Below are 56,594 nucleotides of genomic sequence, written 5' to 3' on the forward strand. Positions count from 1 at the left end.
AAAAGAGGTCGTTAGTGGGAATTTCGTTAAATATGATGCGGTAGTTCTCGGTTCTGGACCTGCGGGCGAAGGCGCGGCAATGAAGCTGGCGAAAGCAGGTAAGCGTGTAGCTATTGTTGATATGCGTGAGCAGCTCGGTGGTAACTGTACGCATGTCGGTACTATTCCAAGCAAAGCTTTACGTCAAACTGTATCGAGTATTATCCGTTATCAGCGTGATCCGATGTTTAAAAAAGTGGGAGACTGGAAACAGTTCACCATGAAACAAGTGCTACGCAATGCACATAAAGTGATTCAGCAACAGGTCGATACCCATTCACGCTTTTATGACCGTAATAAAATTGATATTTATCATGGACGTGCCTATATACAGGACAAAAATACAGTTTTAATCTTCAGCGATGACGGTATTAAGGAAACGCTGGTATTCAAACAACTGGTGATCGCAACAGGTAGCCGCCCGTATCATCCGGCTGGACTCGATTTTAATCATCCACGCGTATTCGATTCAGATAAAATTCTGGATCTTGATTTTGCTATTCAAAAAATCATTATTTATGGTGCTGGTGTAATTGGTTGTGAATATGCCTCTATTTTTATTGGTCTGGATCATAAAGTTGACCTGATCAATACACAGCATAAACTGCTCAGTTATCTGGATGATGAAATTGCCGATGCATTATCTTACCATTTGCGTGAACAAGGCGTACTGATCCGTCATAATGAACAGATTGATTATCTGGAAACTTATGATGATCACGTGGTATTGCACCTGCAGAGTGGCAAGAAAATCAAGGCAGATGCTATTTTATGGTGTAATGGCCGTTCCGGTAATACGGATGGACTCGGCCTGGAAAATGTTGCCCTTACACCAAATAGCCGCGGACAGCTTGCGGTCAATGATCAGTACCAGACTGAAGTTGAAAATATTTATGCTGCGGGCGATGTGGTAGGCTGGCCATCACTGGCTTCAGCAGCATACGACCAAGGGCGTTGTGCTGGTGCCAATATGAGTGGTGAGCTCAATGTAAAACCGGTAAAAGATATTCCAACCGGTATTTATACCATTCCAGAAATTTCTTTCTTCGGCAAAACTGAGCAAGAACTCACCGAAGAGAAAATTCCTTATGAAGTAGGGCAGGCTTCTTTTCGTCATCTGGCACGTGCACAGATTACTGGTGACACTGTCGGTGAACTAAAACTTCTATTTCATCGTGATACTCTGGAACTTTTGGGAGTCCACTGTTTCGGTAATAATGCTTCTGAAATTATTCACATTGGTCAGGCAGTCATGCAAAGTCCAAACAACACTTTAAAGTATTTTATAGAAACAACGTTTAACTACCCGACTATGGCGGAAGCTTATCGTGTAGCTGCATTAAATGGTCTTAACCGTTTATTCTAAAATGTTGTATATAAAAACGCCCATCAACTGATGGGCGTTTTTATAGATTTTTTTACAGATTAAGCCATCTTTAAATGACAGTTCTATGAAAGGTTTATGACGATTTAATAATATTCAATCTTGAAAACTTTTAAGTAAATGCTTGCTGTGAGTCAATGTGCACAGAAAGCCTGATTAAAATATTCAAAAAGCTGTGGTGTATTGCTCCACAAATAAAAAGCCAGAACAAAAAGAAGTACAATACTAATAGCAATCATAATATTCAGGCTGTCAAACGATTTAGTCATAAATTACGGCCTCTTCATTAACAAAGAAATGTACAAATACTCCGAGCACACTTAAGACAATTGCGGTTAGCCATACTGCATTGTAATTACCTGCAATATCATGATTGACGCCACCCAGCCAGCCACCAAAAAAAGAACCAATCTGATGGGTGAAAAACACGATACCACTTAGCATGCTCAAGTATTTTACTCCGAACATGTTTGCAACAATACCATTAGTCAGTGGAACTGTAGATAACCACAAGATTCCCATGACCATACCAAAAATATAGACACTAATTGTTGTTAAGGGAAGAGCCAGAAATGCAATAATGGCAATACCGCGAATACCGTATAGCAGCATTAAAAGCTTAGGTTTAGAATAACGATCACCTAACCAGCCGGCACCGTAGGTTCCAATAATATTAAATAATCCAACTAAGGCTAAAAAGATAGTGCCGGTCGTGGCGTCAAAGCCGTGATCGATCAAATAACCTGGCAGATGTACACCCAGAAAGACTACCTGAAAACCACAGACCAGAAAACCAAGAGCCAGCCACCAGAAGGGTCGATGTTTTCTAACTATGTGTAAGACTTGCTTAAAAGTAAGAGCGGGCTTTAAAGCCTCACTGATTACTTTGGGCGGCTGGTAATGGGGAGCCTTAAGCATCCATGCCAGCGGAATAATGAAAGCCACTAGAACAGCACAGACCATAAGTGCAGCAGACCAGCCTATACTTTTAAGCAGCAGCAAAGTAGCAGGCAACATAATGAATTGGCCAAATGAACCCGCCGCACTGGCAATTCCCATGGCCATACTGCGTTTTTCTGGAGGAGCGGCCCGACCAACGGCTGAAAGGAGTACAGAAAACGAAGTAGCTGACAAGGCAAAACCTAAAATCAAGCCTACACTTAAATTAAGAAGTAAGCCTGTTGAGCTGAAAGCCATAAGAACTAGGCCAGCGGTGTATAATGCACCTCCAATGGCCACAACAATTTTACTTCCATATTTATCTGCAAGGGCACCTGTAAAAGGTTGAACTGCTCCCCAGATCAAGTTTTGCATGGCAATCGCCAGACTAAAAACATGATGTCCCCATCCAAACTCATGGCTCATTGGTACAAGATATAAACCAAATGAATGCCGCACCCCTAGTGATAAAGCCAGAATGAAAGCACTGGCAATGAGCATATATATAAGCGGTTTGGAGAATTGTGTGGTTGACATATAACGTCCATGGAATGATCGCACGAGACTATAATATTCGATTCGGACAAGAGAAAGAGTGAAATAAAAAATTGGTATGAATAAATTAAAGTTATAAATATTTTAAAAATAAAATTCTTACAGAAAATAGTAAGGCGCTCAAAATAAAAAGCAGGAAAAATTCCTGCTTTTATCGATATAAATTAATTTAGAAACGGTAGCCTACACCTGCATATGCCAAGATCGGATTTACCTCAATATCAGCTTTAGATTTAATCAGCTCACCCAGTTGAGCATCTCTCACCGTGATGGTTGTATCGTTTTTTAAGTGAGCATATGAAACTGAACCTACTGCAAACCACTTATCATTAAAGTCATAAGTAAAGCCTAATGTTGCGACAGGGGCAAAAGCATCACTGGCTTCTACCTCTACTTCTGGGTTGGCTGTACTTGGTGTCCCTTCAAGGGCAGCGCCTGCCTTTCCTTGCTTAATATTTGCAATCATATGTCCGGCAGCAATTAAGTCCTGTTCAGTACGTGGATTAATTTCCAGTTCATTAAAGTAAGCATACATAAGACCTACACCTACATAAGGACGGAACTTATTTACACCTGTTTTGCCAAAATGATACTGAAGTTCAAAAGCTGGAGTCCAAGCACGTGCCGAAGCAGCTGGGCCATAAGCTTCTAAATCTGTAATAAAGATATCATTTTGTAGTGCAATATCTAAAAATTCTAATGGTAAACCCCCTAACTGAGGAGTGGCGATGGCTGAAAACGGCGCATAAATTTTACCTTTACCTTGTAAGTCAACTTTAGGAGGAATACCTGCTTTAATTTCTAGAGAAACATTATCTGTGAAAAAGTAATTAGATATGATTCCTAAGGTAGTTACATCATCAGCTTCAAGTCCAGTTCCAGGATTACTCCACTCTTCCAGACCATTAATAACGGAGCTACCACTTATCGCGGAGTCTAATTCACCACCAGAAAAGAAACCTAAAAAATTTAAAGTATCAGCTAAAGCTTGTTGCCTAACATTAGGATCTAGATTATTTAAAACCGTATCAACTTGAATAGTACCATTTCTTGCTTTCGTATTATTTGCAATAGCTGTATTAACTTTAAAGGGTTGTGCTTTACCTTGAGGCATAACATGTAAAGCACCGACGGAAACAGAGAAGCGTTTAAAGCCATCTGCTTTCATACCAAACCAGTTATTTTCAGCAAAAGACAATTGTGGTAAACCAAACAGAACACTCGTTGTGAGTGCTAGGGCAGTATATTTCATATCTAGACAAGCTCCATGTCTTTAAGACATTAATTTTTTTTGTTGGTAGGTGCAGTATCGGGAAATTAGAGTAATTACTCTGTATTTTAAATGCTTGGTTAATGCATGCTTTTGTAGGGAATTGTGGTTTTTAAGTTAAAATTTAATAGAAAAATGAAATAATTAAAAATTATGTAATGTTTATTAACACTAAATTCAATTTTTATTCATATTTAAAAAATATGGAATATTAAGTTAAAATAAAAGGCTACCTAAGAAGTAGCCTTTTTAATAAATTTTAATTAACGTTGAAAGCGAGAAAGATCTTCTTCCGAGCGTGCTGTTAAAACTTCAATGCCTGTTTCAGTTACTAAAATTGTATGTTCATATTGAGCAGAAAGTTTATGATCCTTAGTAACCACTGTCCATTTATCTCCTAATAGTTTAGTCTGCCATACTCCGGCATTTACCATGGGTTCAATGGTAAAAGTCATACCGGCTTCCAAACGCATGCCAGTACTCTTCTGGCCATAATGCAAGATTTGTGGCTCATCATGAAATACTGTGCCGATACCATGACCGCAATATTCCCGTACTACACTAAAGCGCTCGGACTCTACATATTTTTGAATTGCATAGCCAATATCACCCACATATGACCCTGCCTTAACTGTTTCCATCCCACGATACATTGCTTCCTGAGCAACTTTACACAGGCGATTTGCAAGAATAGAGGTTTCGCCACCTACGATATACATCATGTTAGTATCGCCATGATAACCATCTTTAATAACAGTTACATCGATATTGAGGATATCACCCTTCTTGAGAATTTTAGCTTCTGAGGGAATACCATGACATACCACGTGGTTTACTGAAGTACAGATTGTATGTTGAAACGCTGCGCGCCCTGGCGCAGCCCCATAACCTAAACAGGCAGGGATGGCCTGTTGCACATTCACTATATAATCATGACAAATCGTGTCTAGTTCTAATGTGCTGACTCCAGGTTTAATATAGGGCTTAATCATATCGAGTACTTCTGCCGCCAAACGCCCCGCAATACGCATTTTTTCAATCTCTTCAGGGGTTTTTATTAAACGGGCAGGAGCTGAATAAGTACTGTTCATGATCACTAAAAACTTTTGGTAATTTGTAAGTGTCTATGGTATAAATAGCCGCCCGTTTTATCAAATGGTTTTTTGTGATCTCTAGATACATGAAAACCGTTTAAAAACGGAAAAATCCGCACATATGTCGTCACATTGCTCTGGGTGCCCTGCGGGGTGGAGAATGCGGACATATGGAGGCCTAACCCAAACTTTAAGGTAAAGAAAATGGCAGATTACAACGTAAGCATGCGCGACCTTCTTACAGCTGGCGCACACTTTGGTCACCAAACTCGTTTCTGGAACCCAAAAATGCGTCAATATATCTTTGGCGCGCGTAACAAAATTCACATCATCAACCTTGAGCATACTGTTCCTGCGCTAAATGATGCTTTGAACTTTGCTAACCAGTTAGCAAGTAAAAAGAATAAAGTTTTGTTCGTTGGTACTAAACGTGCTGCTTCTAACATCATCCGTGAACAAGCTCAACGCGCTGGTCAACCATATGTAGATCATCGCTGGTTAGGTGGTATGTTGACGAATTGGAAAACTCTTCGTCAATCAATCAACCGTTTGAAAGATCTTCAAACTCAGTCTCAGGACGGTACTTTTGCTAAGCTGACTAAACGTGAAGCTCTTGAGCGTGCACGTGAGATGGAAAAACTTGAGCGTTCTTTGGGCGGCGTGAAAAACATGGGTGGCTTACCTGACGCATTATTCGTAATCGATGTTGATCACGAAGCAATTGCTATTAAAGAAGCTAAGAACCTGGGTATTCCTGTAATCGGTATCGTAGATACAAACTCTAATCCAGACAACGTAGACTACGTTATTCCGGGTAATGATGACGCGATCCGCGCAGTAACTCTTTATGCTTCTGCTATGGCTGACGCGATTATTGCTGGTAAAGAATACGCTCAATCACAAGCAAATGCACAAGCTAAAGCAGAAGAAGCTCCAGCTTCTGAGGCTTAATGCGTTTGACGCTAGCTTGTCATTTTTGCGACATGTGATGGTGGCAAAGTAAGCGTTAAGTATGCAGGCGGCCCATGAGAATCCTCTGGGCCGTTTCTGTTCTAAAAGAATTTGTTTTCTACCACCGAATTTAGGAGATTAACATGACTGCTGTTACTGCAAGCATGGTTAAAGAATTGCGCGACCGTACTGGCCTTGCAATGATGGAATGTAAAAAAGCTTTAACAGAAGCTGATGGTGATATCGAACTTGCGATTGATAACCTTCGTAAATCTGGTCAAGCAAAAGCAGCTAAAAAAGCGGGTAATATTGCAGCTGATGGCGCGATTACGATTGTTCAGGAAGGCAATAAGGCAATTCTTGTAGAAGTAAACTGTCAGACTGACTTTGTTGCTAAAGACGAAAACTTTGCTGGCTTCTCTGCAAAAGTTGCTGCTGCTGCGCTAGCTGCAAATGAAACTGATGTTGCTAAAATTGCTGAACTCAAGCTTGAAGATGGTGCTACTGTTGAAGAAGCACGTATTGCACTTGTTCAGAAAATTGGTGAAAACATTCAGGTTCGTCGTGCTGCGATTGTTGAAGGTGAAAACCTTGCAGTTTATAAACACGGTCTGAAAATTGGTGTTGTTGTAGCTTACACTGGTGATGCTGATACAGGTAAAGGTATTGCAATGCACGTTGCTGCATTCAATCCAGTTGCTGTAACTGCTGAACAGGTTCCTGCTGAGCTTGTAGCGAAAGAAAAAGAAATCGCTGAAGCAAAAGCAATCGAATCTGGTAAACCAGCCAATATCGTTGAAAAAATGGTATCTGGTTCAGTAGATAAATATCTGAATGAAGTTGTACTTGAGCGTCAAATGTACGTAATTGACAACGACAAGAAAGTTGCTGAAGTACTTAAGGTGACTGGTACAACTGTAGCTCAATTCGTACGTTTCGAAGTGGGTGAAGGTATCGAGAAAAAAGCAGAAATGAGCTTCGCTGAAGAAGTTGCTGCTGCTCAGGCTGCTGCTCAATAATATTGAATCAGCAGGTCGTAAAAAAGCCCTCAGTTTGAGGGCTTTTTTGTATTTATAAAACTCAATATTCTTGAGTGGTTTTATGTTTAGCTTGCTAAAGTAAAGGAATAACCAATTGGAATGCAGTTTTCGAATAATTTAAACGATGATATGGCTTATTAAGCGCTAGTAAGCGCTCTATGCCGTGTTTTCCACTTAGGTAGGAATTTACCTAAATAAGCATCCATGCACCATACGGGGCCAATCAGGAGAAACTGGAGGTCTTTTAAAAAAGAAGGCTTTTTACCCTCAACTTTATGTCCATAAAACTGGCCAATCCATGCCAGAACAAAAACTCCAATATAAAAGCCTATTCCTAATGGCAAGGTATAAATAAGCCAACCCATAACCAGAATTAACGCTGCCATTGCTACAGCTAGTACCAAGTCAAGACGGGCATAGAAAATTATAGTTAAAACTACGAGCAGAGTCGCAAGCAGGGTGCTGAAGTGTGCGATGATCCCGATAATTGAAAATAGGATAGTTGGAACACAAATCCAGTGAATCGCTTTATTGGTTTTATTCTGGTGGCTTTCAGAATATTCTTCAAACCATTCTTCCACTGTCTTCATTATCCACTCCTTGTGTGATTTTTATTAGTCTTAAAATATAAACAGAATATAAATCAAAAAGACAGAATGCGTCAAAGTTTTCTGACAGGGGAGTATTTAAAGATAAATAAGGCTATTTTTGATACAGACCCATAAAAATTGCTAACCAGGTATTTTAAAAATTGGAAGGAGTTTTAAGCAGAGAAATGGAAGTTAGTAAAGTTTAGAAGAAACTATAAAAACAAAAGCCACTAATTGTGGCTTTTAATCTTCTTATGCAGTAAGACAGATTTAAGAGTTAGGACCATCTACACGTTCAATACTTACTTTCGCCGTACCGGCATTAGTTACACCAATACTTTTGGCAGCGCCATACGACAAGTCAAGTACACGGTTACCATGGAAAGGTCCACGATCATTAACTTTAACAATTACACTTTTACCATTAGAGCGGTTGGTTACGCGAATATAACAGTTTAGTGGCAGGCTGCGATGAGCTGCTGTCATGGCATTCATATCAAATGTTTCACCGCTTGCAGTCTTGCGGCCATGGAATTGACGTCCATACCAAGATGCTACGCCGGTCTGGCTGAACTTACGAACAGTATTAGACGCTACGGTATTCAATTTTTCAATCACTGAAGGTTCTTCTTCAGGGATTTCAATTTTCGCTGCAATAGTCTGGCGGCGAATTTTATCACCGGTACGCTCAGTGATTGAAAGACTGTTAAGGTTTGAAAAGTGAGAGTTAAAGCCTTGTGCATCACGGTTTAAAACACGGGCTGCAAGATTTAAATTGTCATTATCATTGCTCAATGACGAAGCCTGTACCATTTCTGCTTGAGACTGCGTTACGGTCAGACCGATAGTTAACGCAAGTATATATTTTAGCGAAGTGGGCATTCATAAACTCCTAAAGATCAGTGCTGCTTTGCTGATAAAACTCCAGTAAACCAGCACATGTATCCAAATGTTCGTTTGTGTTACTGCATTTGACGATGGGGGATAATATTCATGTGTCACCAAAAGTGTCTAGTCTTTAACGAGAAATATTTACAAAAAGGACAAAATCTCACAAATATAGATTAAAAAATAATCAATATTGTAACATTTGATTTAAAAAGTAGAATTAATAGCCTTTTATCTATAAATAATTGTTGACTTTTAAAATAATGGGTAAATATTTGGTTTAATGATCGGCTACTTCTGTCCCTAATTGCCATACAGCAGTGGCATACATCCGGCTCTTATTATAGGTAGTAATAACCTGAAAATTCGGGTAGGTAATATAGTAAACCGGACCATATGAATCTTGAAGTTGAATGATATTAACCATATCCAGATCATCAATTTTTACTAAAGGATTAAGTGGGCTAATTCCTTTATTTTTCAAAACTCCATAAGGTACAGGCTGGGTAAGATCAGTCGCAATAATACTGTCTGGATTTGAACCGGTGTATCGTGCAGCAAAACCGATAGGCTGGTCGCGTTGCCAACCATGATGAGCTAAGTAGTTAGCAATAGAACCGATAGCGTCTACTGCTGAGTTTCTGAGATCAATATGACCGTTGCCATCGTAATCTATACCCAGTTTAGTAATATTACTCGGCATGAATTGCGGATAGCCAATTGCGCCTGCATATGAGCCAATAATGCTGCTGGTTGGATAGTCTTCTTTATAGGTCCAGGCAATTAAAGCGCCTAATTCATCGCTAAAATATTCAGCGCGGCGTGGATAACCGAAGGCCAATGTAGCTAGTGCATCACGCGTGACGAAGGAACCTTTATTGGCACCATAACCAGTCTCTACTCCTAAAATACCTAAAATCACTGCCTTAGAGACTCCAAACTGCTGTTCAGCCCGGTTTAAAGCATCTGCATACTGGTTTTTAAAAGTAACTCCGCGGTTAATTGTACCTGCTGACATGAAATTAGTTTTATATTCATACCAAGGTTTACTTTCCCCAGGACGATTCATGATGTTAACAATGTTTGGTAAATTTTTACTGCCCTGCATGGCCCAGTCTACCTGCTGTGCAGTCAGACCATAATTTTGCATAGTTTTAGTTTTAAATGCTTCATAATTAGGGTGAGTAATAAAATCATTTGCCTGAGAGAAAGCGACAATACCGGCAGCACTCAAACCTATACTAAATTGCTTGAATTTTTTATAAATATTTAAACTAATCATTGGCTCTTAAATCTCAACTATCGATGCGTATGAATAGACATGACCAAACCAAAAGTGGCCATTAAAGTAATGATGGCGGTACCACCATAACTCATAAAAGGTAGAGGTACGCCAACTACAGGTAAAATACCACTGACCATGCCGGCATTAACAAACACATAAACAAAAAATGACAAACCCAGTGTTCCGGCTACAAGACGTCCATAATTATGAAAACAGTTGAGGCCGATCTGTAATACCCTGAAAATAATCGCAAAATAAAGAGTAATAAGGATGAGAACTCCAATTAAACCAAACTCTTCAGAATAAGCTGCAATAATAAAATCAGTATGGCCTTCAGGTAAAAAATGTAAATGGGACTGGGTACCTTGTAAAAAGCCCTTACCAAAAAATCCACCTGAACCAATTGCTGTTTTAGATTGGATAATATTCCAGCCTGTTCCTAAAGCGTCTGCTTCCGGATTCAGCAAGGTGAGTACACGTTGCCGCTGATAGTCATGCAGAAGAAACTGCCATGCTAGGGGAATAATCATGCACATGAGGCCTATAGCAGCTCCAATGAGCTTCCAGGAGAGGCCACTTAAAAACAGGACAAAGAGACCGCTGGCAAGAATCAGTAATGATGTCCCTAAATCTGGCTGCTCTGCAATGAGTAAAAATGGAACAATAATAAGAACCAGAGAAATAATGACGTTTTTAAAGCTTGGAGGAAGAGGATGGCGTGATAAAAACCAGGCAATCATCATTGGCATACCAATCTTCATAAACTCGCTGGGCTGTACACTGCCAAAACCAGGAATATCAATCCAGCGCTGTGCACCCATGCGCACTTCGCCAAATATCATGACTGATAACAGCGCTAATACACCAAAGATATAAAAATATGGCGAAAACGCCTGATAAACCTTGGGCGGAATCTGGGCAAGTGTAAACATGACAATAAAGCCAATACCGAAGCTCATGGCCTGCTTGCTAACTAGACCAACATCTTGCGCAGAAGCACTATATAGTACAGTTAAGCCTAATAAGGCATTGAGAAACAGAAAAAGGCATAACCACGGATCAATATGCAGCCGCTGCCAGCGAGACGGTTGCATGGCTGTACTCAGCCCATCACGAGGAGCTTGACGCAGGAATTTATATTGAGAGCTTGGAGACATGTAGGTTTGAAAACAGGCTAAATTAATGCATGCCGCATGCTAACACAAAGCTTGCACAAGACAATCGCTATGCAAACTTTGCAATAAAAAAACCTGGCATTAGCCAGGTTTCCGATTCTGATATTTTAATCTCAAGACTATCTGATCAGTCTTAATATAAACTGATGAATAAGTTAAATATTAATGGAAGAATAAAGTATCGTGATATTCTGCAAGTACCATTAACTCATCTTTAGTCAGATTTGGGATAAGCTTGTCGATAGCGATATGCACTGCTTTAGTGACCGCTGCCGCTCCGATATTAGCAGCTTTACGTTTAATCATGCCCAGATCAAGTGTTTTGTTGAAATCGCTCATAAAGTGACGGATGGTTGCGTCACCGAACTGTTTATAAAGCTCGGCCAGCACTGCACGGTCTACTTTATTGCCCGCCTTAATTTCAGCAAAATTATGCTTAAGGTTAGTGACCAGACTGGCATCCAGTGGTTCACCTACTCTATATTGGTTATCCGGACCTTTAAACATGCTACGTTCAGAGAATTCAATTGACTGCTGAACTACTTCATTTGGTGCTTTATTTAATAGTTGTTTCAATAAGACAGCCACAGTTGACTTAATATAACCTGCAAGTTTCTCTGCTGTATCACGTTTGTCACTGGCAGGGAAACGGCGTACCAGTTCGGTTAAAATAGCATCAATAATTTCATCATTGATTTGTAAAGCGATTTTATCCCGAAGAGGATAAAGCGGCTCCTTTGAATTCTTTTTTTCAACTGATGTCTGAAGATTGTTCAGTAAAGACTCAGACGGGGTAAAACCAAAAAATGGCATGATTAAAACCTCGGTATTTTTCGTTTTATTGTCGCGCCAATCGGATCGGGTTTGGCATCCAGGTTAAATCTGATACACGACATGGATTAATATCCAGCCCACCACGTCGTGTATAAGTTGCATACACCATCAACTTTTCCGGCTGTAAATGTTGCCATATATCTGCAAACATTTGCTCCACACATTGTTCATGAAAGCCATTATGTTGACGGTAAGAAATAATATAAGCTAACACACTACGATAACAAGGTTTTTTACCTTGATAGCGAATAAAAACCGTTCCCCAATCTGGCTGGCCAGTCACTGGACAGTTACTGCGTAGCAGATGCGAATATAGCTGGATTTCTCCTTCTTCATGGTCATCTGCATATTGCAGCAAACCTGCATCCGGATGATTCTTCAACTGCTGGGGTGTCAAATCATCAATGCAGATACCCTGCGGTTGACTAATTTCAAGGGCATCCACCTGAAAGAGCTCTAGTTTTACTGCTGCACCTGCAGCCTGAGATAAATCTTTCTCTACAATCTCTATGAAAATAGCCCGAGTTTCAAACCGATGAAAATTCAGGCTGTTAAAGTAGAGTTTTAAAGATTTGGATTCAATAAGATGAGGCGAAGAAGCGGGTAAGCTCATACGTCCAATAGCGACTTGTGGTATACCGTGGCTGTTTAACCATGAAATTTCAAAAATATGCCACCAGTCTTTACCTTGCTGAATACCTTCTATATGGGCATAGTCAGCGCGAGACTGCGCGCGTGCAATAGGAAAAAGAATATCAGGTTGATACTGGTTTGGATAACTGGTGTCTTTACCCAATAAAGACTGCTCTACACTCATTCACGCATTCCTGAACCACGAGACAATAGATAGTATGCAATGCCATAAAACACTGCGCAGAATAATGTAACTACCACAAGAGAAACTGAAACGTTTACATCACTATGGCCTAAAATTCCGAAACGGAAAGCATTCACCATATATACGATCGGATTGATCAGAGAGAGGTTCTGCCAAAATGGGCTTAATGAACTGATCGCATAGAACACTCCCCCTAAGTAGGTAAGTGGTGTTAATACAAATGTTGGGATAATTGAAATATCATCGAAAGATTTAGCATAAACAGCATTGATAAAACCGCCCAGAGAGAAGAGCAGGGAGGTAACAATCACGGTAAATATGGTCACAAACCAGTTAGTGATATGCAGATCAGTAAAAAACAGACTCATCGCTGTCACTATAATACCAACCAGTACACCGCGACATACTCCGCCAATCACATAGCCCCATAAAATCAAATGCAGAGGCATTGGACTCATAATGAGTTCTTCAATACTTTTTTGAAACTTGGCACTAAAAAAACTACTGGATACATTGGCATAACTATTAGTAATTACCGCCATCATAATCAGGCCGGGGACAATAAACTGCATATAGCTTACGCCGCCCATCTCTCCAATACGTGAACCGACCAGATTGCCAAAGATTACAAAATAAAGGCTCATAGTGATCGCAGGTGGAAGCAAGGTCTGGGGCCAGATCCGCATGAAACGTCGGATTTCTTTGCGAACTAAAGTTCCAAGTGCAGTTTGTAATTGACCTAGATTCATGTTGTCGCTCCATCCAGATTTTTTTCGACCATTTTTACGAAAAGCTCTTCGAGACGGTTCGATTTGTTGCGCATACTGCGTACCTGAATATTCTGTGCCTGCATGAGCTGAAACAGATCATTTAAAGAATGGGCTTTATCCATTGTTACTTCTAGAGTCATTGGATCAATCAGATTAAAATTAACGCCAATAATATTCAGATGCAAAGGTTCAATAGGTTCAGCCAGATCAAAAATGAAGGATTCCTCATTTAATTGATTAAGAAAATCCTTCATAGTGGTATCTTCTTTAATTACGCCACGATCAATAATCGCGATCCGGCGACAGAGCATCTCGGCTTCTTCCAGATAATGGGTTGTCAGAATAATTGAGGTACCCTTGGCATTCATTTCTGTCAGGAAATCCCACATTGAACGGCGCAGTTCGATATCGACCCCAGCAGTGGGCTCATCCAGAATAAGTAACTTTGGTTCATGCATCATGGCTCGTGCAATCATGAGACGGCGTTTCATACCACCAGAAAGCATACGGGCCTGAACATGACGCTTGTCCCAAAGGCCAAGCTTTTCCAGATATTGTTCTGCCCGTTGTTCTGCCAGCTTTTTAGGAATACCGTAATAGCCAGCTTGAGTGACCAGAATATCAAAGGTTTTTTCAAAATGACCGAAGTTGAACTCTTGTGGCACGACTCCTAGGCATTGTTTGGCCTCAGAAGGATGGATGTCTAAATTGTAGCCAAAGATTTCTACAGTTCCGGAGGTTTTTTTAGCCAGTGAGCTGATGATACTGATCGTTGTAGACTTGCCTGCACCATTGGGCCCTAAAAGTGCATAGAACTCTCCTTCCGGTACAGTCAGATTAATTCCTTTGAGAGCTTGAAAACCATTTTGATAGGTTTTGGACAAATCCCTTAGCGTCAATGCATCAGTCATGAATTTCTCGCATGGTGAATAGAAAAGATATTCTGAGCGATCTGCTTCAATAAACCAAGTACATTAATGGTAATCGGCAAGCTAGAGATTAAAATTTGCTTAAAGCGTAAGCATCAGTGGTGTTTATCTGCATTTATGTACTTTACCTTGCTCATTTTTTTGTTATGATGTGCATCGCGCGTTCGTAGCTCAGTTGGATAGAGTACAGGTTTCCGAAGCCTGGGGTCGTGGGTTCGATTCCCGCCGAGCGCACCATTTTTATATATGATAAGAATCGATAACATCCTATAAACCTCGCTAGATAAGGCTTATTAAGAAGAATGACTATGAACAGCCGAAATGATGGCTTATATACTATATATAACGGTATTTTTGCCATGCAATCATATAAAATTTTTCTTATGAAGAATAAAACCACGCAATATAGCAACCAGCACAGCAAAAAGAATAATTAAGAATATTTGTTCTGCTGTGTTTAGGTTGGGACTATCTATAAAGTAGTGTTGTATAATAAATAAAAAAGCTAAAATAACTATAATAACCAGTATGATAGAAAACACAAGGTATCTCACTAAACTACATATATTCTATATATAATATTATCTGAAGACTGAATATTGTCAGGCTACAATTAGATTATAAAGATAGAAAATTTCTTCCATTCCACTAGAATCACAGAGTTTAAGTAATACTTTGATACCTATTACAAGGCACAGTAATTGTATTATTAAAAATATATCTGTATTGATAAAAGTGAAACTCATAAAATTATGAGGAGCTGTCATGAGAATCTTGAGATGGCTATCATTTATCGCAATTGTAGTGATATTGACTCTGATTTTTTGCCTTTACGGAGACTTGGCAGGAGATTCTGTCAGATCAAAAATTTTTTAATAAATTAAACCTCTTAATCAGAGGTTTTTTCAATTTTAAACCCTAAGTTTTTACATCAGGTCATAGTAGTAGAACTAATTAAGACTTTTTATGTCTTGTATTATATTTAATTGATATTATAGCCCTCCTGAAAAAAGGGGCATTCTTCATGCAAAAAGGCTTAGCAGGTGAATTGTTTGGTGTAAATATTTATTTACCTATTTCACGTATTGAGGTGAAAGCCTTAATACAAGCAAAAAATGCTCTGGCAGAATATTTAGTCCGTGATAAGTATAAATCACTTTATGAAGTTCATTTACAGCTAGACAGACAGATCCATGTATTTGCTCATCGCTTAGAAAGGGAAGAGGCAGCCCGCTTTTACAGGTTTTTTCTAGAAGAAGTCACAAACTCAAATAGTAAAAAATTGGAGCTAAATCCAAATTATACCTTTTCAAAAGCAATTCCATCTTATGGATTCGAATTTAAATCTCAATATAATATTAGAGTAGATAGTCTTCTAAAAAATTATTTAGGTTGTATTTTATCCAGCTTAATTTGCATAATTTTTTTATTGTATAGTGCAATCGTTAATTTTAATTTTTAAGTTAAAAGTAAATAAGTTGCTTAAGATATTGAAAAAAATTAATATGTTATTAATGCTGAAAATGACGTTATATCACGAGTATTTTTAGCTTTAGATAGAAATTATGCGGAATCTTTTTATTTAGGGTATGCAGGGAAGCGAGCGTATATCCAGAATCCTATTTTTGAGAATTTTAAATCTTATAAGGGAGCTTAGGTGAAAAAGTTATCATAGCATTCTGTGTTGTATGAAGATGTCTTGATACCTTACTCAACCAAGATCATAGATGGTATTGGCATATTTATTATTTTCACAAATATTCGATGTATTATTTCATGAGTTAATCTAATTTGAGCTATTCGATAGCAGCAAGTAAGAGTAAAAAATAAACTAAAAAATCGTCTGTAAATATATTTTAAAATTACGAACTAAGGAATGAATATAGGGTAATCAGTCATCTTTGACCTGTAAAAATGACTGATTTAATAAGTCATTTTCAATGCTGTCTTAAATGTTGTATAGACTGATTAATCTGTTGCATGGCGCGGTTAAGCTCTGATGGTGGAAGTCGGCTTTCTTGCAGATACGTCAGCCATTGCATCTGACAAAGTTTTAAGTGTTCAATGTGGTGTGCTTGCTGAATACGTTCAATAAGCTGTTTGGCCATTAAGCCACAATATTGTCTTAACAGACTCGTCATTAACTCTTTTATAGCTAGAAACCCTAAGAGCTCAACATTTATTTTAGCGTTAGAAGTGGACCGCTCTGAATATATAATTTCATTTTGCCTGTCATTACTTATTAATATTATCGGGGCTGTTTCTATTTCAAATTGGTCTGCTGATATGAGTTTTTCTTTTTGCTGACCTTCAAAACTGATCAGTCCCATATTATAAAGCTGGTCTAGTACCTCAGGTTCTGCAATTCGTTGCTTGAATTGTGGCGTAAGTATATCAAAATCTGGTGTACCAATCAGAATAAGTAAACGTCTCTGGCGTACATTTAGATGAATTGATCTGTTTTTTAAAACTTCTATACCTAATGGTGTTTTTTGATAATCAGACATTGCCCCGACTTCCCCTAATCAGTCAAGGCAACCCTACATTAAAAAAATTAAAGTTTGATGAATAAGTTTTTAAATATCAGCACCTAAACTAGGGTCTGTTCTAGGGCCTTACGTAGATAAGGATCCAGCTCTTCTTGACGTAGCAGCCAGTTTACATAGTCGCCAGGTAATTCTTTAATTGCGGTACCACGGTGTTTGCCAAAATTCAGAATACGGGGTATCCGTGCGTCTTCTGATGCAGTATAAAGTTCTTCAATACTCTGAATATTTAGATGGTAAAGAATATGCATGAGTATATTTGCAGTTAAAATAATATCGGCATCTGCACGGTGAGCACCTTTGAGTAATTCTCTTGCTTTATCACTTCCTTTACTGATCATATAAATCAGTGCAGAGATGTTATGTGCCTCAGCATCGGGCCAAACCTTGCGGGCCAGCGCCAGAGTGCAAATAGCTTTAATATTTGAGGTGTCTATGCCACATTTTTCAATGGTACGAATATCATAATCAATATTATGACCGATAATATAGACAGTTTCGGAAGGTAAACTGAAGTCCTTATAATGAGGCTGACCAGCAATATCGGTTTCTAGAATATGATGTACTGCCATCGCGGCATAAGAAATTGATTGTTCACCAATACTGTAGAGCTGGTCAAATAACTGACTTTTGTCTAGGCTCAAACGGCCTTGAGCAATTTGGACAGGCGCGTAGGCAATTTCAATCGGTAGTCCATTGAGTGTATGTGTTTCAGTATCGAGAATAATGGCCTGCATGTTGAAAAATATGCCTGAACAAAAGAGAAAGTCAAAATCTAACATTATTATTTCTATTCTGACAATTTAAAAACCTGTCAGGGCTTTAATTGAAGGGTTTTTAGCTCATCATTTATCAAGTTGAGCCACAAATTACGTCGCTTCTAGAATAATTTGACTTTCATTCACCTTATTTTGAAGAAAAAAATCCTTCAATCTGGTTTCTAAAATTTATATATGAGAATAATTAAACAATTTTCTTGCTATTTTTTATAGAAATTGGGAACGGGTGTCATGAAGAAGAAAGAACACCCTAAAAATCAGTGAATGATAATAACTTAAAATAAGGATATAAAATAATGAAAAGACATATATTGACCTGTACTGTACTTGCAATAAGTATCAGTTTGACGGCTGTAATGATAGTGATGACAATGATAACCAGAATTTCAGTACGCCTGTTCCTTCCATTCCAGTAAATAATATAGATAACCCGGTATTAGCTACGCCTGTAGCCTATACCAAAACAGATGTGGTTATTGCCGGTGAAAGCGTGGTCATGACTTATAAAATGCTTGGCATTAATAATAAAGGAACACAAGCTACTGCGTTAGTTTTCACCCCGGAGGGAACACCTCCAGCAAAAGGATAGCCGCTAGTTGCATGGGCACATGGCACGACGGGTTTGGCTGATCAGTAAGCACCGAGCCGGAGTAGTCTAAATCCGGTTATTAAAAATATGATTAACGGCCTGCTTCAGTCTGATTATATGCTGGTAGCACTTGACTATGAAGGGCTCGGTGAACCTTGTGGAAATGAACTTCGTTCTTACTGCCAAATGGGATCATGGCAGCGTTTACGGGTTGAATATTACTAATATTATCTCGGATGTAAAATCTCTAATGCCAAGTCAATAACCTGAATTTAAAGCGATGACTCATGTTTTTTAATATGAGCCATTTTTATTTAAAACTGAGTAAAGTTCATTCTGTTTAATAATAAACTTCATGTTACAATACGCGCCAATCTTAGCACGGCTTAAAAGCCCTAAATTAATAGGACCTCGCTAATGTTTGCCAATATCTCTATTGCTGAATTTGATCCGGAATTAGCTCAGGCAATTGCTGCCGAAGGTGAGCGCCAAGAAGCGCACATCGAGTTAATTGCTTCTGAAAACTATTGTTCTCCAGCGGTTATGGAAGCGCAAGGTTCAAAACTCACTAACAAATATGCAGAAGGCTATCCAGGCAAACGCTACTACGGTGGTTGTGAGCATGTTGATGTTATTGAACAATTGGCAATTGATCGTGCTAAAGAACTTTTTGGTGCTGACTATGCAAACGTTCAGCCCCATGCAGGTTCACAGGCAAACTCTGCTGTTTACCTGGCTTTGCTGAATCCGGGCGATACCGTTTTAGGTATGAGTCTTGCTCATGGTGGCCATTTAACCCATGGTGCAAAAGTAAGCTTCTCCGGTAAAACCTATAATGCAGTGCAATATGGCCTGAACCCGGAAACTGGCGAAATCGACTATGAAGAAGTTGAGCGTCTGGCTTTAGAGCATAAGCCACGTATGATCGTTGCAGGCTTCTCTGCATATAGTCTGGTCGTTGACTGGCAGCGTTTCCGTGAAATTGCTGATAAAGTTGGTGCTTATCTGTTTGTTGATATGGCCCACGTTGCAGGTCTGGTGGCAGCAGGTGTATACCCGAACCCGGTTCAAATTGCTGATGTAACCACAACCACTACCCATAAAACTTTGCGCGGCCCACGTTCTGGTCTGATTCTGGCAAAAGCGAATGAAGAGATTGAGAAAAAACTTCAGTCTGCTGTATTCCCAGGTAACCAAGGCGGTCCATTAATGCATGCGATTGCGGCCAAAGCAATCTGCTTTAAAGAAGCTATGTCTGATGAGTTTAAAACCTATCAGCAACAAGTGGTTAAAAATGCTCAAACCATGGCGCAAGTGTTTATTGAGCGTGGTTATGATGTCGTTTCTGGCGGTACATCTAACCATCTATTCCTGTTATCACTCATTAAACAGGATATTACAGGTAAAGATGCAGATGCATGGTTAGGCGCAGCCCACATTACTGTGAATAAGAATTCCGTGCCAAATGATCCACGTTCTCCATTTGTTACCTCGGGTATCCGTGTAGGTACACCAGCAGTCACTACTCGTGGTTTCGGTGAAGCTGAAGTGCGTGAACTCGCTGGCTGGATGGCTGACATTTTAGATAGCAAAGGCGATGAAAATGTTATTGCTGATGTAAAAGCGAAAGTGGAAGCGGTTTGCGCTAAATTCCCGGTTTATGCTCAGTAAGTGATTTCTTTAAAAAAGCTCCCATAAGTGGGAGCTTTTTTAGTGTTATAAACTGTGCTTTATTTTAAGTTCATATATCTATAATAAACCCATAAGCAGTTATTTATAAATAATATTTTTAAAGTAAACTTATTCAAAATCTAAAGATCAATAGCTTTAGCAAGAAATTTTTAATCTTATAATATTTTATTTTTATTCTCTTAGATTGTTTGGTAGTTAAACTTATCTCTTTCACTATATAAAGGTATATCACCTAAAAGTGAATAATGAGAAAAGTAATAATAAAAAAATCACTCCGAGTACCCAAGGTAAAAATTTCCATATCATGGGTTGTTTCTCTTCCATAGTTTCACTAGAGAGGGGAGAGATTTCTGTTTTAAGTGTATTATTAGAGGTAGAGATAAGACTCTGCTCATATTGTTCGGGCTTTAGTTTTTTACATTCTTCACTTAAATAATTATAAAATTGTTCTGATTCACTCTCTTCGAGTCTGTAGGCAAATACATGAATCTTGTCGTTAAGTTGCAATGTAATATGGTCGCTACTAAGATTTTTCTCCTGTTTTAATTGATCTCTTAGTTCGTTTCGGGCTATAAGCGCTTTTCTTATTTCTTCTCTTTGCAGAGGTCGGTGGATTTCTACACCAAATAGCTCACCTAATAGTTCTAATTCCATTATGATCTACCATTTATTGTTGTTGTACGCCGTGTCTATAGCAATATAAAGCAATAGCTTACTAAGACAATGACATTGTCTAACAATTTAAACTTAAGGCAAGAATAAAAAAGTTAAAAGCACTATTTTATATTTAAGATAACTGGCTTATTTTGTATGGTAAAAATATGAGTTCTGTTTTTGCTCACATCAAAAATTTTTTAATAGAGGAATTTCTGCTAATAAGAAAGTTTATAAAAAATTTGTATTCAATATTTTAGTAAAAGAAGATAATCAGAATAACTTGGTTAATAAAATAATATGAGCAATATAGAAAGTCTAGCATTTTATATTCGCGCCCTTTTTATAAAAGTCTAAGACAATATCCAGATCAAAAAGTAAACCTTCAGGGGTATATTCATTTGAATGTAGTTTGAGTAATGCAGGCATATATTCAGTTTTATATACGGTAGGGTAATCTTTGCATAAAATCTGTATCCGTTTTTGTTGAGAGGTCTTAGGATTGTCTAACTGATCCAGATATTTTCCAATTTTCTCACCTGCCTGATCAAGCTGAGCGGCGAGAGGAGAGCTGGAGTTCAATGGTTGAGCCGTGTCTGTCTCTTGTGGCTGCCTTTGACAAGCTGCGATTGATAAAGATAAAAAAACAATCATAAGAATTTTTTCTTTCATATTCATTTTTATTTTGGGGAAGATTAAAAAAGTATAGGATGAAAATAATAAAAGAAAATATATGATTGTGGTGGAATAGTAAGCCAAAAGTATAAGTTTAATTTCGGTAACTTATATCAGTATTTGAGAAGCTATAAATTAAATGGTTGAGAAACTTGGTTTAAGATGTTACATCTATGAATAGGCTTAACTTATTGTTTAAAGGTTAGCGTTCTTCATTTAACTGGATACAGTAAAGGATAACTTTTTTCATTCTTTACATTTTATATGTTTTGTGGCTCCTCTTAAGGGGAGCTTTTTGTTGTTTTATAAAAAACAATAGGGTGGAAAAATACTTTTCTGATAAGTAATTAATTATTTCTAGACCAGAAAATATACATCTATAGCGTTGCAATATTTATTTAAAATGGAAGGAGTCAGTTTATATGGCTAAACCAAATATTATTATTTCTTCACAGGACTTGCATCGTCTTGAAACCATGCTCGAGCATCAATCTCATATGACTCAGACTATAGAACATCTGGAAGATGAACTTGCTCGGGCTGAAGTAGTGGAGCCACATGAAATACCGGCTAATGTGGTCAGCATGAATACCCGAGTGCTGATCACGATAGCCCCTTCAACTGAACCGACTGAAATCCAGCTGGTTTATCCGCATGATTTTCGCGGTGATAAAGGACAAGTCAATGTACTTGCTCCTATAGGTGCTGCTATTTTAGGGCTGGCAGAAGGCCAGGAAATTGAATGGCCGCAACCTGATGGTCACCTTATGAAAGTAAAAATTGAAAAGGTACTGTATCAGCCTGAGCGAGAGGGTGATTATCGTTAGATCAAATGCCGTGAAATTTCACGGCATTACTCTTTGTAGTTATTCAATTAACTATGACAAAACTTAAACGTAAAAACTGCTATTTCGGCTTGTAGTCTGAAAGATTTGGTTTAAATTGAAAATATAGCTTTCAGCTTCACTTCATATTGTTCTGTTATTTTATTATCAGTCTATTTTACTGTTTGAGGCGATACCCGGCGTCTATATGCAGCATTTCCAAGAACTCATTCCATTGTCCAAGATTGAGGTTACTCCTCAAGAAACTTTGATCATAAAACGCAATGATCTGGTTCCTCTGATTCATGATCAATACCGGTTAAATCATTATGCCGAGCATCTGGTTCAGGCACAGTCCGTACTCCTCAATGGAGTAGACCCTGAATTAACCCGGCAGTTAAGCCAGACTATTGAACAGCTGATTCAGGCTTTAGCTGACTCTAAAAAATATCTGAAAAAACGTAATTTCAATGCATTACAGAAATGGCTGGGAATTGATATCGAGTATCAATCAAGGCAGGTGGAATATTATAGAAATCTGGACCGGTTACTTGCTCAGGCTGATCATTTGAGTCAACAGTTACAGATTGAGATTCAGAAATCACAGGCGCGTTTTCAGCAATTACTGGGTTTACGGGAACAAATGGCGAAATATATTGTAGCTGCACAGGAGTTTCTTAATGAATATCCAGCCTTTATTAAAAACCAGCATCCATTAGATAATTTTGCAGAAAGATTATCTAAAAAAATTAATACATTACAAATGTTACAGGCAGGTAATGATATTGCCATTACACAAATACGTCTTTCACAGCAGCTTTCTTTTAGTCTTTTAGACCGGTTTAAGGAAGCTCAGCAAGTACTGATTCCTGCTTGGCAATACCATGTGCAGCAGACAAATTTAAAGCATTCTGATGCAGAATTAGAGAAGCTGGATAATAGCCGGGAAAATCTGATCAGAACATTGAAGAAGTCTTTAGAGAAACATTAAAGTAAACCGAAGCAGGGTGAATTATGGCCGATCTGGAAAAAAATGATTTAACGATAGTTACTTCGAGAGACTTATCGGAGCAGGATTTTCAGCAACTAAATTTACAGGAAATAGGGTTAAAGGATTCAGACTTTACAGAAGTCCAGAATGCCCATAAAGAGCTAAATGATATGAGTCATCATACTGTCGCTGAATATGGGAAAAATATTGCGACTAAAACCTCTTCTTATACGGATGAATTGCTAGATTTAGTCCAGAACAAAGACCTTGATGCTACCGGCCAGAAACTCAATCAGGTAGTACAGGTTGCTCAGCAGCTGAATACTTCCAGCATTTTAAACAAACCCAAAAGTTCAGGTTTTCTGGGTAATTTGCTGGGTAAGATTAAAGGTGCCAAACAGAACTTTGACCAGCAGTTTCATACTACTAAAGAGCAGATTGATGTTCTGGTAAAAGAAATTGAAATTTCACAGACCGGGCTAAAAGCCCGGGTTGATACACTGGATAAAATGTTTAATGGGGTACAGGATGAGTATAGGCAGTTGGGTATTTATGTCGCTGCGGGAAAACTTAAACAGCAAGATATTCAGCAGCAAATCGCTAAGCTCAGTGAACAGCCTCAAGACCAGCCGATTACACAAAAGATTTATGATTTAAATCATCTGGCAAATAATCTGGAGAAACGTATCAGTGACCTTCAGGTTTTACAGCAATCTGCTATGCAGACTTTGCCAATGATCCGGATTATTCAGTCCAATAATCTGATGCTGGTGGACAAGTTCTATGCCATTAAAAACATTACCTTACCCGCTTGGAAAAACCAGATTAGTTTGGCTATCTCTCTTAACGAGCAGAAAAATAGTGTACAGCTTGCCAATAGTATTGATGATGCAACCAATGAATTACTACGCCGTAACGCAGAGCTTTTGCATCAGAACTCTGTAGATACTGCTAAAGCCAACCAGCGGTCAGTCATTGATATTGAAACCCTTGAACATGTTCAGAATACCCTCATTAAAACAGTAAATGATGTGATTCAGGTACAGAAAGAAGGTATGCAAAAACGTCAGGAAGCTACCAGCCGCTTGCGTATGTTACAAGATAATCTGAATCAGCTTGTGCTTGAATCAAATTCGGGGACAAATAAACCTTAAGCTGTTTTTGTTATATTAATAGCCTAAGTATACCTGATTAATCTTTGGAGATATTATTTGCCACCTTTAGATGAATATGCGTTGAGTTCTAAACAGATCGAAACAGGAATGCTGGTATTGAAAAAGCGTCAGCATAAAGTAATGCTGCTTTGCGTAACGACCAGTACTTTATTTATTGCAAGTGTGGTTGCCATATTTTTACAGCAGAATTTTATCTATAGTTTTTTTGGTCTTTCTCAACAAGTAGAACAACTACATTTACCTTTAACTCTCGAAGCTAGCCTGACAGATCTTGCACCACAGCACGATTATTTTTTTAATTTACTGTCATGGTTTGGCTGGTTATTCTTAAAACTGTTTGCAGCTTTCTTTGGTGCATTTTTCACAGTTTATTTTCTCAGAAAATTTCATTTTTTTTATATTCGCTTTCAGTCATTTATTTTAAAATTCGTTGGATGGCTCATTGCATTTATCATTATCTGGTCAGGTTTGACTTATGTGCAATATGACCTAAACAATGAAGAAAAAGAAGCTGCGCATGAGCTGGTACATTATGAGCGTAATATTCAAGATAGTGCGATTGCACACTACTTGGCTGAGGAAAATGTAGAAAAACCGGTTCAAGCTTATATACTCGCGCAAACGGCCTTATTGCACCAGCCTGCAGATAAAAATACAGCTATTCCCTATATAGTGGAACTGGTCAAAGCAGAGAAGACTGATCCAGACTTTATTGAGTATGGTTTTAAACCAGAACAGCTTTGGATCATGCAGCACCAGGTTTATGGAAAGGCTTTAACACCGTTAGCTCAAAGTGTTGAGCCACAGGTAAGACAGGCTCAACAGCTTTCATATTGGGCAAATATTATAATCATAGCTATAAGTTTAATGAGCGCTGTTTTAAGCCTGATATTTTATTTACTGTCTCGCCGTCTGCAACTGAGAACCGAGCGAATTACACACCGCCTAAACAGCTAAGTCATGAAAAACAAGATCAGAACAGGCCCGAAAAACCGGCTCTGTTCTTTAATCACAATTCTTAAAACCGATTGTATTTATAAAAACATATTGTTTCACCTATTAATGGCTTTGCAGTATCATCAATTCATTCCTTAATATTGACTCCTTTGGAGAAGTTAGCAATGTTAGACCAAAATACTTCAGCACAACTTAAAACATTACTCGAACGTCTGGAAAGCCCGATTGAACTGGTTGCCTCTCTAGATGGCTCTGACAAGTCAGATAAAATCAAAGAGCTGGTCAATGAAATTGCCGCCCTGTCTGATCAGGTGACTGCACGCCTTGATGGCCAGCACAGCCGCCGCCCAAGCTTTGGTGTGGCCAAAGTGGGTGAGCAGCCCCGGGTATTCTTTGCCGGCCTGCCGATGGGGCATGAGTTCACCTCGCTGATTCTGGCCCTGTTGCAGGTTTCCGGATACGCTCCCAAAGTCTCTGACGAGGTACTGGCACAGATTAAAGCGCTCAACCTGACTGCTGACTTTGAAGTATTCGTGTCACTGAGCTGTCATAACTGTCCGGATGTGGTACAGGCCCTCAACCTGATTGCCATCTATAACCCGGGCACCACTGCCACTATGATTGACGGGGCCTTCTTTCAGGAAGAAGTCGAACAGCGCAAGATCATGGCGGTTCCAATGCTGTTCCAGAACAGCCAGCACATTGGTCAGGGACGTATGACCCTGGAAGAGGTTATTGCCAAGCTGGACAGCGGTGCGGCGGCCAAAGATGCAGAGAAACTTAATGCCAAGGGAGCCTTTGATGTCCTGGTGATTGGTGGTGGCCCAGCCGGGAATACTGCTGCCATCTATGCAGCGCGTAAAGGTATTCGTACCGGGATCGTGGCTGAACGCTTCGGTGGACAGGTGATGGACACCATGGATATTGAAAACTTTACCTCGGTCACCAAAACCCAGGGGCCAAAGTTTGCTGCGGCCATGGAAGAGCATGTGCGTGAGTATGAAGTCGACATCATGAACCTGCAGAAAGTTGCCAGCATTAAAGGTGCAGAAGAAACGGCCAATGGTCTGGTTGAAGTGACTCTGGACAATGGCGCCCGACTGGAATCTAAAACAGTGATTCTCTCTACCGGTGCGCGCTGGAGACAGATGAATGTACCGGGCGAGCAGGAATATGCGACCCGTGGCGTTGCCTACTGCCCGCACTGTGACGGTCCGCTGTTCAAGGGCAAACGGGTAGCGGTGATTGGTGGCGGTAACTCCGGGGTTGAGGCAGCGATTGATCTGGCCGGTATTGTTGAGCATGTGACTCTGCTTGAATTTGCTGATACTTTACGTGCAGATCAGGTATTGCAGGACAAGCTTGCGAGCTTGCCGAACACGACAGTAATCAAGTCTGCGTTGACCACCGAGGTGGTGGGAGACGGCTCACAGGTGACTGCGCTGCGTTATCAGGACCGGGTATCTGGAGAGGACAGGGAGATTGAACTGGCGGGTATCTTTGTACAGATTGGTCTGCTGCCGAACACTGACTTTCTGAAAGGGTCAGAAGTCGAGCTGAGTAACCGCGGTGAGATTGTGGTGAATGAGCGTAACGAGACCAATGTAAAAGGTGTATTTGCGGCGGGTGACTGTACAACGGTACCGTACAAGCAGATCATCATTGCTACAGGTGAAGGTGCAAAAGCGTCGCTTTCTGCTTTTGATTACATTATCCGCTCCGGTCAGTAATTTTTTAATGCGAAAAAGCATATTCCTTACAAGAATATGCTTTTTTTATATATATCTTACAAGTCCTCAACAATATGTAGTCTTTATTACAACTTTTCTTTATGCTTATATTTTCCTGAATGTTTTTTAATCAACAAAAGGAAGGAAAATAAATGAAAAAGTTAATTGCTGCGTTAGGTTTAGCTTCTACAGTTCTCATTGTTGGCTGTAATAACAATAAAACTCCAGAAGCTGATGATCATGCTGCGACTGCTGGTACAACCACCGATTCGACTGCTACTGGCACAACTACAACAGACTCTACTATGGATATGAATAATACCGCAGGCGAGCGATTAGACAATACTACTGGCACAGTGGCTGATCCGGCTACAACAGGCACCGCTACAGATACAACTGGTGCAACTACAGGTACCACAACTGGTGGTACAACAGATACCATGACTAATACGGGAACTACTGGCACCACAGGTACAACTGGTGGTACCAGCGGAACTGGCAGTTCACAGTAATATTGTACTGAATATAAAAAAGCCCTTACATTGAGGGCTTTTTTATATCTAAGTTTTATCTAAAAAATCTAATAGATAACAACTCTTACAACTTTTCAACAAAGCTGAGTCGTAATACCACCCTTCTTTATGTTTAGATTTGAATAGTGAAGAAAAGTTGAAAAAATTAGAAGGATGTATACATGAAAAACTTAAATAAACTGGTAGTTGCTTTAGGCATGACTTCGGCTTTGTTCTTGGTTGGGTGTGATAAAGAAAAGTCTTCGGATATGGCGAAAGATAATGCCATGGCTAAACCCATGGACCAGATGGAAGCCCCTTCAGATGGCGTAGGTGAAAGTTTAAAGGATGCAACTAAAGCTGGTTTCGATGAGACCAGTCAGGCTACCAAAGGTGCAACCATAGCGATGGAAAAAGGCGCTAATGCAACTGCAGTAGCTACTAAAGAAGTGAGTGAGGGTGCGGGACAGGCTGCAAATGAAGCCACTGGCGAATCACGGGTAATTGACCCTGCACAAGAGCGTGAAACACGCGATAGCTCTCAGCATAATAGTCAGACCCAGTAAATTTTTTGTGGTTAAAAAGCTCCCCTTCCGGGAGCCTTTTAATTAGCCTTTAAAACTTTTTCAAGATTAATTTTTGCCTGATTTTCCAGTTTATCCTGAAAATATTCAGTTTTAAATAACGGATGGGCTTGATAAAAATGAGATAAAACTTTTTTGCGCTTTTCATGATATATACCCTCTGACACCCAGGCATATTCTTGTTGAATCTGCTGCTCATACTCAGCAAAACGGGACGGTTTACTACCTAAAATCGCCAAGTCTATATCAAGCAAGGTTTTAAGGTCCAGATCGTCATCTTCAGACAGTTCATGAGTTTGTGTTGCCAGTATCCACGAGTAAATTTTAGAGATTTGATCAATAGTCATGTAAGGTGCCAGACTCTGTTTCATTAACTCGGCACTTTTTAATTCATTTTGATCAGATTTTGGCTCATAAACCACGTCATGAAACCAGATCGCCAGCTCAACAGCCAAGGGGTCATTCACGCACATTTTTAGAGGCTGGTATAAGTCCAGACATTCTTCTATATGTTGAAGTGTATGATAATAACGCTGAGGTTCCTGATAGGCAGTAATTAATTTCTGAAGCAGGCTGTCTGATAAATACAATGCATTAGTCTGTTGAAGTTCTTGCCAGTATTGCTTAAGTCTTTCTAGCTTAGGTTGCATAAATTAGTATTCCTATTTCTTAGCTCAGCCGGACTTTTACCTTATTTTTTGATGAAAACTTATTCTATAAATAACCAATAGCCATAATTCGAATACTGGTTATTCTATACGTGAGAATATATTTAAACAGATTGCTCATCACGTTTAAAAATTAGTTCTTTAGCGCTTGAATTTACTGTGTCCAGATAATAACCCTCACTATTAAAAGCTTTTAAATCTTCTGGCTTGGTTAACTGGTTTTCTATAATAAAGCGTGCCATCAGGCCACGTGCTTTTTTGGCATAAAAACTGATGATTTTGTATTTACCATTCTTCTGGTCAAGAAAGATCGGTTTAATGATAGCAGCTTGTATTTTGTTTTCTTGCACTGCCTTGTAGTATTCATCTGATGCAAGGTTGATTAAATAGTTATGCTGGTGTTCAGTCAGTTCCTGATTAATCTGCTGGGTAATAAGGTCTCCCCAAAACTCATACAGGTTATGTCCACGGCTGTTTTGCAGTTTGGTACCCATTTCCAGACGGTAAGGCATCATTAAATCTAGTGGCCTTAACAAGCCATATAGACCCGATAGCATTCGCAAATGTTGCTGGGCAAAATTCAGATTGTTGTGTTTCAGACTATAGGCATCCAGACCGGTATATACATCGCCTTTAAAAGCAAAAATAGCCTGTCGGGCATTACCAAAATTAAATTCTGGTGTCCAATCCTGAAAACGCGCAGTATTCAATTGGGCTATTTTCTCACTAACACTCATCAAACTGGCGATTTCTGAAGCAGACAGTTTACGACAAAAGTCTATAAGTTCTTGTGAGTGCTCAAGCAGTCTTGGTAAAGTATGTTCATCGGTAGGTAATGCAGATTCATAATCTAAGGTCTTGGCAGGGGAAATTAGAGCTAACATAAACAACCTGGTCAAAAAATAATTAATCAAACTATAACAGTCGACTTATTTTAATGCCAATTTGTGTTTTTGCTGAAGTTAATCGCTAAAATACGCGATTCTCCTGCTATTTATCGTTTGTACTATGTCCGAGCAAATCTTTATTCAAGGTCCGGTGGGGCAAATTGAAGTTTTTGTTGATTATCCCCAAGGCGAAGTAAAAGGATATGCCCTCGTTTGCCACCCTCACCCTCTTCAGGGAGGCACACCTCAACATAAGGTTCCTGCACTTTTAGCCCAGATTTTATCTGAACGTGGCTGTGTGGTTTATCGTCCAAGTTTTCGTGGTTCAGGGCAAAGTACCGGAACACATGATGAAGGCTATGGCGAGACAGATGATACTTTAGCGGTACTACAACATATTCGTGCCCTACACTCCCATTTGCCATTTTATGCAGGTGGCTTCAGCTTTGGTGCTCACGTGATGGCAAAAGCTTATGATGCCTTGCCAGCAGTAGAGAAGCCTAAACAGTTGATTTTATGTGGTCTGCCTACCAATACTGTAGCCGGCTTGCGTCATTATAAAACGCCTGAAATTCAGGGAGATATCCTGTTTATTCATGGTGAAAAGGATGAAATCACCTTGTTATCGGATGCTATTAGCTGGGCTACGCCACAAAAGCATCTGATTACTATTCTGCCGGGAGCAAATCACTTTTTTACGGGCTATTTAAAACAGTTACGTATCGCGATTTCTCGTTTTTTAATCGTTGAATAAAAAATAAATAAAGGCCCGGTATATATTAATTTCGGGCCTTTTTAGATGAGTCAAAAGTTTAGCTTTTCCATTCGAACTGGCTAAATGACTCATCATTTTTTAATGTGGTTTCAATAGCCTGCCCCAACTGTTTAATCACACTCTGCATTTCAATTTTTTCAAACCAGTCCTGTTCTTCGTCAGCATGTGCATTAATCCTGCAAACCAGATGCCCCTCTCCATCTTGGGCAGATTCACATGTCACAGAAATAGGTAGAGGATGACTCTCTACACTTACCGCAATTTTATCAGGCTCATTACGGCTAGCCTCAAAGCCATGCTGAACAAGACGCTTAGATAAAAGGTCAGTTACATATTCTTGGGCAATACGGCATTCATCTTGTATATGATCAGTTTGTTGATGTTCAGCACAGTAGGCAGTAAATTGTAGGGTTCTCATTGGCGTTGTCCTGAAATGCTTTCTTGTTGTATGGATTTAGCATAAGCAATAAACGCACAACAGCCAAGCATTCACTTGACTGTTGTTAGACAAAAACAACATTTTTCTTAAACTTTATTCGTATTTATTCACTAACCTGTATGGCAAGCCCGGCTTTATTAGCGAGTTCAGTAAAGGTCGGGAAGCTGGTGGCTACCGTTTCAGTTCCCATAATATTAATTGTTCCTGAACTTCGCAGTCCTGCCATGCTAAAGCTCATAGCGATCCGGTGATCATGATGTGATTCGATTTCACCGCCAGTAAAGACAGCCGACCAGTCTCCACTTTTTCCTTTACCTTCAATGATGATTCCATCTTCAGTCGGGGTGCAGTCGATGCCCATAGTTTTAAGGCCGTCAGCCATTACCTGAATCCGGTCAGACTCTTTTACCCGCAGTTCGGCAGCACCAGTCAGTACTGTTTGTCCTTCTGCACAAGCTGCCGCAACAAATAGTGCCGGGAACTCATCAATTGCAAGTGGAACCTGGTCTTCAGGAATATGTATCCCCTTGAGCGTCCGGCTACCTCTGATATGAATATCAGCAATTGGCTCACCCCCCGCAATGCGTTCATTCTCAACTGTCAGATCAGCTCCCATCTGTTTCAGAATTTCGATAATTCCGGTACGGGTTGGATTTATACCGACTGCTTCCAGAAGTACATCCGAATTTTGAGTAATGGCGGCCCCCACCATAAAAAATGCTGCGGAAGAAATATCTGAAGGTACCTGAATCTCTGTACCGACCAGTTTGCCACCACCTATAAGTGAAATTTTATGGCCTTCAGTTTTAACCTCATAGCCAAAAGCACGTAGCATACGCTCGGTATGGTCACGGGTTGGCTCAGGTTCAGTAACCGAAGTTTCACCTTCAGCCCATAATCCCGCAAGCAGAATTCCTGACTTTACCTGAGCAGAAGGCATTGGTAAATCATAATGAATACCGTGCAATTTTTGCTGACCACTAATACTGACCGGCGGTGTACCTTTTTCACCTGTGGTTTGAATCTGGGCGCCCATCAGACGTAAGGGTTTGGCAATCCGTTCCATTGGACGTTTGGATAAAGAGGCATCACCAGTCATGACCGTATCAAATTTCTGTGCAGCCAGCATGCCAGACAGCAGACGCATGCTGGTTCCTGAATTCCCCATATAAAGTGCACTTGCCGGAGCCTTAAGTCCGTGCATACCCACCCCATGAATGGTAACCTCACCATTTTTCGGGCCTTCAATACTTACGCCCATATCGCGAAAAGCCTGTAAGGTAGCTAGCGCATCTTCACCTTCCAGAAAGCCTGTGACATGAGTAGTACCTTCGGCAATTGCACCAAACATGATAGAGCGATGAGACACGGACTTGTCACCAGGTACGGTAAATTTACCCTGAAAAGTCTTGTTTCCCGGCAGAATGGTAAATTGTTGTGTCACCTTGTTTTTCTCCATCAACGGTTTTTGGGCTAACATGTGGTTAAAGTGCTGACGCGCAGCCTGAGCATGTCCCAGTAAGCCCATTAATGCCTGCGAGTCTTCATTTTCAATCATTTTTCGAATAATGCCGAGCTGCTGTTCAAAGCCATCTACTGCATTTAAAATTGCTTTTTTATTGGCAAAAAAAATGTCATGCCACATTTGAGGGTCACTGGCGGCCACACGCGAGAAATCACGAAAACCACCGGCTGCATAACGGAAGATGTCCAGGTTATCTTCACGGCTGGCCAGTTGCTCGACCAGATTAAATGCCATCAAATGCGGTAAATGACTGGTATGTGCCAGAACTTCATCATGTTTTTCAACATCCATGCAGATAACTTCTGCTTGCGCAGCTTCCCAGAGCTCAATCAGTTTATCAACCGCCCAGCTGGCACTACTTGGCAAAGGTGTCAGAATGACCTTGTGATTGGCAAACAGATCGACTTTACCAGCATAGACACCAGTATGCTCACTTCCTGCAATCGGATGGCCCGGTACAAAACCGGGCGGCAGATGGGTGCCGTACACTGCTTTGGCTGCCTCTACCACATTTCCTTTGGTACTGCCGACATCTGTCAGGATAGTATGTGCGCAAATATGAGGTTTGATCTGCTCAAGTATTTTCTGGGTAGCACGTACTGGTAAAGCCAGAACAATCAGGTCTGCCCCTTGTACTGCTTCTACAGGATCACTATAGCCCTGCTCAATCAGGCCCAAAGCTTTGGCATCTTCCAGTGTTTTTTGAGAACGGGTCGCGGCCACCACGTGACGGGCCAGCTTTTGAGCCACAATTACACGGGCCAGACTTGAACCAATTAGCCCAAGGCCAATAAATGCAACTTTTTCAAACAGGGGTTGGGACATAACTTCAGTTTTGCCTCAAGGGCTTTTGCCTTGTTTCAAGTGTTTAATATTTCAAGTATCGGGAAGAGTTTCAAATTTTTTCGAATAAAAATAGCTTCTCAATTTTTATTCTTTTATTCATCACTCTCTGAACTTTTGGTATATGGCAGTAATATAAAAACTACTACTGCCATGATCTAACAGGTCTCAGCTTTATAGTACAGCAACCGGATAAGAACCCAGTACACGCAGTTCTTTAACTATTGGACGGATTTCTTCGATTGCTGCCGCAACATTTTCCTGCTCGATATGGCCTTCCAGATCGATAAAGAATACATAAGCCCATTTTTCTGGCAATGCAGGACGGGTTTCAATACTGGTCAGGCTGATGTTGTGCTTGGCAAATGGAGCCAGAATTTCCAGTAAGGCACCCGCACGGTCATGAGCAGAAATCAATAGTGAAGTTTTATCATTACCGCTTTGTGGAATCTTCTCACGGCCAATCACCAGAAAACGCGTAGTATTTTCAGGATTATCCTCAATATTGCTGTGCATAATTTCAAGGTTATACAAACTGGCCGCAATATCAGAAGCAATTGCAGCTGAATGCCATTCGTTACGGATACGACGTGCAGCTTCTGCATTCGAGTTCAGCGCTACCCGCTCAACGCCCGGATAGTGTGCATCCAGCCAATGACGACACTGTGCCAGTGTTTGCTGGTGGGCATAGATTTGTTTGATACTGTCTTTACGGGTATTTTCAGATACCAGAAACTGATGATGAATACGAAGTTCTACTTCGCCAATTACATTGAGGCTTGAACCTCTAAAACAGTCCAATGTATGGTTTACAACACCTTCAGACGAGTTCTCAACAGGTACTACACCATAATGGGCACTACCTGCTTCTACCTCGCGAAAGACTTCATCAATCGTTGCAATTGGACGAACCAAGGCATCCTGTCCAAAATGTTTCAGTACGGCAGAATGGGTATAGGTACCTTCCGGCCCTAAAAAAGCGATGCTTTGTGGTGCTTCAAGAGCGAGACAGGCAGACATGATTTCACGAAACAAGCGCGCCATGGTTACGTCTGATAAAGGTCCATCATTGCGTTCCATAACTTTACGCAAGACTTGTGCTTCACGTTCAGGGCGATAAAACAACGGGTTTTCTTCAGCAGCAAACTTTGCTTCTGCAACCGCTTCGGCCAGGCTGGCACGGCGGTTAATCAGCTCTTGTAATTGCTGGTCAACAGAGTCGATTTCATTACGGATCTGTTCCAGATTGAAAGAGGATGAATTTTTCTGATCATCATGACCCATTGTTATATTGCCCTTGGAAAACATGTATACAAATTAGTATAACAATAGTTAGCTTTTAAATGTTGCGCAATCTGACTTTGATTGAAATAGATGCAAAAACAGCCAGTTGCTACTTTGGAACACCTCGTTAAATTTTCTTAGCCTTAATACTCTGGCTCTTTTTATAAAAAGAACTGTGGATGATTTGGAAAACAGATATGTAATGTGTATTGGCTCTTAATTTAATTCCATCAACTTATAAAAGTTATTTCAAAGAAAAGTTATCGGCTGATGTATTTTGCCAGTTAGCTTATTTTAATATCTCAGTCTGGCTGTCGAGTATAAATACTTCAATTTTTTATTTTTATAAGCAAATATCTGTATTCTATTTCATTTTTTTTAATGTGAGTCTCTTATATTGAGTATTTGACCTATTCAAAAATCAAGTTACTTCTATTTAATAGAATGCCTTTGTATTGGCAGATTTAATCATTGTGAAAGTTTGATAGTTCTATAATTTTAATAACAGGTCAGGTACAGACTGAATCAACAATTAAAAGGAATAATAAATGATTTATGCACAACGCCCATGGAAAAAGAACTTGCCAGCCAGCCTGCAAGACTATCAATTTGATGCCACATCCATTCCACAAAATTTAAGTGAGCTGTTTGATAAAGCAGTGCATGATTTTTCAGATGCGGCTGCATTTAGTCTGGTTCTGCCTACGGGCCTCGCAAAGACATTAAGTTTTAAGCAGATTCAGTATTATTCTGACTTGCTGGCACGTTACTTCCAGCATGAGCTTCAATTACAACCAGGTGATGTTGTAGGCTTGCAGATGCCAAATTGTCTGCATTATCCAATTGCAGTTTTTGCCTGCTGGAAAGCTGGCCTTATTATTACCAATATCAACCCGCTTTATACCGCACGCGAACTGGAGTATCAGCTTAACGACAGTCAGGCAAAAGCTTTAATAGTTTCAGACATGTTCTTAGCTACTTTTGAAAAAGTAATTGCGAAAAATAATGATCTTAAATCTCTTGCGCTGATTACAGCGAGTTTAAGTGACTTTTTTGATGCGCCGTATCAGGCGCTGATTGCTAAAAAAATAGAAACAGACGCCGAAGCTCAGGGACGTTCGCTAACACCAAGCATTGACTACTTTTCTTTTTCACAAGTTTTTAAAAAAGCAGAACAGCTACCTGAATTACAATCACAGACGACCGCAATCGCGCTGTATCAATATACAGGCGGTACAACAGGTCGCAGTAAAGGGGCGATTATTACGCATCAGAATTTACTGTCCTTGGTACGCATGACCGGAGATTATTTGCGTGCGCACAATTCAGCTTTTAATCAGCAAGACAGTATTCTGACTGCTATTCCGCTTTATCATATTTTTGCATTCAGTGTTAATTTTCTGATGTTCTTTGAAGGCGGATCGCATAATATTCTGGTTCCTTCACCGCGTCCTGTCAGCAATTTAAGGCCGGCATTTGAACAGTTTAAGATTACCTGGTTGACCGGAGTTGATACATTATATGCAGGATTACTGGCTGAAGACTGGTTTGTGCAAAATCCGCCAGAGCTCACTTGTGCCATTTCTGGCGGAACAGCACTAAGACCAGCTACAGCTGAACACTGGAAAGCTAAAATAGGTAATATTATTGAAGGGTTTGGCATGACTGAAACCAGTTGCGCAGCCATGCTGCATCCTCCAATTAGCATAATTCGTCAAGGTTCTGTCGGTTTTCCATTACCTGGTTCTGAAATTAAAATTGTAGATGTTCAGGGAAATGAAGTCCCTCTCGGTAGTGCGGGCGAACTCTGTGTAAAAGGTCCGCATATTGTGCAGGGCTATCTCAACCGGCCGGAAGAAAGTGCTGACACTTTTGTAGAGGGCTGGTTACATACAGGTGATATTGCCCAGCTCGATGAAGATGGCTTCTGTTATATTCTGGACCGTAAAAAAGATATGGTACTGGTTTCAGGTTTTAATGTTTATCCAAATGAAATCGAAGCAGTCATTGCCGAGCATCCGGACATTATTGAAGTGGCGGTTATTGGGGTGCCAGATGTACAGACTGGCGAAGCTGTGAAAGCTTATATCGCTACACGTAATCCGTCTCTATCCACTGATGAAATACTGGCGCACTGCAAAGAGCATCTTACCGCCTACAAAGTTCCAAAAGTGATAGAAATTTTACCTGAATTACCCAAGTCAACGGTAGGTAAAATCCTTCGGGCCGAGCTTCGTAATTTACAACAGCAATTGCAGAGTGCTTAATTTCACGCCACTAAAATAGAAAAGCCTGCGGAAGCAGGCTTTTTTATCTTATCTTTATTTTCCAAGCAGGCTACGCGCCACGATCTCTTTCATGATTTCATTGGTACCACCATAAATCCGCTGGATTCTGGCATCTACAAAGAAACGTGAAATCGGATATTCGGACATATAGCCATAACCACCAAACAGCTGAAGCAAGTTGTCAGCAACTTTCATCTGCATATCGGTACTAAAACTTTTTAAAGCGGCAGCTGTAGCAACATCGAGCTGGCCCTGCTGATAGAGCTCTACATTTCGCTCATAAAATGCAGCTGTAGCCAATTCATCAATCTTGGCCTGTGCCAGTACAAAGCGGGTATTCTGGAATTGAGCGATCGGCTGACCGAAAGCTTGGCGCTCCTGAACATAAGCTGTAGTTACATCAATACTGCCCCGTATAGCACCCAGAGCAGTAGCAGCTATCGCAGTACGCTCGCGTGGCAACTCCTGCATCAGATAAGCAAAGCCTTGCCCCGGCTGACCAAGTAACTGGTTTTGGGGTACTTTAATATTATCGAAGAACATCTCTGAGGTATCTTGTGAATGCAAACCGATCTTGTCCAGATTGGTTCCTTTCTTAAAACCATCCAGATGGGTATCAAGCAGTAAAAGCGAAACACCTTTAGCTCGGGCTTGTGGATCGGTTTTAGCAGCCAATACTACCAGATCTGCGTGCTGCCCATTAGAAATAAAGGTTTTGGAACCATTTAATATATAACTGTCATCTTGCAAAATTGCGTTGGTTCGCATTGACTGCAAATCAGAACCAGCCCCCGGTTCAGTCATGCCAATTGCACCCACCACTTCACCACTCACCATTTTAGGTAACCAGTACTGCTTCTGTTCCTCACTACCAATATTCAGAATATAAGGAGCAGCAATTTCTGAATGACAGGATATACCTGTCGATAGTGAACTATAACCAGCCCGGGCTGACTCTTCTACCAACATCAGTGAATAATAGGTAGGCACGCCATAGCCGCCATATTCCTCAGGTACATCTACACAGAGAAAGCCATTTTCACCTAACAGGTTCCAGACATGCCGTGGCATGATTCCGTCACGCTCCCACTGTTCATAATGGGGTGCAATATGCTCTTTCATAAAACGTCTAAAGTTATCACGGAATAATTCCAGATCGGCATCATGCTGCATGTCTTATTTCCTTTTATCAGTTTGTTAGTCAGCTTCTGTTTTACTCATGCTAGTTATTTTCCGAAAAGATGTCATGACCTGATGAGTTTTTATTGCTGTTCATAAAGCTAAAAAAAAGGAAGCCGAAGCTTCCTTTTTGTTCAAATATTTTTAAATATGTCCTGCTTTCTGCTCAAGCATCTGACGGTCTACCTCACCCGGATTAGCCAGAGCTTCATTCAGCTTGTCTTTGTCTAGCTGGCCTACCCATTTGGCAACTACAATAGTTGCCAGTGAATTACCCACCAGGTTAGTCAAGGCACGCGCTTCAGACATGAAACGGTCGATACCCAGAATGAGTGCCAGACCAGCGACAGGAATATGACCTACAGCAGACAGGGTTGCTGCCATAACAATAAAGCCCGAACCGGTTACCCCTGCTGCACCTTTAGATGAAATCAGCAGAACCAGCAGCAAGGTAATTTGATGAGTTACATCCAGCTGGGTATTGGTCGCCTGTGCAATAAAGATCGCGGCCATAGTCAGGTAAATTGAAGTACCGTCCAGATTAAATGAATAACCCGTTGGAATAACCAGACCCACTACAGACTTCTCACAACCTGCAATTTCCAGTTTCTTCAGCATACGCGGTAAAACTGACTCGGAAGAAGATGTACCTAGTACAATCAGAAGCTCCTCACGGATCAGGCGGATCATTTTAAGAATACTGAAACCGCTAATGCGTGCAATGGTTCCTAGCACGATAAAAATAAACAGCAGACAGGTAATATAGAAACAGAGAATAAGCTGACCAAGCTGAACCAGTGAACCTACACCATATTTACCAATAGTAAAAGCCATTGCACCGAAAGCACCAATCGGAGCCAGCTTCATGATCATGTTTACAATGTTAAAGAACACATGCGAGATTTGATCAATAAACTTAAGTACTGGCTTACCGGCATCACCAAGTTTGTGCAAAGCAAAACCAAACAGGATAGCAAAGAGTAATACCTGAAGAATTTCACCATTTGCAAATGCTCCAACTACAGTCTCAGGAATAATATGCAGCAGAAAATCGACTGTAGATTGCGACTCACCCGAAGCGACATATTTCTGAATACCCGCAGTATCCAGAGTTGCCGGATCAACATTCATACCTACGCCAGGCTTGGCAATATTAATTACCAGCAGACCAATCAGCAGGGCAATTGTCGAGACAATTTCGAAGTAAAGTAAGGCAACACCACCAGTCTTACCCACTGACTTCATACTTTCCATACCTGCGATACCACTTACCACAGTACAGAAAATCACAGGCGCAATAATCATCTTAATTAAACGAATAAAGCCATCACCTAACGGCTTAAGCTGTTCGCCCAAACCTGGTACCTGCTGCTCAACACCATTCATGAGGACAGTAGTACTCGGGAAGTAATGCCCCACAAGAACACCTGCGATAATCGCAATAATCACTTGAAAATAAAGTGATTTATAAATCGGTTTTTTAGCCATAACTTTTCTTCATTACATATCTCTGGACATGGTCAATACCCAGCGCAAGGTCTATCCTTAGGAATACACAGCCCTGAAATTTCATGTAAAAACAAAAAGGTAAAGAACTTTTTACCTATACAGGAAATATTCAGCATGAAAATAATTCGCCTTAAAAAACGAATTTGGGACTTAACATCAATGACTTAGACTTCAGACCTATAAATAGTAGAATCTATTAATGCAGGAGAAGATTAAATTAACTTAACAAAGTCTATCTGAGGCGGATTTTACTTGAAGGAAATATCATAATGGAATGGTTATTTTTAAGTCTGGCTAATCTGTATACAATTCCTTATTAGACATTAGTCTAACCCCACCAAAGTTTTACACACCTTGTTGTTTTATGTCATAGTGGAAAAACTTACTTATTATCTAATTAAAATTGTCAATGAACACCCGTAAAAATCTTTATAAAGAGTTTGAGCATCCTTTTGCGCAATATGTCCGGATTATTGGCAAAGGAAAAAATGGTGCGAGGTCATTAACTTATGAAGAAGCCTATCAGGCATTCAGCATGATCCTCAAACAAGAAGTTCTGGATGTTCAGCTCGGTGCATTTCTGATGTTGTTACGTGTAAAAGAGGAATCTGTTGATGAGTTGGCAGGTTTTGTACAGGCTACCCGTGATCAGCTAAATTTTGCCCCTTTATCCGTTGATCTGGACTGGTCTTCATATGCCGGCAAACGAAAACATTATCCCTGGTTTCTGCTGGCAGCATTAACGCTTGCCCAGTCGGGTTATAAAGTATTTATGCATGGCGCATCAGGTCATACCCTTAACCGGCTCTATACTGAACAGGTGCTAGAATACTTAGGCTATTCCATCTGTCAAAGTGAACAGGATGTTCAATACGAACTCGAACAACATAATTTTGCCTATCTTCCCCTTGAGGCGATTTCCCCTGTCTTAAGTGATTTGATCTCGCTCAGAAATGTTATGGGCTTGCGTTCCCCTATTCATACATTGGCACGCCTGATTAATCCATTTAATGCCAAGGCTACATTACAGGCAATTTTCCATCCGGCTTATCGCAGTTCTCATCAGCAGACTGCATCACGGTTAGGCTACCAGAATAGCGCTGTCATCAAGGGTGAAGGTGGCGAATTTGAGCGTAACCCGGATGCGCGCACACTGATTTGTGGTATTAAAAATAGTGAGCTGTATGAATATGAACTGCCCAAACTGACACAGGAACGCAGCCTTGCTGAAGAAGAGTTAAATCTGGAGAAATTTAAAGCAGTCTGGGAAGGCAAACAAACTCATGTATATGGTGAAACAGCTGTCACAGAAACAATGGGAATTGCTTTATATACAATGGGTGTTTGTAGTACCTATGACGAAGCCATGTTAAAAGCTAAAGAACTATGGGCTACACGGCACTCTTCCTAAATGTAAAAAAATTATTTTGGCTTACCAGTTCTGGTAGGTCAAAGTCATAACGCCTGAGTATTTTTATAGAAATTTATATATAACAATAAAGAGTAAAACATGACTAAAGAGCTATCTGCATGCGCTGTATTACAGCAGGCTGCTATAAATAGTAATCATCCTTTTTATAATGCCATTTTAGAGTTCATACAGTATCATCTTGATGAAATTGAGACATCTTACTGGCAAAAATACTTTCACACCGCTCAACCAAGCTTAATTCAAGTTGTAGAAAAACTTGAGTTTAAAAGTAATACGCTTCCAGATGATGAGCTAGACATAGAGGAGATGACATATTATGAAAACCATCTGGACTTTTCTTTGCCAGATGAAATTAGCCAATATGTAATATGCGTGGTTTTTGAAGAGGACAGCATTATTGATGTCTGTATGGAAAGCTGAAAGTTACAATAAAAAAGCTTTTACTTTGACTTAAATCTAAGGCCTCAGTAAAAGCTTTTAAGTACAAAGACTGGATTATCTTTGCCTATATATAAAGTTAAACAAAACGAATCGGTTTAAATTCTTCATCCTGTTGTGGCTCATGTGAGTCACAGTGCTCATCTTCTTTTTTGCTGCCACGGTTAATATAACCAGTGCGCTCCTCTTCAGGCAGGTGTTTAACCTCCCAGGCAATCACAGCCTGCAGACAGGTTTCACGTTGCTCCTGAGTAAGTGGCTCGCCATTTGGCCATTTGCCGATTTCAACGGCAGTTCTCAGACGTTCTACAATCTCAGGATTTAAAACGGCAAGCATCTGTTCAATATTCATGATCAATCCTGTTGATGAAAAGAGTCAAAATCCTGATTCCAGCCCAGCTTGGTACGACATGCCATATAAAAGTCATAACCAGGTGGATGCAGCAAATTTAACTTGAAGGGATATTTACGGATATGCAGGCAATCTCCGACGTTCAGGGAAACGCTGTTCTGACCGTCGGCACTCACCATTGGCATCACACGATTTTCACGTATAGCCAGTTTAATTTCACTATGTCCGCCCACAACAATTGGACGCGATGATAATGTATGGGGATGCATTGGCACCAATACAATAGCATCCATTCCCGGATGTACAATCGGGCCACCACCTGAGAGTGCGTAAGCTGTAGAACCAGTCGGGGTAGAAACAATCAGTCCATCACTATGCTGACGATAGACATACTGTCCATCAATATTCATCTCGAAATCGATCATATGAACTGACTTGCCTGAATGCAGCACAATATCGTTTAGAGCAATTGCATTATAGATGATATTGCCCTGTGACCGAATTTCCATTTCCAGAAGAAAACGGCGATCCAGCTGGAATTCTCCACGCAACACCTGATCCAGCTTAAAAATTACTTCAGAGGGTTTTATATCGGTCAAAAAACCTAAACGTCCACGGTTAACACCGATTACTGGTGTATTGTGATGGACCAAAGCACGTGCTGCGTGGAGCAGCGAACCATCTCCACCTACGACAATAACCAGATCAACAATTTCACCCAGCAGTGCCCGACTGACTGTTTGCGGATCTGTATAGGGCACCAGCTGTGCAGTTTCCTGATCAAATACCGGATGCAGACCGCGACTCACCAGGTGGTCATGAATCAAACACAAGGTCTCTACAACAGAGGATTTATCGGGACGTCCTAATAAGCCAATATTACGAAAAGTCTTATGTGTTATTTGCACGAGATCGCCGGACTCCTTTACGGTTCTTGGTTATAATAACACTATCAAAGTTGTTTTAAAAAAACATTCAAAAACCGCAACAGTAAAAGTGAGCAAGTTCCCAATTTGAGTTTATTCACAGTTTAAGCATTGCAAAATTGGTGAAAGCTTCGCATGATTAGCAAAATTTATTTGGGTAATGTCTTCCGTTTATGAAGTTTGAACGTGGTATTGGCTTGATTGCACTCATTTTTTCAGTGCTTATTATTGGGGGCTTTGTCGCCTTTGGAATATATTTAATCCGCTTAGATAATATTATCCGGGACAAATTTGAAGGACAGCGCTGGGATATTCCGGCGAAAGTTTTTGCTCGCCCTCTGGAAATCTATACCAATGCCCCGGTCAATCAGCAAGACTTTGCCCAAGAACTTAAATTGCTCGGCTATAAATCGGCAAGTAGTTATGATAAGTCAGGTTCATATGTATCTCAGGGGAATACCTTATATGTCCATACCCGGGGCTTTGATTTTGGTGATAGCGTAGAACCAGAACAGATTCTGGAATTAACTTTTAATGACCAGAAGATCAGCGAAGTACGCACAACCAAACCCTCTACAAGTGGTATTACCCGTCTGGAGCCCTTATTGATTGGCGGTATTTATCCGCAGCATAATGAAGACCGGGTTCTGATTAAACTGAACCGTGTACCAAAACCGCTCATTGAAGCTTTAATTGCGACTGAAGATCGGAACTTCTATCATCATCATGGTGTTTCAGTGCGAGGCATTGCCCGGGCTCTGGTCAGCAACCTGACTGGTGGACGCCGCCAGGGTGGATCTACTCTGACCCAGCAGTTGGTTAAAAACTTTTACCTGTCACCTGAAAAAACCTATAAACGAAAGATTAATGAAGCCCTGATGGCCATGCTCATCGAACTTCATTATGACAAAGATGAAATTCTGGAAGCATACCTGAATGAAGTAAATCTGGGCCAGAATGGTAATTATTCAATTAATGGTTACGGTCTGGCTTCCCAATTCTATTTTGGTCTGCCTTTACGTGAACTGAATATTTCACAGCAGGCTTTCCTGGTAGGCCTGGTACAGGGTCCTTCCTTATATAACCCGTGGCGTAATCCTGAAGCGGCTAAGAAACGCCGCAATGTAGTACTAAAAAACATGCAGGTGATGGGTTACTTGACTGAAGCTGAATATGAAGAAGAAAGTGCCCGCCCATTAAATGTAATTAGCAAGCCAACTTTAGGACCAGCCAAATTTCCAGATTTTCTCGATATCGTACGCCGTCAGCTACGTACCGAATATCAGGATGGCGACCTGACCAATCGAGGCTTGCGTATTTTTACAACACTTGACCCGATTGCCCAGACCCGTGTGCAGACAGCTTTCAAAAATTCTGTAGAACGTTTATCCAAGCGTAATCCAGGCCGTTTAAAAAACCTGCAGGGTGCAGTACTGATTGCTCATCCGGAGAATGGAGAACTCATAGCTGCTGTTGGTTCAACTCAGGATTTTACTGGCTTTAACCGTGCTCTTGATGCCAAACGTCAAGTAGGATCACTTTTAAAACCGGTGATCTATCTGAGTGCTATTGAGTCAGGGCGTTATACCTGGGCCAGTTCGATTCAGGATGCTGCTATCAGTATTCCAATAGATAAAAGCAAGGAATGGACACCCAAGAATTATGCGGGTGGTGAATATGGTGTAGTCAGCATGATGCAGGCGCTGGCTAACTCTTATAATCTGTCTGCTGTACGACTTGGTCAGGAATTTGGCCTCTCGACATTTACCAATCAGTTAAGAAAATTTGGAGTGACTTCAAACATTCCAGCCTTTCCGTCTATTTTCTTGGGCGCTGTCGAAATGTCGCCAATGGAAGTCATGAGTATTTATGAAAACTTCGCGACTGGTGGTTTCAAATATCCACCACGTGCCATACGTACAGTAGTAGATGCAGATGGCCGGCTATTGGACCGTTACGGACTGGATGTACAGCAGACCATCGACCCGTCGAGTGCCTATATTCTAAACTATGGCCTGCAGCAGGTCATGAACATTGGTACTGGGCGTTCTGCATATAACAGTTTTCCAGCCAGCCTTAAACTGGCCGGTAAATCAGGTACCACCAATGACACACGTGACTCATGGTTTGCAGGCTATTCAGGCAATCATCTGGCAGTAGTATGGCTAGGGCTAGACAATAACAAGGTAACGGGCCTTACTGGTTCTACAGGTGCATTGCCGGTATGGATTAATGTAATGAAACAGTTGAAACAGGAACCGGTCAATCTGCGCCAGACTGATAATGTACAGTGGCACTGGATTGACCGCGCTACCGGTTATTTATCTGCTCAGGGCTGTGAAGGTGCCATGTACATTCCTATACTGCGTCATACAGTACCACGCCGAGCTACTGCCTGTGGCCTTTCACATTATCAGGTCGAACCAGTTTACACACCTGATACCGAACATAACGACGCACCTGCGCCTGAAGAAGATAGTATCGAAAACTATATCCGTGAAAGCGAGACTGAAATGGAACAGACGTTACCGTCTTCTGAAGGCCGAATCATCTCAAGCGGAAGTTATGAAAATTAAATGCTATAGAGAAAATTTGTGAATCATATAAAACCTGGCATATTTGCCTTAGCATTGCTTGGAGTGGCTGGCTGTCAGACGGCGCCTCTACCTCAGCCTGAAGAACAGAAACTGGCACCAAGACCTGTTCCTGAAGTGCAGGCTACATCTTCGGGCGTAAAAATTACTCCGTATGAGCCGGAAGAAATTAAACGCCAGAAGGTGCAGATAGTGGTGCCTGAGCAAAAGGTTCAACAGCAGTTCAAGGATGGTCGTGAACTTCCTGCATTCCGGAAAATGATGTTGCAGACACAAACTGCTTATAAACAGGGCCAATGGTCTCAGGCTGAAAGCTATGCATTGCAAGCACAAAGACTGGCTCCTCAGTCCGCTGAAACCTTTTTGTATCTTTCAATGATTGCTAATAGACAAAACAAGCCAGCTAATGCGGAAGCACTGGCTCGCCGGGGCTTAAGCTATGCACAGAGCAATCCAATGAAAAAGCAGCTCTGGTTAAATATCTTAAAAGCGGCTCAATCTCAGAAAAACAGTAAAAGCATTCAAGAAGCCAAAACAGCTTTGAATACATTCTAGCTTCTTGACCTGTTTAAACTGGTTTCTTTACTTAGATATGACGGATTCCGGCAATACCATAGGCGCCGTACTGCCGGGCACACTCCAGATCCTCTCTAGACAATCCGCCTAGAGCAAAAACGGGCACATCGGCCTGATGAGCAAGTTCTGCAAATGCATCCCAGCCTAATGCTGGTGCTTCTGGATGAGTCGGAGTAGCCTGTACAGGGCTAATAAGTACAGCCTCGCACCCGATTTGAACAGCATGCTGTACTGAAGCAGCATCATGGCAGGCAGCAATATAACGAATCCCAATACATAGTTCGCCTTTTTTCAGAGACATCTGTTCAGACTGTTTTAAATGTACAGCAGCGATGTGATGTTGCTGTTCAACATTAAGAGACCGCCAGACTTGATAAGGCACTATTAATTTATTTAGTTGCTGAATGCTATATTCCAAAAGCCAATTTTTATCAATTTCAGCCTCTTCAGGCCGCCAGTAAAAGAGCATATCTTGAGCTAATTGCTCTATCGCTGAAAGTGCTGTACCAATCCTGATTGAATGTGGCCAATATAACCGCTCAATCACTGGCTGATTAGCAGCTGGAAAATCAAGTGTTTGTAATTTTTCACGTGTGTACCAAGCCCATGGTTTCTGAATCTGGTTTAACATCTCCTCTGGTACATGTGCAAAGAACAGATGCAAATGTACTGTAATATCGTCATATTCATGACAGATCAGGCTAAAAGGATGCCAGTCACTCAAGCCAACCCCGACTTCTTCATAAATTTCACGCCGACAGGTTTCTTCAGGAGTTTCATTCCCTTCAACTTTTCCACCTGGAAACTCATACTTGTTACCTTGGTGCTGCTTAGCTTCTCGCCAGCCAACCAATACTTTTGAACGATGAAACAATAAAGCGACAGCAACATGCACGATAGGCTTAGACATTGAATAATCCGAGATAAGCTTTTACTTAGTGTAAGCAAAAATAAGAAGTTTATAAATTCTTAAAATTCTATTTGACAGACTCATTCGATAATGATTATCATTTATTTGAATTCTTGCACACCACGGAGCTATAACAAATGAACGCACCATTCAACCTATTTGCACGCCAGACTCAAGCCAGCACTTCTCTGCCAATGCTACAATCCAGCAATCTTTTTGCACTCGGGCGTGAAATCCGTATTATGCATGCGGGTGAAGAGTACCGCTTACGTCTGACCCGCAACAATCGTTTAATTCTAACCAAATAACTATTTACAGCTTCAAAAAATAATAAACGTGGAAACAGGCAGTATGGCTCTCCCATACTGTTTTTTTATTTATATTCTATCTGATGGGCTTTTAAAAATAATAAGGTAACCTTTAAACCACCATAGTCTGAAGGGGTAAATTCGATATAGCCTCTGTGTAGTTCCATAATTTTTCGCGCTATAGAGAGGCCTAGACCTGAGCCTGATGTTCGTGTACCTAATCCACGAAAGAAACGCTCGCCTAAACGCTCTAAAGTATTTGAATCTACCCCTGCTCCGTTATCTTCAATCATTAACCGGTAGTGATGCTGCTCGTCTTTTAAGGTAATATAAACTGCACCATGTTCAGGTGCATAGCGGATTGCATTATCAATCAGGTTACGGATACAGGTAAATAAGAGTTCCTGATTTCCATATATTTCTGCGTGTGGTAATGCAGCTATTTGATGAATACTTACTTGACGCTCCTGTGCAAAAAGTTCCAGTGAGTATACAACCTCATCAATAAGTGGCTGGAGCTGTAGCAGACTACCAGGCATCTGCTGATATGCAGCAGGGTCAAGTCTGGCCAGTAATAACAAATTTTCCAACACCCGGGTACTACGGGTCACATCATTCTGAATAGCTAACAAGTCAGGAACAAGTTCAGGAATGTGGCTATATTTACGTTTTAAAACCTGTAAACGCATAGCAATTGCAGATAAGGGTGAACGCAATTCATGGGATGCATCGGCTGTGAAGCGTTGCTCGGCAGTCAATGCCCGATCCAGCCGGCTCAATAACTGATTCAGCGAATTTATAACAGGTTCAATCTCCTGTACCAATGGCTGCTGTTCAATGGGTTGTAAATCGGATGGTGACTTCTGGGCAATCGTTCGACTGAGCTTTTTTAAGGAACGCAACTGCCGCTGTATACCAAAATGACTCCATAGCCATTGAACCAGCCAGACCAGCAACAATACAACAGCGTAAATCAGAATACTTCTGATAATATCCTTAAAACGAACAGCCAAGGGCTGGATCAGTTCAGCCTTCAACTGTTTATCATTAGTCTGCGCCGTATAGCTACGCCACAAGTGACCATTTTTCCAGACCAGTCCAAAATCTTGTGGCAGGTCGTTAAAAAGCTGTTGCTGTAAGTGGGTAGAATGGGCCAGCGTACGCCCTTGCCAGTTTAGTTGATACTGAATATCAAATTCATTACTCAGTTCGTCAAGCTGTCCCGAATTCGCAGACAAATCAGAAACCAACAATGTATCTGCGAGTTCGTCCATAATCTCGTCATGAACCTGCATGGCATGATAAACAGCAATACCAATCAGCAGCAAAAAGGCCAGCAGTCCCGCCAAAATACTGCCCAGCATAGTAGTACGGATGAGTTGAGACTGTAAAGAATCTGGCTTTGCATTCATTTAGGCTTCGCCCATACGGTAACCTAAACCACGAATAGTCCTGATTGTGTGGCTACCTAACTTTTTGCGTAATTGATAAATATAGACTTCAATGGCGTTACTTTCGACTTCATCCCCCCAAGCGTAAATCGACTCTTCCAGCTGTTCACGTGTCACCACATGATTCGGATGTTGCATCAACTTATACAAAATCTGGAATTCTCTGGCTGTCAGGTCACGGCTTTCGCCTTCCTGCTGTACCGTTTTTGCTTTCGGATCCAGACAAATATTATTCCATATCAGTGTCTGGCTTTGTCCCGCTTGCAGGTTTCTCATCTGGCTACGTATACGTGCTGAAAGTTCTTCCAGGCTAAATGGCTTGACCAGATAATCATTGGCACCGAGGTCTAATCCTTCCACCCGGTCACTGATACTGTCACGGGCTGTCAGAAAAATAACAGGAGTCTGGGCCTGATGTTGTCGCAGGGTCTTTAAAATTTCATCACCACTGGCATAAGGCAACCCCCGGTCGAGCAAAATACATTCATAGTCGTGCTGTTTAAGAGCAGTCATCGCATAATCTCCCCGCTCTACCCAATCTACACTATAACCGTCCAGTTCCAGCCAGGTCTTTATACTTTCACCTTGAGAGGTATCATCTTCAACCAGTAAAATTCTCATCCTTATTTTATATCTCTGTTTTTATGTATCTTGATAGTGCCCTGAAAAGTTGAAATATTCAAAGCCCAATAAAAAAACCACATTACTAAAATGGCAAGTAATGTGGTTTCTAAGGAGGATTAACAAAACACGAAACAACTACAGCTTAAAAACTTTAAAATTTCACTGAATCTACATCAATTTCTACACGTTTAGTCGGTTTATAATCGATATCAACTTCGCCGGTCAATGTTACGGTTGTAGTTGGAGAAATAGGTTTACCTTGCCATAATTCATCATCAATATCGGCAGTAATTGTGCCAGTCCGGTCACGGAATTGATATTTCTCATCGCCTAAGGCTTTTACCACCTGACCACGCAATTGCACACGGGTATCATCTTTTGCGGTCAGTGCCTGTTTTACCGTAGTAACCTGGGCCGTTTTGATTGCTGCATGATTCACGGCAGTATTTGCCATAGCCACGCCACCAATACTTAGAGCACCTGTTAACAAAGCCAGTTTCGCCATATTCATACGCACTTTACCTCGTTTATTTACTCATTATCGAATAAGAGTATTAAAACAGCTAAAGATGAATTGAATCTTAAGAAATTAAAATTATTTTATTAATTTAAAGGCACTACGCGTAATACTTCCTCGAGTGTGGTTAAGCCTGCAATTACCTTTCGGGCGCCTGCAATACGCAATGGCTCCACCCCTTCTTTTTTGGCCTGCTGACGAATCTGATCGAGCGATGCATCAAGACTGATCTGCTGTTTGAGTGCCAGACTTACTGGCATAAACTCATAAAGACCTATTCTGCCTTTATAACCTGTGTTACGACAGACTTCACAGCCCACTGCCTGATAGACTGTATTTGGAACTTCCATAATATAGTCAAAAGTTAAATGTTCCCATTGATGTTCATTAATTTGCCCCTCTTCTTTACAGTGAGGGCATAAGGTACGAACCAAGCGCTGAGCCAATACGCCTAAGATTGTGGCTGAAGTCAAAAAAGGCTGCACACCGAGATCATGTAAACGGGTTAAGCTAGAAGGCGCGTCATTGGTATGCAAAGTTGACAAGACCAGATGCCCAGTTAAGGCTGCCTGAATTGCCATATTGGCTGTATCCTGATCTCGGATTTCGCCAACCATAATAATATCAGGGTCTTGTCGCATCAGGGCACGTACCCCGTCTGCGAAACCCAGGTCAATTCCATGATTAACCTGCATCTGGTTAAAGCTTGGCTCCAGCATCTCGATCGGGTCTTCTATGGTACAGACATTAACCTGTTCGGTTGCCAGCTGTTTTAGGGAAGAATATAGCGTTGTGGTTTTCCCTGAACCAGTCGGGCCAGTCACCAGTATAATACCGTGACTATGCTGAGTCATTTCCTGCCATGCATTAAGCAGACGCCCTTCAAAACCCAATTGCTGAAAGCTACGGACCAAGACTTCAGGGTCAAAAATCCGCATAACCAGTTTTTCCCCAAACGCCGTAGGTAAGGTCGATAAGCGCAGTTCCGTTTCCTGGCCTTTAGGTGTACGCGTCTTCAGACGGCCATCTTGCGGTTTGCGCTTTTCAGCAACATTCAGACGCCCCAAAATTTTTAACCGGGAAATTACTGCCGTCAGTGTGCTGGCCGGCATGTTGTAAATCGTATGCAATACCCCATCTATCCGAAAGCGGATTTTGCCGTTATCTTTACGTGGTTCCAGATGAATATCACTGGCTCCCTGCTCAAATGAAAACTGTAAAATCCAGTCCACCAATTTTACAATATGCTGATCATTAGCATCAGGATTCTGAGTATCACCCAGCTGTAAGAGTGCCTCTACGCCTTTATTAGTACGATCGTGTGTGCTGCTTTTTTGAGAAGAGCTGACCGCGCGGCTAACCTGATAGTATTCCACTAGATACCGCTGCAACTGTTCAGGGTTAAGGAGCACTTGCTGGATTTTTTTAGGCCTTAAGCTTCGTTCAAGATTAGTAATCCATTCAGTCATAAAAGGCTGGTCTGTACCAATCAATACCTGATCTGCCTGAACTTCAACTGCTAAAATATGATTTTTAACAGCAAATTCCTGCGACATGATTCCAGTCAGTGCAGTTACATCCGCCTTTAAAGGATCAATAACATAGAAAGGAATTTCAGCTTTTTCGGCCAGCCATTGGCATAAGCGAGTTAATGTCAGGGATAACAATGGATGCTGTTGATCTTTGAGATTAAAATTTGCAATCCATTGCAGGGGATGCCATTTAAAATGCTGTTTTTGCCGCTGGGTGGTCTGAACCAAATGTTTGTCGCGCTCGGTAATCCGGCCGTCTTTTTGTAAATGGTCCAGGCACCAGACTGTATCTATTTCAAAATTAAACTTCACTATTATATCCCCTGCATCCTTAAATACTATAACAGAGTTATTTTCTGATGCAGTACAGGGCCATATAAAATTAATGGATTGTTTATAGTTAATATAAAAAATATTATTTTTTAAAGATATAAAAAGCTTTTAGAAGTAAAGTCTTAATCTTGTAAGACAAAATATTATCACTTCTACCTTAAACTTCAATTATTATACTTAGATTATTTTAAAATCATTAATACCAGTTTTTTAATTAAATAAAATACTTTAAATTAAATAAATAACTAGCTCTTCGCCAGGTATTTACACTATAGGTTCAATGGATGAGCAATGCGAATTTCGGAAGTTTTCAGGAAGCCGGTAAAGCCGTATTAGGTTATTTGCATAAACGCTTCGGCTTCAGTTTATGGATGATTACACGGGTGGAAAGTGATAACTGGATTGTTTTACAAAGTGAAACGACGGGTTATGACATCCAGCCTGGTCAGGTCTTTCGCTGGGCAGATTCTTTTTGTGCACATATGGTTACTGGTGATGCTCCTAAAATTGTACCCCGCTCTGAAGATATACCCTTATATGCAGCGGCGCCTATTGCCAAGCAAGTCAGTATCAGAGCTTATATTGGCCAGCCGTTGCTTAATGAAGATGGCAGTCTGTTCGGCACACTCTGTGCCATTGATCCTCACCCCAAACCTGATTCAATTGTCCATGATGCTGACCTGATTGAAGTTTTCGGTGGCCTGCTTAGCCGGATTTTACAGGTTGAACTACGTGAAAATGAGCAGATCCGCCAGTATGAGCGCCTACAGGTTGAAGCTTTAAGTGATGTACTGACCGGTTTATATAACCGTCGGGCATGGGACCGGCTGGTCAATACAGAAGAAGAACGCTGTAAACGGCATGGACATCCTGCTGCGGTCTTTATTATTGATCTGAACGGTCTAAAAGAAGTAAATGACAACCTGGGGCATGTAGCAGGAGACCGTTTTATTCGACAGGCTGCTGAGATATTAAAGAATAATGCTCGTAGCAATGATATTGTTGCTCGGCTTGGCGGTGATGAATTTGGTATTCTCAGTATTGAGAACAACCAGGCAGGCGCAGAACTTCTATTGCAGCGGATGTTAAAAGCACTGGAAGAAGGTGGCGTTAGTGCCGCTGTTGGTTATGTTATGCGGCATCCCTCTAAAGGCTTATTGACTGCTGTCACAGAAGCCGATCAGAAGATGTTTGAACATAAACGCCGTATCAAATCCAATCTAAACTAATTTCAGATAAGATCAATAATAATAATCTGCTCTGCCTGTACGCTAAAGCTAATATCAAGACAAGCAAACTTCATCTTATAAATACGTTCAGGATCTTCCTGATAAGCCGGACGTGGATCAAATGATAAAACATCATTTAACTCCTGAATAAGTTGATCGCTCAGCTCAAGCACTTGCTGTTTTATTAAAGCCTCTTCCGTCCAGCTTACTTCTTTGCGAAGTGGCTCTTCCTGCGCATAACCGCTCTGTGCATGGGGAATAGCATCTGAATAGTGAATATAGGGTTTGATATCGAGAACAGGGGTGCCATCAAGCAGATCGCTTCCGGTAACATAAACTCGCAGTGCTTTGCCCACTTTTTTTACTTCTTTAAGCTGTACCACTGACAGGCCCACTGGCGCTGGACGGTACATACTTCGGGTTGCAAACACCCCAAGCTTTTTATTACCCCCTAGACGTGGTGGACGCACTTGAGGCCTAAACTTATCAGTCTGGTCCTGAGATTTATTGTCATGGAACTGCCATACCAGCCATAGATGGCTAAACGCCTCAATACCTGCAAATGCCAGCAGATCATTATAGGGAGGTAACATATCAATATAGGACTCAATCTGAACCAGATTAGGCTGGCGCGGTATTCCAAACTTTTCCTGATAGGGAGATTTCATATACCCGATAATAGGGAGTGATACACTAGGCTTCATCACTTTTGCTTATAAACACAATTAAATATATTCAGTTTATCGAGAATGTTTTTAGATTAGAATAGCAAGCTGTTTAATTTGATAGATAATTGAGACCTTTAATGGCTGCGTTTAACGTCGAAAAGATTACTCACGTTCACCACTGGAATGACACGCTATTTAGTTTTAAAACAACTCGTGATCCGAGTCTACGTTTTAAAAATGGGCAGTTTGTGATGATTGGACTTGAAGTCAATGGCAAGCCATTAATGCGAGCTTATTCTATCGCCAGTGCAAACTATGAAGAAGAACTGGAATTTTTCTCGATTAAAGTACAAGATGGCCCACTTACTTCAATTTTGCAGAAAGTTCAGGTGGGTGATGAGATTCTGGTCTCACGCAAACCGACAGGTACACTGGTACTTGATGATCTGCTGCCAGGCAAAAATCTATGGCTACTTTCCTCAGGAACTGGCCTAGCTCCCTTCCTGTCTGTTATTCGTGATCCTGAAACTTATGAACGCTTTGAGAAAGTTATTGTTGTACATGGTACACGTTACATTTCTGAACTGGCTTATCAGGACCTGATTTTAGATGAATTACCAAATAATGAGTTTTTCCAAGACTTAGGTATTCAAGATAAACTGGTGTACTACCCGACTGTAACCCGTGAAGAGTTCAAAACTCAAGGCCGTTTAACCGCTCTGATCGAATCTGGGAAAATTTTTGAAGATTTAAATCTGCCCGCATTTAATCGTGAAGATGACCGTGCAATGCTATGCGGCAGTCCGCACTTTCTGCGTGATGTTGCCGGATTGCTAGATCAGCATGGCCTGAAAGAATCGCCGCGTATGGGTGAAATGGGCGATTACGTTATTGAACGGGCTTTTGTTGAAAAATAAGATGAGTTAAATAAAAAACCGGGCGATAATGCCCGGTTTTTATTATAAAAAAACTTTCTACTAAAATTTAAGATTTCATTCGCCAGACTTAAATCAGAAGCTTTCTTAACCTGATAATTCTAAAAATCCCAACTGTTTTACTGGGTTGAATCCTTTTTTCAAATCCATACAATAAAGCCATATTTTATTTATGCCTTTTGCTTTATTGCCATGACTCTCTCTTACGTTACCGAACTTCTCTCTCCTGCCGGCTCACTTAAAAATATGCGTTATGCTTTTGCCTATGGTGCAGATGCAGTCTATGCAGGTCAACCACGTTACAGTCTGCGTGTTCGTAACAACGAATTTGATCATGACAACCTAAAAACAGGTATTGAAGAGGCACATCAGTTAGGTAAAAAGTTTTATGTAGTCGTGAATATTCAGCCACATAATAGCAAGCTTAAAAATTTTATACGTGATCTGGCACCTGTAGTTGCCATGAAGCCGGATGCACTCATTATGTCCGATCCGGGCCTCATCATGATGGCACGTGAACATTTTCCTGATATGCCCATTCATCTCTCTGTGCAAGCTAATGCAGTAAACTGGGCGACTGTTAAATTCTGGAAAACCATGGGGCTTACGCGCGTGATTCTATCACGTGAACTTTCTCTTGAAGAAATAGAAGAAATCAAACAAAACGTACCCGATATGGAAATTGAGGTTTTTGTACATGGTGCCCTGTGTATGGCTTATTCAGGCCGCTGCCTGCTGTCTGGTTATATGAATAAGCGTGATGCAAACCAGGGTGCATGTACCAATGCCTGTCGCTGGGAGTATAAAATTCATAATGCTATTGAAGATGAAACAGGTGACATAATTGCTCTACAAGATCTGCCTAAAGGTTGCTGTAACAAGACTGAAGTAGACCAGCAACATATGCTTGGCCAGCAACAGGTTAAAGAGCCCGTACTGTTACAGCGCAATGAAGAAGACATGTTTGCAGCAGAAGAAGATGAACATGGCACCTACTTTATGAACTCGAAAGATTTACGTGCGGTACAGCATGTAGAACGGCTAACTAAAATAGGGGTACATTCTCTCAAGATCGAAGGTCGTACCAAATCTTATTTTTACTGTGCACGCACTGCCCAGATCTATCGCAAAGCAATTGATGATGCACTGGCAGGTCGACCTTTTGATACATCACTATTTACACAGTTAGAAGGTCTCGCCAACCGGGGATATACTGAAGGCTTTCTGCGTCGACATGTACATAGTGAATATCAAAATTATACCACCGGCTCATCTCGCTTCGATCATCAGCAGTTCTGTGGTGAAGTTTTGGAGCGGAATGGTGATTACATCCAGATTGATGTAAAAAACCGTTTTACGGTGGGCGATTCTTTAGAGTTGATGACTACGCGAGGTAATATCACTTTTACTCTGACTGAAATAAAAGATAAAAATGGGAACCTGATTATGGAGGCTAAAGGTTCAGGACATATTGTCGAGATTCCTATACCAGCAGAAGTCGATATACAATATGCCCTACTCATTCGTAATCTTCCAAACTCGGCTGTAGATATCTCTGCCGCCTCATTAGCATATACAGCAGAATAATATGGCTCTTCATATTACGCAGCAATGTATTAACTGTGATATGTGTCTACCAGAATGCCCGAACGATGCTATTTATGAGGGTATAAAAATCTATGAAATTGATGCAGAACGCTGTACTGAATGTGTAGGATTTTATGAACACGAAACCTGTATGGCTGTCTGTCCAATTGATTGTATCGAGCCTAATCCTCAATATATAGAAACTCAGGAACAGCTTTTGGAAAAATTTAAACATCTGAACCTGTTTAAAAAGCAAAACGAATAAAACCCTAAATATTAAAAGTAGAGATTTATAGCCAAAGCTATATAACAGATAAAAGTCAAAGTGTGGGGGCACTTTGGCTTTTCTGCATTTATTCTTAATGTATTGAATATAAAAAAGGAACCTGGCTGTTAGCGAGACCAGATTCCGTAAAGAGGTAAAACATAAATAAAATTATCAAGCTGAGAAACCGGAGTCCCTCAGTCTATCTGGTTACTGACCGGAGCGGATAAT

Annotated in this window: 55 protein-coding genes and 1 tRNA gene; 25 read left to right on the forward strand and 31 right to left on the reverse strand. The window is 40.7% G+C overall.

The window, feature by feature from the left end:
• Positions 1-1,405 (forward strand): Si-specific NAD(P)(+) transhydrogenase (gene sthA / locus B3X18_RS12655; protein WP_286935701.1); only part of this gene is annotated, 1,405 nt, incomplete at its 5' end.
• 152 nt (positions 1,406-1,557) lie between these two features.
• Here the strand turns inward: sthA and B3X18_RS12660 are convergent.
• The 4 genes from B3X18_RS12660 to map form a co-directional block, all read right to left on the reverse strand.
• Positions 1,558-1,692 (reverse strand): hypothetical protein, encoded by a 135-nt coding sequence (locus tag B3X18_RS12660; RefSeq protein WP_005019426.1) that lies wholly within the window; start codon positions 1,690-1,692, stop codon positions 1,558-1,560.
• Complete coding sequence (locus B3X18_RS12665) at positions 1,685-2,899, reverse strand: MFS transporter (protein ID WP_005026940.1); 1,215 nt, start codon at positions 2,897-2,899, stop codon at positions 1,685-1,687. Before B3X18_RS12665 ends, B3X18_RS12660 begins: the two co-directional genes overlap by 8 nt.
• 187 nt (positions 2,900-3,086) lie before the next feature.
• Positions 3,087-4,169 (reverse strand): OmpW/AlkL family protein, encoded by a 1,083-nt coding sequence (locus tag B3X18_RS12670; protein WP_026443939.1) that lies wholly within the window; start codon positions 4,167-4,169, stop codon positions 3,087-3,089.
• A gap of 281 nt (positions 4,170-4,450) precedes the next feature.
• Positions 4,451-5,278, reverse strand: a complete 828-nt coding sequence (gene map / locus B3X18_RS12675; protein WP_005026935.1) for a type I methionyl aminopeptidase — start codon at positions 5,276-5,278, stop codon at positions 4,451-4,453.
• A gap of 207 nt (positions 5,279-5,485) precedes the next feature.
• Here map and rpsB point away from each other — a divergent pair, with 207 nt between their 5' ends.
• Together rpsB and tsf are read left to right on the forward strand one after the other, a co-directional pair.
• Positions 5,486-6,232 carry a 30S ribosomal protein S2 gene (gene rpsB, locus B3X18_RS12680; RefSeq protein WP_005019432.1) on the forward strand — a complete coding sequence of 249 codons (747 nt, stop codon included), beginning with the start codon at positions 5,486-5,488 and terminating at the stop codon, positions 6,230-6,232.
• 143 nt (positions 6,233-6,375) lie between these two features.
• Entirely contained in the window at positions 6,376-7,251 is an 876-nt protein-coding gene (gene tsf, locus B3X18_RS12685; protein WP_005026932.1) for a translation elongation factor Ts, read from the forward strand.
• Between the two features lie 158 nt (positions 7,252-7,409).
• Here the strand turns inward: tsf and B3X18_RS12690 are convergent, their stop codons facing one another.
• From B3X18_RS12690 to B3X18_RS12725, 8 genes are all read right to left on the reverse strand, one after another.
• Positions 7,410-7,862 (reverse strand): DUF962 domain-containing protein, encoded by a 453-nt coding sequence (locus B3X18_RS12690; protein ID WP_005026930.1) that lies wholly within the window; start codon positions 7,860-7,862, stop codon positions 7,410-7,412.
• A gap of 270 nt (positions 7,863-8,132) precedes the next feature.
• Positions 8,133-8,744 carry a septal ring lytic transglycosylase RlpA family protein gene (locus B3X18_RS12695; protein ID WP_005019438.1) on the reverse strand — a complete coding sequence of 204 codons (612 nt, stop codon included), beginning with the start codon at positions 8,742-8,744 and terminating at the stop codon, positions 8,133-8,135.
• Positions 8,745-9,030: 286 nt separating this feature from the next.
• Positions 9,031-10,032: a lytic murein transglycosylase B gene (gene mltB, locus B3X18_RS12700; protein WP_034675480.1), complete on the reverse strand. Its 1,002-nt coding sequence runs from the start codon at positions 10,030-10,032 to the stop codon at positions 9,031-9,033.
• 17 nt (positions 10,033-10,049) lie between these two features.
• Positions 10,050-11,192, reverse strand: a complete 1,143-nt coding sequence (gene rodA, locus B3X18_RS12705; RefSeq protein ID WP_005019443.1) for a rod shape-determining protein RodA — start codon at positions 11,190-11,192, stop codon at positions 10,050-10,052.
• Positions 11,193-11,372: 180 nt separating this feature from the next.
• Positions 11,373-12,023 carry a hypothetical protein gene (locus tag B3X18_RS12710; protein WP_005026924.1) on the reverse strand — a complete coding sequence of 217 codons (651 nt, stop codon included), beginning with the start codon at positions 12,021-12,023 and terminating at the stop codon, positions 11,373-11,375.
• Between the two features lie 25 nt (positions 12,024-12,048).
• Positions 12,049-12,861 carry an NADPH-dependent 7-cyano-7-deazaguanine reductase QueF gene (queF, locus tag B3X18_RS12715; protein ID WP_005026922.1) on the reverse strand — a complete coding sequence of 271 codons (813 nt, stop codon included), beginning with the start codon at positions 12,859-12,861 and terminating at the stop codon, positions 12,049-12,051.
• Positions 12,858-13,631, reverse strand: coding sequence for an ABC transporter permease (locus B3X18_RS12720; protein WP_005019450.1), 774 nt, complete (start codon positions 13,629-13,631; stop codon positions 12,858-12,860). Before B3X18_RS12720 ends, queF begins: the two co-directional genes overlap by 4 nt.
• Positions 13,628-14,563 (reverse strand): ABC transporter ATP-binding protein, encoded by a 936-nt coding sequence (locus B3X18_RS12725; protein ID WP_005026918.1) that lies wholly within the window; start codon positions 14,561-14,563, stop codon positions 13,628-13,630. Before B3X18_RS12725 ends, B3X18_RS12720 begins: the two co-directional genes overlap by 4 nt.
• Before the next feature lie 178 nt (positions 14,564-14,741).
• On the opposite strand from B3X18_RS12725, the gene B3X18_RS12730 reads away from it, so the two are divergent.
• Together B3X18_RS12730 and B3X18_RS12735 are read left to right on the forward strand one after the other, a co-directional pair.
• A tRNA-Arg gene (locus tag B3X18_RS12730) sits at positions 14,742-14,818 on the forward strand.
• Between the two features lie 787 nt (positions 14,819-15,605).
• Entirely contained in the window at positions 15,606-16,043 is a 438-nt protein-coding gene (locus tag B3X18_RS12735; RefSeq protein WP_005026758.1) for a hypothetical protein, read from the forward strand.
• 475 nt (positions 16,044-16,518) lie between these two features.
• Here B3X18_RS12735 and B3X18_RS12740 read toward each other — a convergent pair whose 3' ends face one another.
• Together B3X18_RS12740 and B3X18_RS12745 are read right to left on the reverse strand one after the other, a co-directional pair.
• On the reverse strand, positions 16,519-17,088 hold the full coding sequence (locus B3X18_RS12740) for a hypothetical protein (RefSeq protein WP_005026756.1): 570 nt from the start codon (positions 17,086-17,088) through the stop codon (positions 16,519-16,521).
• 83 nt (positions 17,089-17,171) lie between these two features.
• Complete coding sequence (locus B3X18_RS12745) at positions 17,172-17,864, reverse strand: DNA exonuclease (protein WP_005026754.1); 693 nt, start codon at positions 17,862-17,864, stop codon at positions 17,172-17,174.
• A gap of 718 nt (positions 17,865-18,582) precedes the next feature.
• Here B3X18_RS12745 and B3X18_RS15270 point away from each other — a divergent pair.
• Both B3X18_RS15270 and glyA read left to right on the forward strand, forming a co-directional pair.
• Positions 18,583-18,720, forward strand: coding sequence for a hypothetical protein (locus tag B3X18_RS15270; RefSeq protein ID WP_010700292.1), 138 nt, complete (start codon positions 18,583-18,585; stop codon positions 18,718-18,720).
• Positions 18,721-18,912: 192 nt separating this feature from the next.
• Positions 18,913-20,166, forward strand: coding sequence for a serine hydroxymethyltransferase (gene glyA / locus B3X18_RS12755; protein WP_005019534.1), 1,254 nt, complete (start codon positions 18,913-18,915; stop codon positions 20,164-20,166).
• A gap of 249 nt (positions 20,167-20,415) precedes the next feature.
• Here the strand turns inward: glyA and B3X18_RS12760 are convergent, their stop codons facing one another.
• Both B3X18_RS12760 and B3X18_RS12765 read right to left on the reverse strand, forming a co-directional pair.
• Positions 20,416-20,841: a hypothetical protein gene (locus B3X18_RS12760; RefSeq protein ID WP_005026752.1), complete on the reverse strand. Its 426-nt coding sequence runs from the start codon at positions 20,839-20,841 to the stop codon at positions 20,416-20,418.
• Positions 20,842-21,159: 318 nt separating this feature from the next.
• Positions 21,160-21,519 carry a hypothetical protein gene (locus tag B3X18_RS12765; protein ID WP_005026751.1) on the reverse strand — a complete coding sequence of 120 codons (360 nt, stop codon included), beginning with the start codon at positions 21,517-21,519 and terminating at the stop codon, positions 21,160-21,162.
• Between the two features lie 419 nt (positions 21,520-21,938).
• Between B3X18_RS12765 and rnk the strand changes: the two genes are divergently transcribed.
• The 7 genes from rnk (at position 21,939) to B3X18_RS12800 (ending at position 28,271) form a co-directional block, all read left to right on the forward strand.
• Complete coding sequence (gene rnk / locus B3X18_RS12770) at positions 21,939-22,343, forward strand: nucleoside diphosphate kinase regulator (protein WP_005019540.1); 405 nt, start codon at positions 21,939-21,941, stop codon at positions 22,341-22,343.
• A 205-nt stretch (positions 22,344-22,548) separates the two neighbouring features.
• A complete protein-coding gene (locus B3X18_RS12775) occupies positions 22,549-23,331 on the forward strand; it encodes a hypothetical protein (RefSeq protein WP_005026748.1) in 783 nt (260 codons plus the stop codon).
• Between the two features lie 23 nt (positions 23,332-23,354).
• Complete coding sequence (locus B3X18_RS12780; RefSeq protein WP_005019543.1) at positions 23,355-24,485, forward strand: toxic anion resistance protein; 1,131 nt, start codon at positions 23,355-23,357, stop codon at positions 24,483-24,485.
• 57 nt (positions 24,486-24,542) lie between these two features.
• On the forward strand, positions 24,543-25,463 hold the full coding sequence (locus B3X18_RS12785; protein ID WP_005026745.1) for a hypothetical protein: 921 nt from the start codon (positions 24,543-24,545) through the stop codon (positions 25,461-25,463).
• 164 nt (positions 25,464-25,627) lie between these two features.
• Positions 25,628-27,193, forward strand: a complete 1,566-nt coding sequence (gene ahpF / locus B3X18_RS12790) for an alkyl hydroperoxide reductase subunit F (RefSeq protein ID WP_105919087.1) — start codon at positions 25,628-25,630, stop codon at positions 27,191-27,193.
• A 152-nt stretch (positions 27,194-27,345) separates the two neighbouring features.
• Positions 27,346-27,705, forward strand: coding sequence for a hypothetical protein (locus B3X18_RS12795; protein ID WP_005019597.1), 360 nt, complete (start codon positions 27,346-27,348; stop codon positions 27,703-27,705).
• Positions 27,706-27,887: 182 nt separating this feature from the next.
• The gene (locus B3X18_RS12800) at positions 27,888-28,271 is read left to right on the forward strand and encodes a hypothetical protein (RefSeq protein WP_005026695.1); all 384 of its coding nucleotides are present in this window, start codon (positions 27,888-27,890) and stop codon (positions 28,269-28,271) included.
• A gap of 38 nt (positions 28,272-28,309) precedes the next feature.
• Here B3X18_RS12800 and B3X18_RS12805 read toward each other — a convergent pair whose 3' ends face one another.
• Both B3X18_RS12805 and yaaA read right to left on the reverse strand, forming a co-directional pair.
• Positions 28,310-28,939 (reverse strand): hypothetical protein, encoded by a 630-nt coding sequence (locus B3X18_RS12805; RefSeq protein WP_005026697.1) that lies wholly within the window; start codon positions 28,937-28,939, stop codon positions 28,310-28,312.
• A 122-nt stretch (positions 28,940-29,061) separates the two neighbouring features.
• Positions 29,062-29,841 carry a peroxide stress protein YaaA gene (yaaA, locus tag B3X18_RS12810; RefSeq protein WP_034671248.1) on the reverse strand — a complete coding sequence of 260 codons (780 nt, stop codon included), beginning with the start codon at positions 29,839-29,841 and terminating at the stop codon, positions 29,062-29,064.
• A gap of 124 nt (positions 29,842-29,965) precedes the next feature.
• On the opposite strand from yaaA, the gene B3X18_RS12815 reads away from it, so the two are divergent.
• Positions 29,966-30,598 carry an alpha/beta hydrolase gene (locus B3X18_RS12815; protein WP_005406466.1) on the forward strand — a complete coding sequence of 211 codons (633 nt, stop codon included), beginning with the start codon at positions 29,966-29,968 and terminating at the stop codon, positions 30,596-30,598.
• A gap of 58 nt (positions 30,599-30,656) precedes the next feature.
• Here the strand turns inward: B3X18_RS12815 and B3X18_RS12820 are convergent, their stop codons facing one another.
• The 3 genes from B3X18_RS12820 to pheA form a co-directional block, all read right to left on the reverse strand.
• Positions 30,657-31,037, reverse strand: coding sequence for a hypothetical protein (locus tag B3X18_RS12820; protein WP_034671246.1), 381 nt, complete (start codon positions 31,035-31,037; stop codon positions 30,657-30,659).
• Positions 31,038-31,161: 124 nt separating this feature from the next.
• Positions 31,162-33,408: a bifunctional prephenate dehydrogenase/3-phosphoshikimate 1-carboxyvinyltransferase gene (locus B3X18_RS12825; RefSeq protein WP_017400983.1), complete on the reverse strand. Its 2,247-nt coding sequence runs from the start codon at positions 33,406-33,408 to the stop codon at positions 31,162-31,164.
• 192 nt (positions 33,409-33,600) lie between these two features.
• Positions 33,601-34,710, reverse strand: coding sequence for a prephenate dehydratase (pheA, locus tag B3X18_RS12830; protein WP_005026705.1), 1,110 nt, complete (start codon positions 34,708-34,710; stop codon positions 33,601-33,603).
• Positions 34,711-35,258: 548 nt separating this feature from the next.
• Here pheA and B3X18_RS12835 point away from each other — a divergent pair.
• Positions 35,259-36,977 (forward strand): long-chain-fatty-acid--CoA ligase, encoded by a 1,719-nt coding sequence (locus tag B3X18_RS12835; protein ID WP_005026707.1) that lies wholly within the window; start codon positions 35,259-35,261, stop codon positions 36,975-36,977.
• Positions 36,978-37,031: 54 nt separating this feature from the next.
• Here B3X18_RS12835 and B3X18_RS12840 read toward each other — a convergent pair whose 3' ends face one another.
• Together B3X18_RS12840 and B3X18_RS12845 are read right to left on the reverse strand one after the other, a co-directional pair.
• On the reverse strand, positions 37,032-38,171 hold the full coding sequence (locus tag B3X18_RS12840; protein WP_005019587.1) for an acyl-CoA dehydrogenase family protein: 1,140 nt from the start codon (positions 38,169-38,171) through the stop codon (positions 37,032-37,034).
• A gap of 150 nt (positions 38,172-38,321) precedes the next feature.
• Positions 38,322-39,665, reverse strand: coding sequence for a dicarboxylate/amino acid:cation symporter (locus tag B3X18_RS12845; protein WP_005019585.1), 1,344 nt, complete (start codon positions 39,663-39,665; stop codon positions 38,322-38,324).
• Between the two features lie 430 nt (positions 39,666-40,095).
• Between B3X18_RS12845 and B3X18_RS12850 the strand changes: the two genes are divergently transcribed.
• Together B3X18_RS12850 and B3X18_RS12855 are read left to right on the forward strand one after the other, a co-directional pair.
• Positions 40,096-41,097 (forward strand): glycosyl transferase family protein, encoded by a 1,002-nt coding sequence (locus tag B3X18_RS12850; RefSeq protein ID WP_005026710.1) that lies wholly within the window; start codon positions 40,096-40,098, stop codon positions 41,095-41,097.
• A gap of 99 nt (positions 41,098-41,196) precedes the next feature.
• Positions 41,197-41,538 carry a hypothetical protein gene (locus B3X18_RS12855; RefSeq protein WP_005026712.1) on the forward strand — a complete coding sequence of 114 codons (342 nt, stop codon included), beginning with the start codon at positions 41,197-41,199 and terminating at the stop codon, positions 41,536-41,538.
• Positions 41,539-41,635: 97 nt separating this feature from the next.
• Here the strand turns inward: B3X18_RS12855 and B3X18_RS12860 are convergent, their stop codons facing one another.
• Both B3X18_RS12860 and B3X18_RS12865 read right to left on the reverse strand, forming a co-directional pair.
• The gene (locus B3X18_RS12860) at positions 41,636-41,908 is read right to left on the reverse strand and encodes a YeaC family protein (protein WP_005019580.1); all 273 of its coding nucleotides are present in this window, start codon (positions 41,906-41,908) and stop codon (positions 41,636-41,638) included.
• A 2-nt stretch (positions 41,909-41,910) separates the two neighbouring features.
• Positions 41,911-42,816, reverse strand: coding sequence for an NAD(+) kinase (locus tag B3X18_RS12865; RefSeq protein WP_005019578.1), 906 nt, complete (start codon positions 42,814-42,816; stop codon positions 41,911-41,913).
• 191 nt (positions 42,817-43,007) lie between these two features.
• Between B3X18_RS12865 and mrcB the strand changes: the two genes are divergently transcribed.
• Positions 43,008-45,410, forward strand: a complete 2,403-nt coding sequence (gene mrcB, locus B3X18_RS12870) for a penicillin-binding protein 1B (protein WP_005026715.1) — start codon at positions 43,008-43,010, stop codon at positions 45,408-45,410.
• An 18-nt stretch (positions 45,411-45,428) separates the two neighbouring features.
• On the forward strand, positions 45,429-45,983 hold the full coding sequence (locus B3X18_RS12875) for a tetratricopeptide repeat protein (RefSeq protein ID WP_005026717.1): 555 nt from the start codon (positions 45,429-45,431) through the stop codon (positions 45,981-45,983).
• Positions 45,984-46,014: 31 nt separating this feature from the next.
• Here B3X18_RS12875 and B3X18_RS12880 read toward each other — a convergent pair whose 3' ends face one another.
• Positions 46,015-46,914 (reverse strand): NUDIX domain-containing protein, encoded by a 900-nt coding sequence (locus B3X18_RS12880; protein WP_005026719.1) that lies wholly within the window; start codon positions 46,912-46,914, stop codon positions 46,015-46,017.
• A gap of 137 nt (positions 46,915-47,051) precedes the next feature.
• On the opposite strand from B3X18_RS12880, the gene hemP reads away from it, so the two are divergent.
• Entirely contained in the window at positions 47,052-47,222 is a 171-nt protein-coding gene (hemP, locus tag B3X18_RS12885; protein ID WP_005019570.1) for a hemin uptake protein HemP, read from the forward strand.
• A 65-nt stretch (positions 47,223-47,287) separates the two neighbouring features.
• Here the strand turns inward: hemP and B3X18_RS12890 are convergent, their stop codons facing one another.
• The 4 genes from B3X18_RS12890 to B3X18_RS12905 form a co-directional block, all read right to left on the reverse strand.
• The gene (locus B3X18_RS12890; RefSeq protein ID WP_005026723.1) at positions 47,288-48,634 is read right to left on the reverse strand and encodes an ATP-binding protein; all 1,347 of its coding nucleotides are present in this window, start codon (positions 48,632-48,634) and stop codon (positions 47,288-47,290) included.
• Complete coding sequence (locus tag B3X18_RS12895; protein ID WP_005026728.1) at positions 48,635-49,294, reverse strand: response regulator transcription factor; 660 nt, start codon at positions 49,292-49,294, stop codon at positions 48,635-48,637.
• A gap of 154 nt (positions 49,295-49,448) precedes the next feature.
• On the reverse strand, positions 49,449-49,808 hold the full coding sequence (locus B3X18_RS12900; protein ID WP_005019560.1) for a NirD/YgiW/YdeI family stress tolerance protein: 360 nt from the start codon (positions 49,806-49,808) through the stop codon (positions 49,449-49,451).
• Positions 49,809-49,900: 92 nt separating this feature from the next.
• Positions 49,901-51,658 (reverse strand): GspE/PulE family protein, encoded by a 1,758-nt coding sequence (locus B3X18_RS12905; RefSeq protein WP_034671241.1) that lies wholly within the window; start codon positions 51,656-51,658, stop codon positions 49,901-49,903.
• Positions 51,659-51,963: 305 nt separating this feature from the next.
• On the opposite strand from B3X18_RS12905, the gene B3X18_RS12910 reads away from it, so the two are divergent.
• A complete protein-coding gene (locus B3X18_RS12910) occupies positions 51,964-52,908 on the forward strand; it encodes a GGDEF domain-containing protein (protein ID WP_005026732.1) in 945 nt (314 codons plus the stop codon).
• A 2-nt stretch (positions 52,909-52,910) separates the two neighbouring features.
• On the opposite strand, the gene tsaA is transcribed toward B3X18_RS12910, so the two are convergent.
• On the reverse strand, positions 52,911-53,612 hold the full coding sequence (gene tsaA / locus B3X18_RS12915; protein ID WP_005019556.1) for a tRNA (N6-threonylcarbamoyladenosine(37)-N6)-methyltransferase TrmO: 702 nt from the start codon (positions 53,610-53,612) through the stop codon (positions 52,911-52,913).
• 101 nt (positions 53,613-53,713) lie between these two features.
• Between tsaA and B3X18_RS12920 the strand changes: the two genes are divergently transcribed.
• The 3 genes from B3X18_RS12920 to B3X18_RS12930 all read left to right on the forward strand — a co-directional run bounded on the left by B3X18_RS12920 (position 53,714) and on the right by B3X18_RS12930 (position 56,363).
• Entirely contained in the window at positions 53,714-54,493 is a 780-nt protein-coding gene (locus tag B3X18_RS12920; protein WP_005019549.1) for a ferredoxin--NADP reductase, read from the forward strand.
• Positions 54,494-54,703: 210 nt separating this feature from the next.
• Positions 54,704-56,098: a tRNA 5-hydroxyuridine modification protein YegQ gene (yegQ, locus tag B3X18_RS12925; RefSeq protein WP_005026738.1), complete on the forward strand. Its 1,395-nt coding sequence runs from the start codon at positions 54,704-54,706 to the stop codon at positions 56,096-56,098.
• A gap of 1 nt (position 56,099) precedes the next feature.
• Positions 56,100-56,363 (forward strand): YfhL family 4Fe-4S dicluster ferredoxin, encoded by a 264-nt coding sequence (locus B3X18_RS12930; RefSeq protein ID WP_005026741.1) that lies wholly within the window; start codon positions 56,100-56,102, stop codon positions 56,361-56,363.
• The last annotated feature ends 231 nt before the right edge of the window (positions 56,364-56,594 follow it).

Origin of the sequence: Acinetobacter sp. UBA6571 (genome assembly GCF_002434085.1) — a bacterium.
Lineage (GTDB): Bacteria > Pseudomonadota > Gammaproteobacteria > Pseudomonadales > Moraxellaceae > Acinetobacter > Acinetobacter radioresistens.

Excerpts from the sequence above, each read along its gene's own strand:
- B3X18_RS12660 (WP_005019426.1), bottom strand. The coding sequence starts at position 1,692 with ATGACTAAATCGTTTGACAGCCTGAATATTATGATTGCTATTAGTATT.
- B3X18_RS12665 (WP_005026940.1), bottom strand. The coding sequence starts at position 2,899 with ATGTCAACCACACAATTCTCCAAACCGCTTATATATATGCTCATTGCC.
- B3X18_RS12670 (WP_026443939.1), bottom strand. The coding sequence starts at position 4,169 with ATGAAATATACTGCCCTAGCACTCACAACGAGTGTTCTGTTTGGTTTA.
- map (WP_005026935.1), bottom strand. The coding sequence starts at position 5,278 with ATGAACAGTACTTATTCAGCTCCTGCCCGTTTAATAAAAACCCCTGAA.
- rpsB (WP_005019432.1), top strand. The coding sequence starts at position 5,486 with ATGGCAGATTACAACGTAAGCATGCGCGACCTTCTTACAGCTGGCGCA.
- tsf (WP_005026932.1), top strand. The coding sequence starts at position 6,376 with ATGACTGCTGTTACTGCAAGCATGGTTAAAGAATTGCGCGACCGTACT.
- B3X18_RS12690 (WP_005026930.1), bottom strand. The coding sequence starts at position 7,862 with ATGAAGACAGTGGAAGAATGGTTTGAAGAATATTCTGAAAGCCACCAG.
- B3X18_RS12695 (WP_005019438.1), bottom strand. The coding sequence starts at position 8,744 with ATGCCCACTTCGCTAAAATATATACTTGCGTTAACTATCGGTCTGACC.
- mltB (WP_034675480.1), bottom strand. The coding sequence starts at position 10,032 with ATGATTAGTTTAAATATTTATAAAAAATTCAAGCAATTTAGTATAGGT.
- rodA (WP_005019443.1), bottom strand. The coding sequence starts at position 11,192 with ATGTCTCCAAGCTCTCAATATAAATTCCTGCGTCAAGCTCCTCGTGAT.
- B3X18_RS12710 (WP_005026924.1), bottom strand. The coding sequence starts at position 12,023 with ATGCCATTTTTTGGTTTTACCCCGTCTGAGTCTTTACTGAACAATCTT.
- queF (WP_005026922.1), bottom strand. The coding sequence starts at position 12,861 with ATGAGTGTAGAGCAGTCTTTATTGGGTAAAGACACCAGTTATCCAAAC.
- B3X18_RS12720 (WP_005019450.1), bottom strand. The coding sequence starts at position 13,631 with ATGAATCTAGGTCAATTACAAACTGCACTTGGAACTTTAGTTCGCAAA.
- B3X18_RS12725 (WP_005026918.1), bottom strand. The coding sequence starts at position 14,563 with ATGACTGATGCATTGACGCTAAGGGATTTGTCCAAAACCTATCAAAAT.
- B3X18_RS12735 (WP_005026758.1), top strand. The coding sequence starts at position 15,606 with ATGCAAAAAGGCTTAGCAGGTGAATTGTTTGGTGTAAATATTTATTTA.
- B3X18_RS12740 (WP_005026756.1), bottom strand. The coding sequence starts at position 17,088 with ATGTCTGATTATCAAAAAACACCATTAGGTATAGAAGTTTTAAAAAAC.
- B3X18_RS12745 (WP_005026754.1), bottom strand. The coding sequence starts at position 17,864 with ATGCAGGCCATTATTCTCGATACTGAAACACATACACTCAATGGACTA.
- B3X18_RS15270 (WP_010700292.1), top strand. The coding sequence starts at position 18,583 with ATGATTAACGGCCTGCTTCAGTCTGATTATATGCTGGTAGCACTTGAC.
- glyA (WP_005019534.1), top strand. The coding sequence starts at position 18,913 with ATGTTTGCCAATATCTCTATTGCTGAATTTGATCCGGAATTAGCTCAG.
- B3X18_RS12760 (WP_005026752.1), bottom strand. The coding sequence starts at position 20,841 with ATGGAATTAGAACTATTAGGTGAGCTATTTGGTGTAGAAATCCACCGA.
- B3X18_RS12765 (WP_005026751.1), bottom strand. The coding sequence starts at position 21,519 with ATGAATATGAAAGAAAAAATTCTTATGATTGTTTTTTTATCTTTATCA.
- rnk (WP_005019540.1), top strand. The coding sequence starts at position 21,939 with ATGGCTAAACCAAATATTATTATTTCTTCACAGGACTTGCATCGTCTT.
- B3X18_RS12775 (WP_005026748.1), top strand. The coding sequence starts at position 22,549 with ATGCAGCATTTCCAAGAACTCATTCCATTGTCCAAGATTGAGGTTACT.
- B3X18_RS12780 (WP_005019543.1), top strand. The coding sequence starts at position 23,355 with ATGGCCGATCTGGAAAAAAATGATTTAACGATAGTTACTTCGAGAGAC.
- ahpF (WP_105919087.1), top strand. The coding sequence starts at position 25,628 with ATGTTAGACCAAAATACTTCAGCACAACTTAAAACATTACTCGAACGT.
- B3X18_RS12795 (WP_005019597.1), top strand. The coding sequence starts at position 27,346 with ATGAAAAAGTTAATTGCTGCGTTAGGTTTAGCTTCTACAGTTCTCATT.
- B3X18_RS12800 (WP_005026695.1), top strand. The coding sequence starts at position 27,888 with ATGAAAAACTTAAATAAACTGGTAGTTGCTTTAGGCATGACTTCGGCT.
- B3X18_RS12805 (WP_005026697.1), bottom strand. The coding sequence starts at position 28,939 with ATGCAACCTAAGCTAGAAAGACTTAAGCAATACTGGCAAGAACTTCAA.
- yaaA (WP_034671248.1), bottom strand. The coding sequence starts at position 29,841 with ATGTTAGCTCTAATTTCCCCTGCCAAGACCTTAGATTATGAATCTGCA.
- B3X18_RS12815 (WP_005406466.1), top strand. The coding sequence starts at position 29,966 with ATGTCCGAGCAAATCTTTATTCAAGGTCCGGTGGGGCAAATTGAAGTT.
- B3X18_RS12820 (WP_034671246.1), bottom strand. The coding sequence starts at position 31,037 with ATGAGAACCCTACAATTTACTGCCTACTGTGCTGAACATCAACAAACT.
- B3X18_RS12825 (WP_017400983.1), bottom strand. The coding sequence starts at position 33,408 with ATGTCCCAACCCCTGTTTGAAAAAGTTGCATTTATTGGCCTTGGGCTA.
- pheA (WP_005026705.1), bottom strand. The coding sequence starts at position 34,710 with ATGGGTCATGATGATCAGAAAAATTCATCCTCTTTCAATCTGGAACAG.
- B3X18_RS12835 (WP_005026707.1), top strand. The coding sequence starts at position 35,259 with ATGATTTATGCACAACGCCCATGGAAAAAGAACTTGCCAGCCAGCCTG.
- B3X18_RS12840 (WP_005019587.1), bottom strand. The coding sequence starts at position 38,171 with ATGCAGCATGATGCCGATCTGGAATTATTCCGTGATAACTTTAGACGT.
- B3X18_RS12845 (WP_005019585.1), bottom strand. The coding sequence starts at position 39,665 with ATGGCTAAAAAACCGATTTATAAATCACTTTATTTTCAAGTGATTATT.
- B3X18_RS12850 (WP_005026710.1), top strand. The coding sequence starts at position 40,096 with ATGAACACCCGTAAAAATCTTTATAAAGAGTTTGAGCATCCTTTTGCG.
- B3X18_RS12855 (WP_005026712.1), top strand. The coding sequence starts at position 41,197 with ATGACTAAAGAGCTATCTGCATGCGCTGTATTACAGCAGGCTGCTATA.
- B3X18_RS12860 (WP_005019580.1), bottom strand. The coding sequence starts at position 41,908 with ATGAATATTGAACAGATGCTTGCCGTTTTAAATCCTGAGATTGTAGAA.
- mrcB (WP_005026715.1), top strand. The coding sequence starts at position 43,008 with ATGAAGTTTGAACGTGGTATTGGCTTGATTGCACTCATTTTTTCAGTG.
- B3X18_RS12880 (WP_005026719.1), bottom strand. The coding sequence starts at position 46,914 with ATGTCTAAGCCTATCGTGCATGTTGCTGTCGCTTTATTGTTTCATCGT.
- hemP (WP_005019570.1), top strand. The coding sequence starts at position 47,052 with ATGAACGCACCATTCAACCTATTTGCACGCCAGACTCAAGCCAGCACT.
- B3X18_RS12890 (WP_005026723.1), bottom strand. The coding sequence starts at position 48,634 with ATGAATGCAAAGCCAGATTCTTTACAGTCTCAACTCATCCGTACTACT.
- B3X18_RS12895 (WP_005026728.1), bottom strand. The coding sequence starts at position 49,294 with ATGAGAATTTTACTGGTTGAAGATGATACCTCTCAAGGTGAAAGTATA.
- B3X18_RS12900 (WP_005019560.1), bottom strand. The coding sequence starts at position 49,808 with ATGAATATGGCGAAACTGGCTTTGTTAACAGGTGCTCTAAGTATTGGT.
- B3X18_RS12910 (WP_005026732.1), top strand. The coding sequence starts at position 51,964 with ATGAGCAATGCGAATTTCGGAAGTTTTCAGGAAGCCGGTAAAGCCGTA.
- tsaA (WP_005019556.1), bottom strand. The coding sequence starts at position 53,612 with ATGAAGCCTAGTGTATCACTCCCTATTATCGGGTATATGAAATCTCCC.
- B3X18_RS12920 (WP_005019549.1), top strand. The coding sequence starts at position 53,714 with ATGGCTGCGTTTAACGTCGAAAAGATTACTCACGTTCACCACTGGAAT.
- yegQ (WP_005026738.1), top strand. The coding sequence starts at position 54,704 with ATGACTCTCTCTTACGTTACCGAACTTCTCTCTCCTGCCGGCTCACTT.
- B3X18_RS12930 (WP_005026741.1), top strand. The coding sequence starts at position 56,100 with ATGGCTCTTCATATTACGCAGCAATGTATTAACTGTGATATGTGTCTA.